At 60.3% G+C, this 57,107-nt stretch carries 56 protein-coding genes and 1 pseudogene (2 of these 57 running past the window's edge); 25 read left to right on the top strand and 32 right to left on the bottom strand.

The window, feature by feature from the left end:
- Positions 1-759, bottom strand: partial view of a LysR family transcriptional regulator gene (locus tag D0B32_RS08375; protein ID WP_117333380.1) — the 5' portion only. The gene continues 144 nt to the left of window position 1, outside the view; the window shows 759 of its 903 coding nt (coding positions 1-759); the start codon lies at positions 757-759; its stop codon lies off the left edge, out of view.
- Positions 760-1,018: 259 nt separating this feature from the next.
- On the opposite strand from D0B32_RS08375, the gene D0B32_RS08370 reads away from it, so the two are divergent.
- Positions 1,019-1,759 (top strand): Type 1 glutamine amidotransferase-like domain-containing protein, encoded by a 741-nt coding sequence (locus D0B32_RS08370; RefSeq protein WP_117333379.1) that lies wholly within the window; start codon positions 1,019-1,021, stop codon positions 1,757-1,759.
- 169 nt (positions 1,760-1,928) lie between these two features.
- On the opposite strand, the gene D0B32_RS08365 is transcribed toward D0B32_RS08370, so the two are convergent.
- Entirely contained in the window at positions 1,929-2,525 is a 597-nt protein-coding gene (locus D0B32_RS08365) for an NADPH-dependent F420 reductase (RefSeq protein WP_117333378.1), read from the bottom strand.
- Between the two features lie 103 nt (positions 2,526-2,628).
- A complete protein-coding gene (locus D0B32_RS08360) occupies positions 2,629-3,363 on the bottom strand; it encodes an SDR family NAD(P)-dependent oxidoreductase (protein ID WP_117333377.1) in 735 nt (244 codons plus the stop codon).
- Positions 3,364-3,493: 130 nt separating this feature from the next.
- Here D0B32_RS08360 and D0B32_RS08355 point away from each other — a divergent pair, with 130 nt between their 5' ends.
- Complete coding sequence (locus D0B32_RS08355; RefSeq protein WP_117333376.1) at positions 3,494-4,069, top strand: TetR/AcrR family transcriptional regulator; 576 nt, start codon at positions 3,494-3,496, stop codon at positions 4,067-4,069.
- 129 nt (positions 4,070-4,198) lie between these two features.
- The gene (locus tag D0B32_RS32245) at positions 4,199-4,672 is read left to right on the top strand and encodes a hypothetical protein (RefSeq protein WP_147329506.1); all 474 of its coding nucleotides are present in this window, start codon (positions 4,199-4,201) and stop codon (positions 4,670-4,672) included.
- Positions 4,673-4,767: 95 nt separating this feature from the next.
- Here the strand turns inward: D0B32_RS32245 and D0B32_RS08350 are convergent, their stop codons facing one another.
- The 8 genes from D0B32_RS08350 to D0B32_RS08315 form a co-directional block, all read right to left on the bottom strand.
- The gene (locus tag D0B32_RS08350; RefSeq protein WP_117333375.1) at positions 4,768-5,781 is read right to left on the bottom strand and encodes a zinc-binding dehydrogenase; all 1,014 of its coding nucleotides are present in this window, start codon (positions 5,779-5,781) and stop codon (positions 4,768-4,770) included.
- 11 nt (positions 5,782-5,792) lie between these two features.
- Positions 5,793-6,749 carry a 2-dehydro-3-deoxygalactonokinase gene (locus D0B32_RS08345; RefSeq protein ID WP_117333374.1) on the bottom strand — a complete coding sequence of 319 codons (957 nt, stop codon included), beginning with the start codon at positions 6,747-6,749 and terminating at the stop codon, positions 5,793-5,795.
- Positions 6,750-6,845: 96 nt separating this feature from the next.
- A complete protein-coding gene (locus D0B32_RS08340; protein ID WP_117333373.1) occupies positions 6,846-7,574 on the bottom strand; it encodes an SDR family NAD(P)-dependent oxidoreductase in 729 nt (242 codons plus the stop codon).
- A gap of 92 nt (positions 7,575-7,666) precedes the next feature.
- On the bottom strand, positions 7,667-8,194 hold the full coding sequence (locus tag D0B32_RS08335; RefSeq protein ID WP_117333372.1) for a 2,4'-dihydroxyacetophenone dioxygenase family protein: 528 nt from the start codon (positions 8,192-8,194) through the stop codon (positions 7,667-7,669).
- A 33-nt stretch (positions 8,195-8,227) separates the two neighbouring features.
- A complete protein-coding gene (locus D0B32_RS08330) occupies positions 8,228-9,457 on the bottom strand; it encodes an alpha-hydroxy acid oxidase (RefSeq protein WP_117333371.1) in 1,230 nt (409 codons plus the stop codon).
- Positions 9,458-9,472: 15 nt separating this feature from the next.
- The gene (locus D0B32_RS08325) at positions 9,473-10,384 is read right to left on the bottom strand and encodes an NAD(P)-dependent oxidoreductase (protein ID WP_117333370.1); all 912 of its coding nucleotides are present in this window, start codon (positions 10,382-10,384) and stop codon (positions 9,473-9,475) included.
- 13 nt (positions 10,385-10,397) lie between these two features.
- Positions 10,398-11,483 carry a lactonase family protein gene (locus D0B32_RS08320; RefSeq protein ID WP_117333369.1) on the bottom strand — a complete coding sequence of 362 codons (1,086 nt, stop codon included), beginning with the start codon at positions 11,481-11,483 and terminating at the stop codon, positions 10,398-10,400.
- A gap of 105 nt (positions 11,484-11,588) precedes the next feature.
- Positions 11,589-12,278 carry a GntR family transcriptional regulator gene (locus D0B32_RS08315; protein ID WP_117333368.1) on the bottom strand — a complete coding sequence of 230 codons (690 nt, stop codon included), beginning with the start codon at positions 12,276-12,278 and terminating at the stop codon, positions 11,589-11,591.
- Positions 12,279-12,421: 143 nt separating this feature from the next.
- Between D0B32_RS08315 and D0B32_RS08310 the strand changes: the two genes are divergently transcribed.
- The 15 genes from D0B32_RS08310 to D0B32_RS08245 all read left to right on the top strand — a co-directional run bounded on the left by D0B32_RS08310 (position 12,422) and on the right by D0B32_RS08245 (position 29,153).
- A complete protein-coding gene (locus D0B32_RS08310) occupies positions 12,422-13,498 on the top strand; it encodes an ABC transporter substrate-binding protein (protein ID WP_117333367.1) in 1,077 nt (358 codons plus the stop codon).
- Positions 13,499-13,517: 19 nt separating this feature from the next.
- Positions 13,518-15,086, top strand: a complete 1,569-nt coding sequence (locus tag D0B32_RS08305) for a sugar ABC transporter ATP-binding protein (RefSeq protein ID WP_117333366.1) — start codon at positions 13,518-13,520, stop codon at positions 15,084-15,086.
- The gene (locus tag D0B32_RS08300) at positions 15,083-16,021 is read left to right on the top strand and encodes an ABC transporter permease (RefSeq protein ID WP_117333365.1); all 939 of its coding nucleotides are present in this window, start codon (positions 15,083-15,085) and stop codon (positions 16,019-16,021) included. The genes D0B32_RS08305 and D0B32_RS08300 overlap by 4 nt, the downstream gene beginning before the upstream one ends.
- 4 nt (positions 16,022-16,025) lie before the next feature.
- The gene (locus D0B32_RS08295) at positions 16,026-17,021 is read left to right on the top strand and encodes an ABC transporter permease (RefSeq protein ID WP_117333364.1); all 996 of its coding nucleotides are present in this window, start codon (positions 16,026-16,028) and stop codon (positions 17,019-17,021) included.
- 78 nt (positions 17,022-17,099) lie between these two features.
- Positions 17,100-18,791, top strand: a complete 1,692-nt coding sequence (locus D0B32_RS08290) for a GMC family oxidoreductase (protein ID WP_117333363.1) — start codon at positions 17,100-17,102, stop codon at positions 18,789-18,791.
- A gap of 112 nt (positions 18,792-18,903) precedes the next feature.
- Entirely contained in the window at positions 18,904-19,665 is a 762-nt protein-coding gene (locus D0B32_RS08285) for an SDR family NAD(P)-dependent oxidoreductase (protein ID WP_117333362.1), read from the top strand.
- 93 nt (positions 19,666-19,758) lie between these two features.
- The gene (locus tag D0B32_RS08280) at positions 19,759-20,739 is read left to right on the top strand and encodes a C-terminal binding protein (RefSeq protein ID WP_181969745.1); all 981 of its coding nucleotides are present in this window, start codon (positions 19,759-19,761) and stop codon (positions 20,737-20,739) included.
- 22 nt (positions 20,740-20,761) lie between these two features.
- Entirely contained in the window at positions 20,762-21,439 is a 678-nt protein-coding gene (locus tag D0B32_RS08275) for an RraA family protein (protein ID WP_117333360.1), read from the top strand.
- A gap of 35 nt (positions 21,440-21,474) precedes the next feature.
- Positions 21,475-22,629: a mandelate racemase/muconate lactonizing enzyme family protein gene (locus D0B32_RS08270; RefSeq protein WP_117333359.1), complete on the top strand. Its 1,155-nt coding sequence runs from the start codon at positions 21,475-21,477 to the stop codon at positions 22,627-22,629.
- Positions 22,630-22,699: 70 nt separating this feature from the next.
- Positions 22,700-23,680: a hypothetical protein gene (locus D0B32_RS08265; RefSeq protein ID WP_117333358.1), complete on the top strand. Its 981-nt coding sequence runs from the start codon at positions 22,700-22,702 to the stop codon at positions 23,678-23,680.
- A 92-nt stretch (positions 23,681-23,772) separates the two neighbouring features.
- Positions 23,773-25,203: an FAD-binding oxidoreductase gene (locus D0B32_RS08260; protein ID WP_117333357.1), complete on the top strand. Its 1,431-nt coding sequence runs from the start codon at positions 23,773-23,775 to the stop codon at positions 25,201-25,203.
- Positions 25,204-25,399: 196 nt separating this feature from the next.
- On the top strand, positions 25,400-25,558 hold the full coding sequence (locus D0B32_RS32485) for a hypothetical protein (protein WP_181969744.1): 159 nt from the start codon (positions 25,400-25,402) through the stop codon (positions 25,556-25,558).
- Positions 25,559-25,640: 82 nt separating this feature from the next.
- Entirely contained in the window at positions 25,641-26,597 is a 957-nt protein-coding gene (locus D0B32_RS08255) for a substrate-binding domain-containing protein (protein ID WP_117333356.1), read from the top strand.
- Positions 26,587-28,149: a sugar ABC transporter ATP-binding protein gene (locus tag D0B32_RS08250; protein WP_117333355.1), complete on the top strand. Its 1,563-nt coding sequence runs from the start codon at positions 26,587-26,589 to the stop codon at positions 28,147-28,149. The genes D0B32_RS08255 and D0B32_RS08250 overlap by 11 nt, the downstream gene beginning before the upstream one ends.
- Entirely contained in the window at positions 28,146-29,153 is a 1,008-nt protein-coding gene (locus D0B32_RS08245) for an ABC transporter permease (RefSeq protein ID WP_117333354.1), read from the top strand. The genes D0B32_RS08250 and D0B32_RS08245 overlap by 4 nt, the downstream gene beginning before the upstream one ends.
- A gap of 65 nt (positions 29,154-29,218) precedes the next feature.
- Here D0B32_RS08245 and D0B32_RS08240 read toward each other — a convergent pair whose 3' ends face one another.
- The 3 genes and pseudogenes from D0B32_RS08240 to D0B32_RS08230 all read right to left on the bottom strand — a co-directional run.
- On the bottom strand, positions 29,219-29,473 hold the full coding sequence (locus D0B32_RS08240) for a hypothetical protein (RefSeq protein ID WP_117333353.1): 255 nt from the start codon (positions 29,471-29,473) through the stop codon (positions 29,219-29,221).
- Between the two features lie 358 nt (positions 29,474-29,831).
- Positions 29,832-30,590 (bottom strand): SDR family NAD(P)-dependent oxidoreductase, encoded by a 759-nt coding sequence (locus D0B32_RS08235; RefSeq protein WP_117333352.1) that lies wholly within the window; start codon positions 30,588-30,590, stop codon positions 29,832-29,834.
- Positions 30,591-30,765: 175 nt separating this feature from the next.
- Positions 30,766-31,035: pseudogene (locus D0B32_RS08230) on the bottom strand (protein kinase domain-containing protein); the annotation flags it as partial.
- A 268-nt stretch (positions 31,036-31,303) separates the two neighbouring features.
- Between D0B32_RS08230 and D0B32_RS08225 the strand changes: the two are divergent.
- The gene (locus D0B32_RS08225; protein ID WP_259294915.1) at positions 31,304-32,110 is read left to right on the top strand and encodes an alpha/beta fold hydrolase; all 807 of its coding nucleotides are present in this window, start codon (positions 31,304-31,306) and stop codon (positions 32,108-32,110) included.
- Between the two features lie 128 nt (positions 32,111-32,238).
- Here D0B32_RS08225 and D0B32_RS08220 read toward each other — a convergent pair whose 3' ends face one another.
- From D0B32_RS08220 to D0B32_RS08175, 10 genes are all read right to left on the bottom strand, one after another.
- A complete protein-coding gene (locus tag D0B32_RS08220; RefSeq protein WP_117333349.1) occupies positions 32,239-32,607 on the bottom strand; it encodes a DUF1330 domain-containing protein in 369 nt (122 codons plus the stop codon).
- A gap of 48 nt (positions 32,608-32,655) precedes the next feature.
- Entirely contained in the window at positions 32,656-33,375 is a 720-nt protein-coding gene (locus D0B32_RS08215; RefSeq protein ID WP_117333348.1) for a YafY family protein, read from the bottom strand.
- A gap of 346 nt (positions 33,376-33,721) precedes the next feature.
- Entirely contained in the window at positions 33,722-34,672 is a 951-nt protein-coding gene (locus tag D0B32_RS08210) for an N-acetylglucosamine kinase (RefSeq protein ID WP_117333347.1), read from the bottom strand.
- Positions 34,669-35,472: a DeoR/GlpR family DNA-binding transcription regulator gene (locus D0B32_RS08205; protein ID WP_117333346.1), complete on the bottom strand. Its 804-nt coding sequence runs from the start codon at positions 35,470-35,472 to the stop codon at positions 34,669-34,671. The genes D0B32_RS08210 and D0B32_RS08205 overlap by 4 nt, the downstream gene beginning before the upstream one ends.
- Before the next feature lie 24 nt (positions 35,473-35,496).
- Positions 35,497-36,828 (bottom strand): D-tagatose-bisphosphate aldolase, class II, non-catalytic subunit, encoded by a 1,332-nt coding sequence (locus tag D0B32_RS08200; protein WP_117333345.1) that lies wholly within the window; start codon positions 36,826-36,828, stop codon positions 35,497-35,499.
- A 3-nt stretch (positions 36,829-36,831) separates the two neighbouring features.
- Positions 36,832-37,920: an ABC transporter ATP-binding protein gene (locus D0B32_RS08195; RefSeq protein ID WP_117333344.1), complete on the bottom strand. Its 1,089-nt coding sequence runs from the start codon at positions 37,918-37,920 to the stop codon at positions 36,832-36,834.
- Between the two features lie 71 nt (positions 37,921-37,991).
- On the bottom strand, positions 37,992-38,942 hold the full coding sequence (locus tag D0B32_RS08190) for an SIS domain-containing protein (RefSeq protein ID WP_117333343.1): 951 nt from the start codon (positions 38,940-38,942) through the stop codon (positions 37,992-37,994).
- Between the two features lie 27 nt (positions 38,943-38,969).
- Entirely contained in the window at positions 38,970-39,836 is an 867-nt protein-coding gene (locus tag D0B32_RS08185) for a carbohydrate ABC transporter permease (RefSeq protein ID WP_117333342.1), read from the bottom strand.
- A complete protein-coding gene (locus D0B32_RS08180) occupies positions 39,836-40,765 on the bottom strand; it encodes a carbohydrate ABC transporter permease (protein ID WP_117333341.1) in 930 nt (309 codons plus the stop codon). Before D0B32_RS08180 ends, D0B32_RS08185 begins: the two co-directional genes overlap by 1 nt.
- 23 nt (positions 40,766-40,788) lie before the next feature.
- Positions 40,789-42,054: an ABC transporter substrate-binding protein gene (locus D0B32_RS08175; protein ID WP_117333340.1), complete on the bottom strand. Its 1,266-nt coding sequence runs from the start codon at positions 42,052-42,054 to the stop codon at positions 40,789-40,791.
- Between the two features lie 575 nt (positions 42,055-42,629).
- Here D0B32_RS08175 and D0B32_RS08170 point away from each other — a divergent pair.
- Positions 42,630-43,706 (top strand): porin, encoded by a 1,077-nt coding sequence (locus D0B32_RS08170; protein WP_117333520.1) that lies wholly within the window; start codon positions 42,630-42,632, stop codon positions 43,704-43,706.
- A gap of 352 nt (positions 43,707-44,058) precedes the next feature.
- Here the strand turns inward: D0B32_RS08170 and D0B32_RS08165 are convergent, their stop codons facing one another.
- The 3 genes from D0B32_RS08165 to D0B32_RS08155 form a co-directional block, all read right to left on the bottom strand.
- The gene (locus tag D0B32_RS08165) at positions 44,059-44,526 is read right to left on the bottom strand and encodes a hypothetical protein (protein ID WP_117333339.1); all 468 of its coding nucleotides are present in this window, start codon (positions 44,524-44,526) and stop codon (positions 44,059-44,061) included.
- Positions 44,527-44,947: 421 nt separating this feature from the next.
- Positions 44,948-45,844: an alpha/beta hydrolase gene (locus tag D0B32_RS08160; protein ID WP_117333519.1), complete on the bottom strand. Its 897-nt coding sequence runs from the start codon at positions 45,842-45,844 to the stop codon at positions 44,948-44,950.
- A gap of 14 nt (positions 45,845-45,858) precedes the next feature.
- On the bottom strand, positions 45,859-46,680 hold the full coding sequence (locus tag D0B32_RS08155; RefSeq protein ID WP_117333338.1) for an enoyl-CoA hydratase/isomerase family protein: 822 nt from the start codon (positions 46,678-46,680) through the stop codon (positions 45,859-45,861).
- Between the two features lie 156 nt (positions 46,681-46,836).
- Between D0B32_RS08155 and D0B32_RS08150 the strand changes: the two genes are divergently transcribed.
- On the top strand, positions 46,837-47,733 hold the full coding sequence (locus tag D0B32_RS08150; RefSeq protein ID WP_117333337.1) for a LysR family transcriptional regulator: 897 nt from the start codon (positions 46,837-46,839) through the stop codon (positions 47,731-47,733).
- A 467-nt stretch (positions 47,734-48,200) separates the two neighbouring features.
- Here the strand turns inward: D0B32_RS08150 and D0B32_RS08145 are convergent, their stop codons facing one another.
- Entirely contained in the window at positions 48,201-48,662 is a 462-nt protein-coding gene (locus D0B32_RS08145; RefSeq protein ID WP_147329505.1) for a hypothetical protein, read from the bottom strand.
- A 311-nt stretch (positions 48,663-48,973) separates the two neighbouring features.
- On the opposite strand from D0B32_RS08145, the gene D0B32_RS08140 reads away from it, so the two are divergent.
- The gene (locus tag D0B32_RS08140; protein WP_404935526.1) at positions 48,974-49,174 is read left to right on the top strand and encodes a hypothetical protein; all 201 of its coding nucleotides are present in this window, start codon (positions 48,974-48,976) and stop codon (positions 49,172-49,174) included.
- Between the two features lie 403 nt (positions 49,175-49,577).
- Here D0B32_RS08140 and D0B32_RS08135 read toward each other — a convergent pair whose 3' ends face one another.
- The 4 genes from D0B32_RS08135 to D0B32_RS08120 form a co-directional block, all read right to left on the bottom strand.
- The gene (locus D0B32_RS08135) at positions 49,578-50,588 is read right to left on the bottom strand and encodes a hypothetical protein (RefSeq protein ID WP_259294914.1); all 1,011 of its coding nucleotides are present in this window, start codon (positions 50,586-50,588) and stop codon (positions 49,578-49,580) included.
- 419 nt (positions 50,589-51,007) lie between these two features.
- Complete coding sequence (locus D0B32_RS08130; protein ID WP_117333335.1) at positions 51,008-52,015, bottom strand: SIR2 family protein; 1,008 nt, start codon at positions 52,013-52,015, stop codon at positions 51,008-51,010.
- 441 nt (positions 52,016-52,456) lie between these two features.
- Positions 52,457-52,816: a carboxypeptidase-like regulatory domain-containing protein gene (locus D0B32_RS08125; protein ID WP_147329504.1), complete on the bottom strand. Its 360-nt coding sequence runs from the start codon at positions 52,814-52,816 to the stop codon at positions 52,457-52,459.
- 272 nt (positions 52,817-53,088) lie between these two features.
- Positions 53,089-54,006 (bottom strand): LysR family transcriptional regulator, encoded by a 918-nt coding sequence (locus tag D0B32_RS08120; RefSeq protein ID WP_147329503.1) that lies wholly within the window; start codon positions 54,004-54,006, stop codon positions 53,089-53,091.
- Positions 54,007-54,869: 863 nt separating this feature from the next.
- Here D0B32_RS08120 and D0B32_RS08115 point away from each other — a divergent pair.
- From D0B32_RS08115 to D0B32_RS08105, 3 genes are all read left to right on the top strand, one after another.
- The gene (locus D0B32_RS08115) at positions 54,870-55,202 is read left to right on the top strand and encodes a DUF2282 domain-containing protein (RefSeq protein ID WP_117333332.1); all 333 of its coding nucleotides are present in this window, start codon (positions 54,870-54,872) and stop codon (positions 55,200-55,202) included.
- A gap of 76 nt (positions 55,203-55,278) precedes the next feature.
- Positions 55,279-56,202: a DUF692 domain-containing protein gene (locus D0B32_RS08110; protein WP_117333331.1), complete on the top strand. Its 924-nt coding sequence runs from the start codon at positions 55,279-55,281 to the stop codon at positions 56,200-56,202.
- A 52-nt stretch (positions 56,203-56,254) separates the two neighbouring features.
- A protein-coding gene (locus tag D0B32_RS08105; protein WP_117333330.1) for a hypothetical protein crosses the window boundary here: on the top strand, positions 56,255-57,107 show its 5' portion. 125 nt of this gene lie beyond the right edge of the window; 853 of the gene's 978 nt are visible here — the first part of the coding sequence; the start codon lies at positions 56,255-56,257; its stop codon lies beyond the right edge, outside the window.

Raw genomic sequence — 57,107 nt, 5'->3', positions numbered from 1 at the left:
CTGCAAGATGATCCTGACCTGACCGGCGTTCACGGCGGCGCCCACATCGTGCTCGAGAAGCAGCGTTGCGCCGATACCATCAATGGCAGCATCGAGCGCGGCATCTGGTGAAGACACGAGCAGTCGCGGCACGTCCGCCACGTTAAAGATCTCTTCCGTGTCCGGGCGGCGAAAACGCCACGGCGAGAGATTGGGACTATCGAATACGACGCAAGGAAAACCACAAAGCTCCTCGGGGGTCTTCGGCTCACCGCACCGGTCAAGCAGATCCTGGCTGGCCACCACTACCACTCGCAAGGTCCCAACCCGTGTCGCGACCAGGCTGCTGTCACGCAGGCGTCCAATCCGGATGGCAACGTCAGCGTGTGAATCGACGAGATCGATGTTGCGGTCCGACTGCAGCAGCCGGATTCGTATCTCAGGGTACATCGCGAGAAACTGATTGATCACCGGCAGCACCCGTAAGCGGGCAACCTGCACGGGCGTCGTAATCACCAGCTCGCCGCGCGGCGTGCTGAACTCGCCCGCGGCGCGGCGCTCCTGCTCATCGACCTGTTCGAGGATCCGCTTCGCGGAGGCGACGTATTCCGCGCCGGCATCCGTCAGTGTGAGCTTACGAGTTGTCCTGACGAGTAGCTTCGTGCCCACCAACGCTTCGAGGTCGTTGACGTTTCGCGTGAGCGTAGCCACGGGAATTCGCAATTGCCGCGCAGCAGCCGACAAACTCCCCTCTTCGATTGAAGAGACCAGCATTGCCATAGCTTCAAGTCGGTCCAAAAAACTCACCCAAAGGAAAGGGGAAATCGTAGCGCGCGTTCGTGGTCGCAACAGTCGCAGATTGAACGTTGCTGACAACGATGCGATCTTATCGCACTGGAGATGCCGGGTGGTCTCCATGAAGGACCGTCGCATGGCCGCTATGGAAGCGGAACGGCCACACGAATCCGGCCGCCTGAAAGATACTTCAGGCTAGACTGTGCGAGTTGCCAGATTTTTTCAGCGAAGCGAGGGCCATCGCATGAAATTTCTTCTGACGTCCAGCGGCATCACCAACGTCAGTATCCACGCTGCCCTGGTTGGGCTGTTAGGCAAACCCATCGCTGAGTGCAGCGCGCTCTTCATTCCCACCGCCATGTACGGCTATCCGCGCCACGCGGCCGCAGCGTGGCAGGCGTTCGCGGGAAATACACGTGGCCCGTTGTGTGAATTGGGCTGGAAATCGCTCGGCGTTCTCGAACTCACCACGCTGCCGAGCCTCTCCAGAGAAGATTGGGTCCCGCTCGTGGAAGAGACCGACGTCCTGCTGGTGTGGGGCGGTGACCCCGTCTATCTGGCCAACTGGATGCGTCAGTCCGGCCTCACCGAACTCTGGTCGTCCCTGCGAGGCGAACGGGTTTATGTGGGCCTGAGCGCGGGCAGCATGGCGGTGTCCGCGACATTCGCGGAAAACTACACGCAGCCGCCGAGTGCCTATCGCGGCGCCCCGACCTCTGAACCCTTCTCCTTCGCAACCACTGAGGGCGAAGAGGCAAGCCTTCTGGTGACGGCGCATGGAGCCGGCTGGGTCGACTTCGCCTTGATCCCGCATTTCGACCACCCGGATCATCCCGATGCCTCGCTGAAGAATGCGCAACGATGGGCAGCCAGGATTCCGGCGCCGGTGTACGCCATCGATGATCAGACCGCCATTGCAGTGAGCGATGCTAACGTCCAGGTCGTATCCGAAGGTCAATGGAAGCTGTTTTTGCCTTCTACGTAGCCGGTCAGATGCGAGCCGTTCAGGAAAGCAGCCGCCGTGGTCTGCGTCGAGCGGCCACGACAATGCGCGAGGTCCGCGTTTCGCCGGCGGGACCCCGAAGCCTTTATTCGCGTCACCATGCCGGCCACACAAGCGGTTCCATTTCCGCGTAGACCGCCGTGCTCTGCCGTCATTTGAACTGGACGAGGTCCTTGAAGATCAGTTTGCCCCAGATATTGCCCCTCGCCTGAACCAGCGAGCCGCCTTCCTTGAGCGCTCCGAGCGCAATCGGCGCGAAACCGAGTTGTTCGGCTAACGCCGCGACCGGTGCCACCGCATTTTCGTCATCGCTCGACAAAAACACGACCCGGCTGCCGCCATTCACGTTCGGATCAGAAGCCAATACCGCAGCGGGTAGATGATTAAAGCCCTTGACGAACCTGGCGCCAGTGAACGCGCTGGCGACCACTGCGGACGACGGCTCACCGTTCAGCTCTTCGACCGGCGCGTTGGTGTTGGTCGCGTCAATGATCGTCTTGCCCTGCCAGTTCACGAGCTGCTTCGCGACTTCGCGATGTTCCCAATACGGAACGGCGAGGAAGATCGTGTCGGACGCGATCGCCTCCTGCAAGGATCCAGCACGGACCGTGGGGCCGATCGCCTGAGCCTGCGGCAGCAAGGTTTCGGGGGCACGCCGGCTGGCGACGGTTACGTCGATGTTCTTGCGTGCAAACGCTCGCGCGAGTGCCTGGCCAATCTTGCCAAAGCCAATAATTGCGTAACTCATATTAACGCTCCATTCACTATTGATTAGTTATCCAGATTGATAGATGTAGCAAGGCGGAGATACTTGACGTCAATTGCCCTTCTACACCTTGTTCAGCGCCCTATCAGATGGCCGAGAAGCCGCCATCGACCGCCAGCTCCACGCCATTCACGAAGCTCGAATCGTCTGACGCAAGAAACACGGCAACCGTCGCGATCTCTTCAGGCCGCCCCATCGTCCCGCGCGGAATCAGCGATTCGAACATTTGTTTCGCCTCTTCGGTGAGAACCTGGTCCTGCATCGGCGTGGCGATGGGCCCCGGGCTCAGCACATTCACCCGGATATTTCTGCCTTTCAGTTCGTTGAGCCAGGTACGCGCGAACGAGCGCAGCGCCGCCTTGCTCGCCGCATACACGCCGTAGCCAGGAAAGCCCTTCACCGAGGCAACGGACCCGGTCATGAAGATCGACCCGCCATCGTTGAACAGCGGCAACGCCTTCTGAACCGTGAACAGCGTTCCGCGCGTATTCAGACCGAAAGTCGCGTCGAACTGCTGCTCGGTAATCTCACCCAGCGGGACGGCCTCGCCCATGCCTGCGCTTGCAAACAGAACGTCGATCTTGCCCTTTTCCCGCTTGACGGTATCGAACAGGCGATCGAGATCGTCGAGGCTGGCCGCATCGCCGCGCACGCCGGTGACGTTCCGGCCAATCTGCCTGATTGCCTCGTCGAGCGCTTCCTGCCTGCGACCCGTGATGAAAACATAGGCGCCCTCTTCAACGAACCTTTTGGCGCTTGCCAGCGCCATACCGCTTGATCCACCCGTAATGACTGCAACCTTCCCGTCCAGCTTGCCCATGACGTTTCCTTTCGTGGTGTCGTACTACGTTTCGGTTCCCAGTTACACAAATGTGCTGTATCTTGTGGATCACTGATCCAGATACGTTTTCATTATATGTGGAACACCGATCCGTTTGTCAAGGCAATTTATGCGAGCTGACGCCCAGAAGAATTACAGCCATCTACTTGAAGTCGCGCGCGAAGTCGTCGCCGAGCATGGTGCCGACGCGTCCATGCGCGATATCGCCCGCCGGGCGGAGGTCGGACTGGCCACGCTGTTTCGCCATTTCCCGACCCGCGAGGCCTTGTTCGAAGCGCTGTTGCGTATCAACGTGGACGAACTGATCCAGCAGGCAGCCGAACTCGAAAAGTCGAACCAACCGGATGAAGCACTGGTGACGTGGTTTCGCGAGGGGATGGGGTTCGTGCGCAGCTATAACGGCATTTGCGCCTTGTTTGCGACTGCGCACGCGGACCCGGACTCCGCGCTGCACGCCTCGAGCAATGCGTTGCGTTCAGCAGGCGCGCGACTTTTGCATCGTGCTCAGGCCGAGGGCACGGCGCGTGCGGATATGGATGGGGTCGACCTGTTCGCCTTGATGTCGGCGCTTGGCTGGCTCGTCGACCAGCCCGGATTCGCGTCGCGGGGGGACCACCTGTTCCACCTGATTACGAACGCCATCCTGACGAATCCGTCGAGCGACGTGGGGAAGAAGGCGAAATAGCTGGGTTTGCTGGAATCAAGGCGCGAATCCTCGCGCCTATTTTTTATCAACAAAGACCCGCCACCAGAACATGGCAAGCGTCTGGCGGTGACCTTCAGAATGCGCGTGTCAAATTCCTTGGTAAGTGACATGAAACGACTGTTTCTGCTTGTTCTGCTTTGCCCGATTGTCTCATTCTCACTTGAGGGAAGTGGTTCCGTCGATTTCGATTCTTCGATCGTACCTTTATTGAACCAAAACCCTACACTCAGGCAATTTGTCTTGTGCAGTTTCGATATTGTTAGCGATCCAGTGGGAACCCGGATAGGTGACGTTCAATCGAAAGCACTAGGCGGGACCAGGATCGGGCCATATTCCATGTGGGCGAACTGGCATGGCGCGACGTCTAATCAGCGCGTGGTCCTTACGGTGAATACTCAAACGACCTTCTTCGATAAGCATGGTAAACCTGTCAACGCGAATCTGTCGAAAGCGACACGTGTCGAAGAGCGTATTGCGAGTGTGACAATAGAGCCGCCTGAAAAAGATCAGCCGGGCATTGTCCCAGGCGGCTTTAAACATGCGGTGGATTTAAGCGTGTGCTCTATGAAACCGATTTCGTAGAACGTAAGTGCCAGACGTGTGCCCCGCCTTAGCGGGGCCTTTTGCATGTGACGCGCAACGCCGTTTAATCACCGAACACCTGGCACGCTTCCCCCTCAAAAATCCAAACACCCAATCACCGATTTCCCGAAAAACCGCCGGTTCTTCAGCGCCTCGAGCCTTGCACCCAGTTCAGAAAACGGATGCACCACATACTGTTCGGGCTGCATACGACCTGTGGCAATCGCTTCGAGCATCCCTTCCCCTGCCTGCGTCAACCGGGCCCACGCCGCGCGATCGCCGTACACGTGTGTCGCCCCGAGAGCGACTTCGTGCAGCGAGAGCGATCGGCCAAACGGCGTCGTGGGCCACTGCGCAACGCGCCCCTGAATGCACACCAGATGGCCATTGGCCAGAAGCGCGGGCGCAAGACGCGCCGCGTGATCCTCGTTGACGCAGTCGATCACCGCGTAGAAGCGCTCCACGTCGCGCTCCAGCCAGGCCTCGCCAGGAGTCAGCGGTCCGTCCAGGCATTCGTCCGCGCCAAGCGCCGACAGGCGGCTCGCATGACGTGGGTTGCACATTACGCTGACCCGAAAGCCACGCTCCTTCGCCAGTTGCACGAGGTAATGGCCAACGCTGCCGCCCGCGCCGCTGATCAGCAGATGCTGGGCCGGACGCGCCGGAATCTTCTCCAGCGCCTGCCAGGCCGTCAACGCGGGACAGGGAAAGCTCGCCGCCACGGCGAAGTCCACGGCATCGGGTACCCGCATGAGCGCGTGCGCCATGATCGGCGTGTACTCGGCAAAACTGCCGTGCGCATGCAGGCTCTGATGGTAGGCCACGCGCTCACCGAGCCACGTTTCCGGCACACCCTCACCCACCGCGACGACCGTCCCCGCCCCATCCACACCCGGCACGTGGCCCGCATGCCAACCCATCTGCGGATCGCCGAGCACTTTCCAGTCAACCGGGTTCAGGCCGATCACCGCGTTACGCACCAGCGCCTGCCCCGCCTGCAAGCGTGGCGCCTCGATCTCCTCGTTGACAAGGTGCAGCGGCGAGTCGCCGCCTTGCCATACCCATGCCCGCCAGTTGGCGGGAGATTCGCCGCGTTGCTGCTCATTCATTGCCGTTTCCATCAAGCGAGAGTTGGACACTCTTGCACTACAAGGCCCGCTTCAACCGCGATGCGCCACAGCCCGATGCGCGCCGCGTCCCTGATTTCCTGCACATCACCCATGCCGAAGTGTCGCATTGCCCGGCGATACCGGCCGCACAACGCCGCATCGCCAATCACGGCGAGGCGCGTGGTTTCACCGCCGAGCGCGGCGCGAATCTCGTCACCAATCAGCAGACCCGAGAGATATTCGAGGCTTTGCGATCGCGGTAGTTGCCCGAGCAGCACCTTGGCCCGCGCCGAAAACAGCAGCGGCGCCACGCCCTCCTTCGCGTCACGCGCAGTCTCCACGGCAGAGTCAAAAGCGCCTGAGGAATCCGCGCTGTACTGATCGTCGGCGCTAAAGAGCCTGCCGAGAATCGAATGCTGGCGCAGCACGGCGAACAGTTCGCCCGTCATGAACGTCTGGCATTGCACGATGCGACCGCCTTCGACCGTGATCCATTTGCTATGTGTACCGGGCAGCACCAGCCGCGAGCGATCGGCAAGCGCGGCATCCAGCACGGTTGCACCGACCACCTGGGTTTCTTCGCCGCGCATGACTTCCGCACGCGGCTCAGTGAGCGCGACGCCTGGTACGACATGCAGCACGCGGTCGTCGGCCACCGGTATTTGCAACAGCGTCGTGGCCAGTTCGGCTGCTCCGGCGAGGCCCCGACAATATGGCGCTTCACGCCAGCCCTGCGCGCTGCCGATCATGCCCGACGCAATCATGGGAAGACCGGGCGAGCGCGCCTGCCAGTCGCCAACCGTCGCGGCGAACACTCCGGCAAAGTCACCGTTCGTTACCTGCATCACGCCACAAGGCGCGTCGCGCTGCGCCAGCAGATTTCCGTCTGGTCCAAGTAACATCGCGCGCAACGACGACGTTCCCCAATCCAGCGCGATCAGACGCGCTGTATCGAACGAATCTTTCAATTTGAATTCCTGAATGCCATATCAACAACCATGCGTCGACACGCCGATCCGCCGCCAGGTGATGCCTTCAGCACGCGCAGCGGATCGACCTCCCGATCAGGCCACCAGATAGCCGCCGTCCACCGGCACGATTGACGCGGTCATGAACGAGGCCGCGGGCGTACAGAGAAACACGGCAACCTGCGCGACTTCGTCCGGTGTGCCCCACCGTCCGAGCGGCGTTCGGCCAAGAATCACCTGCGAGCGACCGTCATCGTCCTGGAGCGCCTGCGTCAACGGCGTGGCAATCCAGCCCGGCGCGATGGCATTGACGCGAATTCCGTCCGCGGCATACGCAATGGCGAGAGACTTGGTCAACTGCGCGACCGCGCCCTTGCTCGCGCTATACGCCGGCACCAGACCGCCGCCAAAAAAGCTCAGCATCGAAGCTGTGTTGACGATGCAGCCAGAAGATTTCTTGAGCAGCTCCCGTGCGCCTGCACAAACCCGCATGGTGCCGTTCAGATTGATGTCGAGCACCTTTTCGAATACCTCGACCTTGTGCTCGTCACCGCGCCGGATCACGCCCGCGCAGTTCACTACGATATCGAGGCGTTCGAATTTGCTCAGTACCGTGTTGACGTCTTCGGTAGAACACACGTCGAGCGTGACCTGTTCGACCTGTTCGATCAACGTGTCAGGCACCTCGGCGGGCAGCGGCAAGCCTGCTGCGACGACTTTCGCACCAAGCAGCGCGAGTCGGTTGGCAATGGCCGCACCAATTCCGGAACGTCCGCCGGTGACGAGTGCAACCTTGCCTTCGAGGAGATTGTCTTTGAAGGTCATGTGACTTCCAGAAAGTAATGAAAGATGATGCATCCATCCGGTAAGTACTACTACCTGATCGGCCAGCATAAAAAACTGGCCAACGCGCCCGCCTAGCGAATGAACTGATCCACGTAATCTTCGCCGAGCCCGACCGACGCATAGTGCTTGCGGCACATGTCGATCTTCGTGAAGACATCTTCGTAACCCGTGTAGTTGCCGTACGGATCGCAGTAGAACATCACGCCGTTCACCTGAAAATACGTGATCATTTCCTCGACGTCTTCGGGCACATACAGCGTATGCGTTTCGCCCGGCGGCTCGTAGACGTAGCTGCCTTCGGTGGCGGTCCACTCATGCTCCAGATACTTCCAGCGGCCCTTCAGCACCATGCCATGCACGCCCTGCGGATGGCGGTGACGGCTCAGCACGCCGGACTTGCGCACGCGCAGCAGGTTCATCCAGTAACCCTGCGAGGCATTCAGGCAAAGCGGGCGAAACGACACATTCTCCGCCTGCGGCACCCACACGCGCTCGTCGTCGGGAATGGCGAGCGGCACGACCACTTCCTTTTGCGCTTCCTTCGGAAACGGCAATTGATACGGCGTCATCGGGGAATACTTTTCGACGATTTCGGGCATGTCTCTTCTCCTTGTAGTCCTTCGCGGACGAGATTAGTCACTGATGCTTGAAATGGGGGTATGGCCGATGCCGTCGAGCAGCCGTTCGACATCGAGCCGGTTGCTGCCCGAGCTCTCGCTGTAGCAGCGGCGGACCGCATCACGATTGGCGCGCAGTTCGTCGATGGAGCACATGCCCATCAACGCCAGCGTCAATTCGGTTTCCTTGCGCAATAGTTCGATGGCCTGACTGACGCCCGCGCGTCCCGAGGCGCCCAGCCCGTAGGCGTAAGCGCGTCCGAGCAGCACCGCATCGGCGCCCAGACCAATTGCCTTGATGATGTGACTGCCGCGCCGGATGCCGCTGTCGAGCAGCACTTCCGCACGTCCGGCGATGAACTGTGCGATCTCCGGCAAGACCGAAATCGACGAACGCGCGCCGTCGAGCTGACGGCCGCCGTGATTGGACACGCACACGCCGTCCGCGCCGCCATCGAGCGCGCGGCTCGCATCCTCAACCGACAGCACGCCTTTGACGACCAGCTTGCCAGGCCATTCGCCGCGCAGCCATTCGAGATCCGCCCAACTCATGCTCGGATCGACATTGCCGGACAGATAAGCGGCCTGCGCCATCAGGCTGCGCGGCACGCCGGCTTTGCCCTTGACGTTGCCGAGCATGAGCCGTCCATGCAGTCCCATGCGGATACACCACGCCGGGTGCGAAAGCAGATCGACCAGCGTGCCGAACTTCAGTGAGCTGGAGGTGCGAAAGCCATTGCGTGTGTCGCGCTCGCGTACCGACGACACATTGGTGTCCGCGGTCAGGAACAGCGTGGTCACGCCCACCTTCCACGCGCGCTGGATCAGTTCGGACGCGAGCTCGCGGTCCTTGAAAACGTACAGTTGCATCGCGAGTCCGTGCGGCATCGCGGCGCCGACCTCTTCGATCGAATTGATCGAAAACGTCGACAGACACATCGGAATGCCAGCCTCGGTCGCGGCGCGCGCTGCTTCGACCTCGCCGTCCGGCCAGAACGAGCCGGCGAATCCGACCGGCGCGAGCATGACCGGCATCGAATAGCGGCAACCCAGAATTTCTGACGACAGATTCCGCTTCGACAGATCCACCAGCACACGCTGTTCGAGCGTCCACTGATCGAAGTCTTCCGTATTGCGTGCCAGCGTGCGTTCGGAGAACGCGCCGCCGTCGAGGTAATCGAAGAACATGCGTGGCATTTTGCGCCGCGCCTGCTGACGCAGGTCCTCTATGTTGGAGACGGTCATGGGCGCATTACCGCGTCACGTGCGCTCGATATGCGCGTAGGCGTCGTCCTCGGGCTGATAGCCGAGATACTTGATGGCGCCGCTCAGATCCCAGTCCATGTCCTTGTTGTTGGACACGCCATTCACGACAATGGCCTGCGAGGGCCATTCGTCGCTCGGCGCCAGCACCGAGCGGATGAACAGTTGATCGAGATCGCGGTTCGACAGCCACATGTTGCGGAACCAGCGCAGCGTGCGGCGCGCGGCTTCATCGAGCACTGCCGTATCCGAGGTGGAAGCGGGCGAACCCGAGTGCGTGATGTCCTGCGCGCGGTTGTCGCCGGTCAACGCCCAGCCCACCCGCACCGACACCGTGCTCAGCTTGCCGCCCGCCAGTTCCGCCACCGCCGCACAGAGTTTTTCGCCCATCACTTTGGCCGTGCCGTAAGCGAGCGAATTCAGTTCGCGCTTGCCGTCGTGCCAGCGGGTGCCCGGCGCGGGTTCAATATCCGTTGTCAGAAGACCCGGTCCGATCTTTGCCGCCAGCGGCATGTCCTTGTAGGCGCCTACCGTGTGATTCGACGAGGCGAACACAAAACGGCCCACGCCCGCGCGCGCGCACTCCAGCAACAGGTTCAACGTCATGTCGTAGGACGCCATCGACTCGAGCCACGTCGAATCGGGTACCGGATTCAGCGCGGCAAAGTGGATGACGGCGTCCACTTCTTCCATTGCACGCGTCCATTCGCCCGAGCGCTGCGTCAGGTCGCCTTGCACGAGGCGCAGCCGTTTGCGTGCGTCGGCGGAGAACTTCGAATAGTCGCCGCTGCGGTCAATGCCGATCACCTGCTCGCACCATTCGGCGCGCGTGAGCGCTTCCACGACTTTTTGCCCGAGGTTGCCGCCGGCGCCCGTGACCATGACCTTGCGCGGGGTTGTGTAATGCATGGCTCCGTTCTCCTTAGATAAATTCGAGGCACACTGCCGTGGGGATCGGGAAGTTGTAGCCGGTATCGGTCAAGCCACCCGTTTGCTGGTCGATTGAGAACACACGGATAAAACCGTCGTCCTGCGAGGCGGCGAGCAGATAGCGGCCGTCCGGCGAGATCGCCAGATCGCGCGGCGTGCGGCCGCCAATGGTCCAGGTGCCGATTGGCGTCAGCGTGCCGGCAGCTTCGTCGACGCGCGCGCCGAAGATCGAGTCGTGTCCGCGATTGCCCACGTAGACGAACTTGCCCGACGGATGCAGACGCATGCCGCCCACCGCGCTCTCGCCATCGAACCCAGGCGGCAGCGTGGAGACTTCGCTGACGAGTTGTGCGTCTTTCTCGCCCAGACGATACATACGCACGCTCGACGCCAGTTCATAGTCGGCCAGCACGTACGCGCCATTGCGGGAGAACACCAGATGACGCGGGCCCGCGCCCGGCGCAGCTTCGAGGAACAGGTCGGGCGTCGTGTCAGGCCGCCCTTGCGCGCCGTTCAGCGCATGCCGGAGCACACCGTCGACGCCGAGATCGGCGAGATAAACATGGCGGCGATCGGGGCTCACGAGCGCGCAGTGCGCATGAGGGCCGTCCTGCCGCTCGGCATTCGGGCCGCTGCCCTCGCGGCTCAACACCACGGGCTCGCCCGACGGCACGCCGTTCGCATCAAGAGAAAAAGCGAGCACTTCGCCGCTGGCGTAATTCGACAGCAGCAGCAACGACAGTTCGTTGTCCACCGACACGTGACACGGCCAGCCGCCCGGCGTGGCCAGGTCGTTCAGCAGCTTGAGTGTGCCGTTCGGTGCGTCGAGTTCATAGGTGCTGACGCCCGGGCCATCCTTCGCGTCCACTTCACGCACGGCATAGAGGCGGCGACGGTCTGCGGACAGCGCGAGATACGATGGGTTGACGGCTTCCTGCACCGCGATTTCGCGCAACTGACCGCGCGTGGTGTCGAAGCCCAGCAGATAGATGCCTTTGCCTTTACCGTGGACGTGCGGCATCGGCAACGTATATGTGCCGACTGCGAGCATGGCTGTTTCGCCGTGGTTTTGAGTCATACCTGTCTCCTTGATTGGTGTCCGTCCGTCAAGCTGGCCGCGCGGCCAGTCAGCGTCCGCGAGCAGTTCGATACGGGTTCATTCATTCACTGCAACGCGCCGCGACTACAGCACGCCGCCGCTGTTGCGAATGTTGTTGATCATCTTTTCGCGCGTCGCAGCCAGATGCTCGCTGATGCCACGCTCGGCGGCGGCGGCATCTTTCGACACGACTGCCTCGAGAATCGCGGTGTGTTCCGCATGCACGCGCTTGGGCGGCACGAGCGGCCGGTAGAAATGGCTGCGCATGATATGCATGTGGATGTTGAGATTCTCGTAGTTGGTCTTGAGCCGCTGGTTGTCGCAGGCGTCGATCAACGTGTTGTGAAACGCGCTGTCGGCTACTGAAAACGCGGTGTAGTCCTTGAACTCGCTATCCGACATGAAACCCGTCATGGTTTCGAGCAGCGTGCGCATCTTCGCCGTGACGGCGGAGTTCTCCGGGCTTTCGATCACGAAGCGCGCAGCGAAGCGTTCGAGCGCCTCGCGAATCTGAAAGATCTCGATGGCATCACGTTCCGTAATGCCCTTCACGAAGGTGCCGCGCCGCGCTCTCACCTCCACGAGACCATCCGCCGCCAGCCGCTTGATGGCATCCACCACCGGCGTGCGGCTCACGTTCAGTTCGTTGGCGACTTCCTCCACGTTGATCTGCTCGTCGATCTTGATCGCGCGGCTCAAGATGCGCGCCCTCACCTCGTCATAGACCTGATCGGTCAGATGCGTGTGCTGAATCGGCGTCCAAACACGGTTCATTTGATGAAGCTCCTTTCAATTCGATTGCGACTTTCCGTCGCAGATGTCGTTGACATCAACATCTAACATGTGACATATTACACTACACAAGCGACGCTGCCAAGCGAAGCACATAACCTAAGACCTCGTGGAGACAGTCACTTATGAAGCACCGAAAAGGCCTTTTTCTGAGCGCGATCGTCGCGGCCGTTCTTGCCACCACCGGCACCGTCAGTCAGGCCGACGAGCCGGTTTTGATGCCCGGCGCTATCGTGCGCGAAGGCCCGAATCCTGTCACGACGCCCAACCAGTTCAAGAAGGCGCCGCCGTGGCGAATCGGTTTCAGCATCTGGGGTTTTGGCAACACGTGGATGACCCAGATGGTCCACGAGACCGACGCTGAAGCGGCGAAGCACAAGGAAATCTCCAAGGTGATTTTCGCCGACGCGAACTCCAAGCCGGCCAAGCAGATTGCCGACATCGAAGACATGATCGCGCAGAAAGTCGACGCCATCATCATCGCGCCAGTTTCATACACCGCGCTGACACCCGTCATCAAAAAAGCGGTCGCGGCTGGCATCCCGGTGATCGTGCACTCCACTGAAGTGGATACCGACGCGTACACCACCGAAATCCAGGGCGAATCGCTGTACTTCGGCGAAGTGGGCGGCAAATTCCTCGTCGACACGCTGCATGGCAAGGGCAACATCTGGGTGCTGCGCGGCCAGGCCGGCATTGCTGCCGACACCATGCGCTACGACGGTCTGCGCAAGGCGCTGGCCGGCTCGAACATCAAGATCGCCTCCGAAGAATACGGCGACTGGTCGTACAACAAGGGCAAGCAGGTCTGCGAATCCCTGATGCTGAGCAACCCGAATCCGGACGGCATCTGGTCGTCGGGTGGCGACATGAGCCGCGCCTGTATCGAAGTGTTCAAGGAATTCGGCAAGCCGGTGCCGCCCATCACGGGTGAAGGCAACAACGGTTTCATGCGCGCCTGGAAAGACAGCGGCGCGACCTCGATGGCCGCTGTGTTCCCGTCTGAAATGGGCGCGGCGGGCATCCGCGCCGCCGTCGATCTGCTGAACGGCGAATCGCTCCACAAGCGCTATGTGCTGCGCCCCGCCCCGATCACCAAGGCCAACTTCGCACAGTTCTTCCGGCCCGACCTCAACGACAACTATTGGGCGCCGAGCGCATTGCCCGAGTCGGATCTGAAGAAATACTACGGCTCGAAGTAGTCAAGCAGGAGACATTCGCATGGATACGTTAGTCGCTGCGACCCACATCACCAAACTCTACGACGGTGTGCCGTCACTCGTGAACGTGGGGATCACCGGCAAGGCCGGCTCGATTCACGCAGTCACGGGTGAGAACGGCGCGGGCAAGTCGACCTTGATGAAAATCATCGCCGGCGTGGTCACGCCCAATGAGGGGCAGGTTTTCCTGCGCGGCAAGCCGGTGAAATTTTCGTCACCGCTCGATGCGTTGAACGCAGGAATATCGACCGTATTCCAGGAGTTCTCGCTGGTAGGCAATCTCACGGTCGCGGAGACGATGTTCCTCGGCCGTGAGCCAAAACGCGGGCTGCGCGGGTTGTATGGCGTGGACCGCCGCCGCATGGAAGAAGAGGCACGCGTGGCGCTCGGCTACATCGGTTTGCAGATCGATCCGCGCCGCCTCGTCAGTTCGCTGACGGTCGCGGAGCAACAGTCGGTGGAGATCGCCAAAGGCCTCGCGGTCAATGCCGACATCTTCATCTTCGACGAACCCACCGCTGCGCTGAATACGAAGGACGTCGAACGAATCGAAACGCTGCTGCTGAAGTTGCGTGATGGCGGCAAGTGCATCTTCTACATTTCGCACCGCATGCGCGAGATTTTCGATCTGTGCGACACGGCGACCGTGCTCAAGGACGGCAAGCTGGTCGGTTCCTATCCGACCGCCGATCTGAACCCGGACCGCCTGCTTTCGCTGATGGTGGGACGCGACGTCGAGCAGCTCTATCCGCCGCGTGCAGAAAAACGTGACGAGGTCGCGCTGCGCATCTCGGGTCTCTGTACCGCGCCGGAGCGTCCAGAAGTCGATTTCACCGTGAAGCGCGGCGAGATCGTGGCGCTGGGCGGCCTCGAAGGTCAGGGCCAACGCGATATCGTGCGCGCCCTCGCCGGGGTCGTGAAAGGCTGTAACGGCAAGCTCGAACTGCACCGTCGCTCGGGGGCGCAGATCACCTTCCGCCCACGCGCCGGCGCGCGTCGCGCACTGTCGAACGGGCTCGCGTTCATGCCGGAAGACCGCAAGGGCGAAGGCCTTTATCTCGACCTGCCGATTCGCGACAACCTCACACTCGGCGTACATCAACGCAATCTGCCGTGGGCGTTTGCGCGCCCGCTCACCGCGCTCATCAAACGGCTGACTGACGAGTTGCGGATTCGCGCCGCGAGCAGTGCGCAAGCGGTCGTGTACCTGTCGGGCGGCAATCAGCAGAAGGTGATGCTCGGGCGCTGGATCGCCATCGACGCCGACGTGCTGCTGATCGAAGAGCCGACACGCGGCGTCGACGTGGGCGCAAAGGTAGAGATCTACACGGCGCTGCGCACCTTCTGCGAACGTGGCGGATCAGTGCTTTTCACGTCACGTGAACTGCCGGAGGTGATTGGTCTGGCAGACCGCATCCTGGTGGTCTCCGAGCATCGCATCGTCAAGGAAATGGACGCGAAAGACGCCAGCGAAGAAGACATTCTTCAGGCCGCCGTCTCGCGTGCCGGGCAATCAGCGGACGAAACGGTCAGAACCACCGTGGGAGCAACATCGGGAGCCTCAGCATGATCAACCGCCTCACTTCATTGCGCGCGGACCGCACGGGTGGCCAGTACGTCTCGGGTATTCTGCTGGTCATCGCCGTCGCGGCGCTGGCGATCTCGTTCAACAGTTTCCGCACGCCGCAGAATCTCGGCAACCTGATCGTGCAGGCCACTCCGCTGATGGTCGTGGCGCTCGGCCAGACGCTGCCCATTCTGACCGGCGGCCTCGACCTCTCAGTTGGCGTGGTCATGAGCCTGTCGACTTCGATTCTCGCCACCACCAGCTCACCTGCCCTCGCGCTTGCCCTCACCATTCTGTGCGCGGCACTGGTCGGCGTGGTGAACGGCGTCGGCGTCACGCGCTTCCGTGTGCATCCCATCATCATGACGCTGTCCACCGGCACCGTGTTGCAGGGCATCGTGCTGCTCGTGCAACCGTCGCCCGGCGGCACCGTCTGGCCGCCCATCGTCGCCGCCGTCAGCAGTTCGGTGATGGGCGTGCCAATCGCCCTGCTGTGGGTGGCGCTGGCGGTCTGGGTCGCCTGGTCGCTGCTGCATCGGAGCCGCCTCGGCCTGCATCTTTACTCAGTGGGCGGCGGTGCCGACAACGCGGCGCTGGCGGGTGTTTCCGTGGCACGGACGACCATTGCCGGCTATGTGATCTGCGCCCTGTTCGCCGCAGTAGCGGGCATCTTTCTCGCCGGCCGCATTTCGTCGGGCGACCCGTGGGTCGGCGCATCGTACGGACTCGATTCGGTCGCGGCGGTCGCGCTCGGCGGCACGCAGTTGAGCGGCGGCATTGGCGGCCCGCTCGGCACGGCATTCGGCGCGCTGCTGCTGAGCATTGTCGGCAACGGCATGAATCTCGTGCAGATCAATCCTTTCCTGCTGTCCGTAGTCAACGGGGCACTGCTGCTGTTCGCCGTGTGCCTGCGTCGTCGTAAAGAAATCGGAATCTGAAATCATGCCAGTTCAACCCCTCTCCGAAGCCGGAAAGTTGACGCTGCGCGCAGCGCCTCGCTTCAACGTCCGCCAGATCATCAACGCGGTGCCCCCGTCGATCTTCGTGCTGGCCGCGCTGTTGCTGTTCTGTCTGTTCTTCCGTCCGGTGCTGTTGCAGTTGCCGTTCCAGATGGTGATTGCGCGTCAGGCCGCACCGCTCGGTCTGGCCGTCGCCGCACAGATGATCGTGATGCGCTGCCGCTCGATCGACCTGTCCATTGGCGGCATCTTCGTGCTGACCAACTATCTGATCACCACTGCGCCGCTCAACGACATGTCCGCGCCGGTGCTGATTCTCGGCGCGCTGGCGATGGGTGCCGTAATCGGACTCGTGAACGGCATCCTCGTTACGCAGTTCCGCGCTTCGGCGGTGATCGCCACCCTCGCGATGGCCTCGATCCTGACCGGCACGGTGCTGTTTCTCAGCTCGGGCAGCAGTCCCGGCTCCGTACCCGACGCGGTGCAGACGCTCGGCGCCGCGAAGATCGGCATCGTGCCGATCGCCACGGTCATCTGGCTGGCCGTGCTGTTGCTGCTGGCCATCCCGCTGCGTCTGATGGTGTTCGGACGCCTGCTGAAAGCGGTTGGCAGCAATCCAGTGGCGGCCTCCCTGTCCGGCCTGCCCGTGGAAGGCGTGTTCATCGCCGCACACGTCGCGGCCGGTCTGCTGGCTGCGGGCGGTGGCCTGCTGCTGTCGGGCTATGTGGGCGTCAGCACCACGAGCGTCGGCACCGACGTCGTGATGAATTCGATTGCCGGCGTGATCCTCGGCGGCATCACGTTCGGCGGCGGACGCGGCGGACTGATCGGCCCGTGCGCCGCGGCCTTCACGCTGACGCTGCTGTTCAACGTGCTCAATGCGTATGGCGCGGGTGAGTCGGGCAAGCTGATCGTGCAGGGTCTCGCCATTGCGGGCGCCGCCATTCTTGCTGGCATGGCACGGCAGGCGCGTCGCTGAAACTGTCCGCGCTACAGCGAGATTGCGATGTAACGGGTCCGGCCGCGCCGGATCATCCAGGATGCAAAGGTTTCACTCATGGCTAACGCAACAAAACATTTCGATTTCATCGTGGTTGGCGCTGGAGCAGCGGGCTGTCTGACGGCCGGCCGGCTGGTGCGCGATCACGGCGCGCGAGTGCTGCTCGTCGAGGCCGGTGAGCGCGACCGCAACCCGCTCATCCATATGCCGGCGGGCTTCGTCAAACTGCTGACGAACCGCGATTACATGACGTTCCATCGCAGCGCCGAACACGCGCATCTGAACGGACGTCAGCCGTCCATTCCGCAAGGCAAAGTGCTCGGCGGCGGCAGTTCGGTCAACGCCATGGTCTACATTCGCGGTCAGGCGCGTGACTACGACGACTGGGTCTCGATGACGGGCGACGAATCGTGGCGTTATCAACGGTTGCTGCCGCACTTCAAACGGCTCGAAGGCAACTCGACCTTCAACAACGCCGCGCACGGTGTTCACGGCCCGCTGAAAGTCTCGGACGGCGCGAATCTGAGCGACGTATCACGCGCTTTCGTCCTCGCCGCACAGGGCACCGGCCTGCCCTACAACCCCGACTTCAACAGCGGTACGCAGATGGGCACCGGTTTCTACCAGACCACGACCTGGCAGGGACGCCGTTGCAGCGGCGTGGACGCGTTTCTCGCTCCGCTGATGGACAACCCGCTTCTGACGATTCGCACCGGCGCGCAGGTGTCGCGCATCCTGATTGAAAACAATGTTGCCAAGGGCATCGAGATCCAGAACGGGTCGCTGCGCGAGCAGGTATTCGGCGATCAGATCATCCTCACCGCGGGCGCACTCGTCACGCCCAAACTGTTGATGCTCTCGGGGATCGGTAACGCGAGCGCGCTGTCCGCCCTGAATATTCCGGTCACGCTGGATTTGCCGGGCGTCGGCGAGAATCTGCAGGACCATCACGAAGTACCGGTGGTGGCGTTTTGTACGGGACGTCAAGGTTATTTCGGCCAGGATCGCGGCTGGAACCAGATTCGCAACGGGCTGCAGTATCTGGCGTTTCACAACGGGCCGGTTGCATCGAACGCCGTCGAAGCGGGTGCGTTCTTCAATCCCGACGACGCGTCGGGCGCACCGTCCATCCAGATGTTCTGCCTGCCGACGGTCTACCTCGACCCCGATGTGACGTCGACCAAGGCGACCTACGGCTTTACGCTGAACAGCTGCGTGATGCGCCCGAAAAGCCGTGGCCGCGTCACGCTGCAGACGGCCGATCCAAACGCGACGCCCATCGTGTTTCCCAACTACCTCGATCATCCGGACGACATGCGGCTCTCCATCGCGGGGCTGCGCCGTGCCGCGCAGATCATGCGCGCGGATCCGATCGCGGCGATGGTCGAGCGAATCGTCTTGCCGGACGAAGCGGCCGTGACGAGCCACTCGTCCGCCTCCGATGCGGCGCTGGCCGAACATTGCCGACGCACCGTGAAGACCGTCTATCATCCGGCCGGCACCGCGCGCATGGGTGCCGACAACGATCCGATGGCCGTGTTGCGCACGGATATGACCGTCCGCGGCATTTCTGGTTTGCGGGTGTTCGACACGTCCGCGTGGCCGACCATCATCAGCGGCAATACGGTGGCCACGACCTATGCGGTCGCGGATCGCGGCGTGGCGCTGATGATGGGCGAGAAGCTGCCCGGCGATTTCGCCGACCAGCGGGATACGACAGCCGGAGCGACGCTCACGCCCGCACTGTAATCACTGTGAGGCTGGATGCGTCCTGACGGACGCATCCCCTGCTTCAACGAAACGATGTATTGCGGGATGTCGTCTCGTCCCACTAATTAAGAGTACTAATCATGGATATCGTATGAATGACATCCTTTCGTGCTTCGCACCGGACATCCTTACCGGCAAGACCGCGCTGGTCTCCGGCGGCAGCAGCGGTATTGGACTGGAAATCGCGAAGGGTCTGGCGGGGCTCGGCGCGACGGTGCTGGCAACTGGCAGTTCGAGCGCGAAGATCGATCAGCTCACACGTGAAGCCAGCACGGACCAGCTCACGTTCGAGTGCCTCGACGTGACCTCGCCTGAGGCAATTGCATCGTTTGCCGTGCGGTTCGACGAGCCCAACCGCCTCGACATCCTCGTCAATTCGCAAGGCATCTCGCGGCCTGGTCAGGAATACGACGACGCGACATTCCTGAACGTGATGGACATCAACCTGACCAGCGCGATGCGCCTTTCGACCGCGATGATGCCGCACCTGAAGCGCTCGCAAGGCACGGTCATCAATATCGCCTCGATGCTCAGCTATCTCGCGGACGAGGAAGTGCCTGCCTATTGCGCGAGCAAGAGCGGCATTCTCGGTTTGACGCGGGCGTTGGCCCATCGTCATGGCCGGGATGGCGTGCGCGTCAATGCCATTGCACCCGGCTATCACCGCACGGCCATGACGCACGGCTTGTGGAGCGAGGCACAGGCCGCGGCGAAGATTGCCAGTCGCACGGCGCTCAAGCGTTGGGGCGAAGCGGATGACCTCGTCGGCGCCGCGATCTTTCTGTCGACACCGGCTGCGCGCTATGTCACGGGCGCCACGCTGGCGGTGGATGGCGGCTATGCAGTTGGCTGACCTGCACGCGGCACAACAACGCGCGCGGCGTGCAGATGAAAACTCGCATGAGACGCAGTGCAATCAATGAACCATTCAGAAAGAGGACTGGCCGTGTTTAAAGTGTATGTCACCGATTACGACTACCCCGATCTCGCCATCGAGCGCGAGATTCTCGAACCTATCGGCGCCGAGGTCATTGGCTTGCAGTCGCGCACCGGCGAAGGGCTGGCCGAACTCGCGCGCGACGCTGACGCGCTCATGCAGCAATACGCAAAGATTCCCGCCACGACGATTGAAGCGCTCAAGCAGTGCAAGGTGATTGCCCGTTACGGGATCGGCGTCGACATTCTCGATGTCGATGCCGCGCGCAAAGCGGGCATCGTGGTAACGAACGTTCCCGACTACTGCATCGAAGAGGTGGCCGATCACTCCATCAGCATGGCCTTGACCATTTTTCGTTCCATTCCCACTTACGCAGCGTCAACACGGCGCGGCGAATGGCACTGGAACAAGTGGAACCGTCCTATCCCGCGCATGCGCGGCAGCGTGTTCGGCATGATCGGCTTTGGCCGCATTGCGCAGAACATGGCGCGCAAGCTGCAGGTCTTCGGCTTCGACGTGATTGCCTACGATCCGTTTGTCTCCGCGAGTCTGATGGCCTCGCACGGCGTGAAAAAAGTAACGCTCGACGAGATGTTCCCGCAAGCCGATCTGATCGACGTGATGTGCCCGTACACGCCCGAAACGCATCATCTGATCGACGCGAAAGCACTCGCCGCCATGAAGCCCGGCGCGTTGCTGGTCAACTGCGCGCGCGGCAAGGTGGTGGACAACCAGGCGCTGTACGAAGCGCTCACCAGCGGTCATATCGCTGCCGCCGCACTCGACGACACCGAGGAAGAGCCCGCCAAGCATCTCACCTGGTCACCGGATGACAACCTGTTGTTCGGCCTCGAGAACTGCATCATCACGCCGCACGTCGCCTACATCTCGCAGGACGCACTGGACGAAGCGCGCCGCGTTGCCGCCCAGAACGTGCGCGCCGTGCTGCTCGGCGAAAAGCCGTTGAACCCTGTCGCCGGCAGTTACTGAAATTTTGCAAGGAGCCTGATTCATGAGCACGACAATCAATAAAAGCCCGGAAGTCGACCGCGAACTGGTCGCCCGATTCGTTGCGATGGCCGACGTCATGTCGATTTCCTGCGTGGTGTCCGACGCCCTGCAACGCAACGGCACGATGCGCCACGACATCAAGCCGAAGGGCGCGGATCGCAAGATCATCGGCCCGGCACTGACCGTGCAACTGACCGCTGGCGATATCGTCGACTGCCTCGACGTGTTCACCGTGGCCAAACCCGGCGACGTGATCGTCATCGACGCCTTCGGCGAAACCGAGACCTCCATCTGGGGCGGCCTGATGACGGGTCTGGCGCGCAATGCAGGCGTGGTCGGTGCGGTGATCGACGGCAGTTGCCGCGACACGGACGAAGCACGTTTCCTCGATTTCCCCGTGTCCGCCAAGGTAGCCGGTCCGCGTCAGGCGCATACCGCGCTGAGCGGACGCCGTGAGCCGATTGCGATCAACGTGCCCATTTCCTGCGGCGGTGTGATCGTGAATCCGGGTGACCTCGTGGTGGCCGACGAAATCGGCGTCGCCGTCGTGCCGCGCGCCGACATGGCAGCCATCTACGAACGCGCCCGCACCATCGCCGATAACGAAAAGCGCATGCGCGAGATGATCCTCGAAGGCAAGACCTTCCAGGATCTGCTCGACAAATTCGGCCGCATCTGAGACGCGAACGCCGCACCTTGCCAGGAGAAACACCGTTGAAAATCGAAAGCGTAGAGACATTCGTGCTCAAGACCTCGCTGGATAAGCCATTCGCTTATTCGCAAGGCTGGGTGACGGGCCGTTCCACCACGGTGGTGAGAATCCGCACCACCGACGGCGTCGAAGGATGGGGCGAAACATTCAGCGTCGGTCTGCAGCCGCCCGAGATCGCCGCGACGGTGATCGACAGCGCGCTCAAGCCGCTGTTACTCGGACAGAATCCGCTCGACACCGAAGTGCTCTGGAACACCATGTATCTGCGCACCCGCGATTACGGTCGCAAGGGCGTGGTGCTCGGTGCGATCAGCGCCGTGGACATCGCGCTGTGGGACATCTGCGGCAAGGTGGCGAACCAGCCTGTGTGGCAATTGCTGGGCGGCGCGTTCCGTCAGCGTGTGCAGTGTTACGCGACCGGCTTTTTCCGCCCCGAGGGACAAGGCCAGGCCGTGGACATGGCCGCCGAAGCGAAGCGCCATGAGGCCGCGGGCTTTTCGATCATGAAGGTCAAGCTCGGCTTTGGCATCGACGACGATATCGCCGTGATGCACGCCATCCGCGAGGCACTCGATCCGGCCACGCAGTTGATGGTGGACGTCAATCATGCGTATGGCGCGAACGAAGCGATCCGTCTGGGCCGCGCGCTCGACAGTTTCCGCCTGCGCTGGCTCGAAGAGCCGGTGGTGCCGGAAGACCTCGCAGGCTACCGGCGCGTGCGCGACGCGATCGACACACCGATCGCAGGCGGTGAAGCCGAATTCTCGATGTACGGCTTCCATGATCTGTTCGCGGCGGGCGCGGTGGATATCGCCCAGCCGGATATCTGCCTGGCCGGCGGCTTTACGGCGCTTCGGCACATCAACACGCTCGCGCAGGTGAACGGTGTGAAGGTCAATCCGCACGTGTGGGGAACGGCAATCGGCCAGTACGCGTCCATGCATATGATCGGGGCCACGCCCACCACGCACTTCGCGCTCTACGCTGACCAACCGCTTTTCGAATACGATACCTCATCGCATCCGTTCAGAACGGCGCTCGTCGCACAACCGCTCGAACACCAGGGTGGCTGGCTCGACGTGCCGGGTGCGCCGGGCCTGGGCTTCGAAATCGATCATTCGTTCTTCGACAAGACAGCGATTCCAGTTGGGCGGTAAGTCAGGTGGACAGCGGCGGTCATCTGTCCTGCCGCTGTTATCCAGACGCAGAATCAAGGAAGGTGCAACGATGCAAACCAACGAACGGTGGACACTGAAGTGGGCGCACGGCGAGGCGACCGTCCAGGCAATCGGTGCGATGCTCGCGCCGGTGCGTTTCGAACTGGGCGCGGGCCGCAGCGTGTCGCCGCTTCACGTAGCGCCTTGGGGCGACGATCCACGCTATCCGGGACTCATGCGCGCGCTGCGTGGCGAGTGGCCCTGTCTGCCGTTCGGCACGATCGACGCACCGCCGGGTTTGCCGGAAGGCTTCACCACCAAAACGGCCGGCGACGAGTGGCGTCACGGTTTCAGTTCGAACCACATGTGGCAACTCGTCGAGCAAACGGCGCACACGCTCAGGCTGCGGATTGACTACCCGGCGGAGAGCGAAGTGGAAAGTCTCGAACGTCTGATTGAAGCCGATCCACATGGGCCATCGCTCAGTGTCTCGCTGATGGTGCGAGTGCGACGCGATGTGACGCTGCCGTTCGCGCTGCATCCCACCTTCGCGATGCCACAGGAAGGGCTGGAAGTGGTGGCGTGTCCGTATCGCGCGGTGCATACCTATCCTGTCGCCATCGAGCCGGATTACTCGCAGATTCTCACCAATCGCGCGTGTGCCTCGCTCGCGGAATTGCCCACGCGGGATGGCTCGTTCGACGTGACGCATCTGCCGCTGCCGCAGCGCACCGAAGAACTGGTGCAACTCGAAGCATGCCGGCCGCCCTTCGTGCTGCGCTATCCCGCGGATCGCGCGGAAGTCAGCCTCGACTGGAATACGGACGATTTTCCGGACGCCGTCATGTGGATCAGCAACGGTGGCCGGGACTACGAACCGTGGTCGCAACGGAATTTCGCGCTGGGTGTCGAGCCGGTTCGGGGTTTCTTCGATCTCGGCCGCGTCGTGACGCCGCCGCCGGATCATCCACTCGCAGACCGCGTGGGACAAAGCTTCGAAGCGGGCAAGCCACACACCATCCGTTACCGGTTGTCGGCAACGGCGCTCTGAAGCAGATAGACAGAACGACGAAAAGCGAAGCGTCGTCGCATAGGCCCACGGTCCGACTTCGGTCCTCAGCCTGCTTGCAGGAGACATGAATCATGAATCAACCGCACGAAGCCGTATTGTCATCCGCGCAGCCAGCCACCGCGCCGTTGCCCGTCGCGCTCGTTGACGCCCTGCGCGCGCTGCTGGGTGAGCGCTTCTCCACCGCGGCATCCACGCGCGATCATCACGGGCACGGCGAGTCCTATCATGCGTCGCGGCCACCCGCCGCCGTGTGCTTCGCGCAATCCACGGACGAAGTTTCCGCCATCGTGAAGCTGTGTGCGCAACAACGCACCCCGATCATTCCATTCGGTGCGGGCACCTCACTAGAGGGCCATGTCACCGCGCCGCATGGCGGCGTGTGCATCGATCTCGGCCAGATGAACGCCATTCTGAACGTACGTCCCGCCGATCTCGACGTCACCGTGCAGGCCGGCGTCACGCGTCAGCAGTTGAACACGTATCTGCGTGACACCGGCCTCTTCTTCCCGGTCGACCCCGGCGCCGAGTGCACGCTGGGCGGCATGGCCGCGACCCGCGCTTCCGGCACCAATGCCGTGCGCTACGGCACGATGCGCGAAAACGTCGTGTCGCTGACGGTGGTGGTAGCGAGCGGCGAGATCATCCGCACCAGCGGACGCGCGCGCAAATCGGCGGCCGGTTACGACCTGACCCGGCTTTTCGTCGGCTCGGAGGGCACGCTCGGCATCATCACGGAAGTGACGCTGCGCCTGTATGGCGTACCCGAAGCGACCTCGGTGGCGATCTGCCCGTTCGACGATCTGAAAAGCGCCGCGTCAGCCGTGGCGACCATCATCCAGATGGGCATTCCCGTGGCGCGCGTAGAGTTTCTCGACAAGTACACGATCCGCGCCACCAATCAGTATTCGGGCACGACGTATCGCGAAGTGCCCACCCTCTTCTTCGAATTTCATGGCTCGGAACGCGAAGTCCACGATCAGGCTGCGCTCGCGCAACAGATCGCGGAAGACCACGGTGCATCAGGCTTCGAATGGACAGCCGATCCGCAGGACCGCGCACGCATCTGGAAAGCGCGCCACACCGTTCACTACGCGTTGCAATCCATGCGCCCAAACGGGCGGATCTGGAGCACCGACGTGTGCGTGCCGATCTCGGCGCTGGCCGGCTGCATCGAGGAAACGCATCGGGATATCGAGGCCGCCTCGTTCTATGTCGGGATCGTCGGACACGTGGGCGACGGCAATTTTCACCTCGGCATGGTGCTCGACCCTGATAACCCCGCTGAAATGGCCGAGGCGGAGCGTATCAACGAACGTCTGGTTCACCGCGCCATTGCTGCGGAAGGCACCAGCACGGGCGAACACGGCGTGGGCACCGGCAAGATCAAGTACATGGAACTCGAACACGGCGGCGGCGTAAAGCTGATGCATGCCATCAAGCGCGCGCTCGATCCGGACAATCTGTTTAACCCTGGGAAGATTTTGCCGTCGCTTGACCTGTGAGCCGTGCCTGTGATGGCTGCGGGAAGTTTTACGATGCTTTAAACGCCTGTTAGGAATACTGATATTTTGTCTGTTGATGCACGATTTACGGTCGGTACAAGTACTGATGCTCGCACCCCATGCCGCCCCTAGAATGGCTTTACACCCGATTCCATACACCGAGACTTCGCTAACGTGAGCGAAACAGGAGACAACCATGAAAGATTTTCATCGGGAACGGCACACGACGCTTGCCGCCCTTTTTGATTGGCTCGATCAGGCCATTACCGCCGCTTTTCTGCTGGATGGCGCCCGCGCCGCGCCCTATCTGATGACGCGGCGCGAAGTCGTCCATGCGTTCGATGAACTTTCATAACCTGGCATAGACCGGCGTCACTTTCCTTGCCGTATTCCTGTTCTCAAACACGAGATTCGTTTATCTGTCACTAAGGATTCCTATGAAAACCTCATTCTCTGCACTGTTGGCGGCCATGCTCGTGGTCATCGGCACCGCCCCCGCCCACGCGGACGACACCACCATCGCCGGCATCGTCTTTCAGCAGGACATGTTCATGCGCAGCGTCGCGCGCGGCATGGATGAAGAAGCCAAAGCCGAGAACGTGACCCTGCTCGACGGCAACTCGGACAACAAGGCGGAAAAGGAAGCGAGTCTCATCGACACCTATATTGCCCGTGGCGTCAAAGCCATCGTAATCGCGCCGCTGAGCGATCAGGCGTCCATTCCGGCGCTCAAACGGGCGCACGACAAGGGCATCCAGATCGTGACGTGGACCACGGATATCAAGGCTGATTTCCCGGCGTCGCGAGTCGGGTCGTCGGGTGCTGCGATGGGCGGTGGAACCGGCAAAGCCGCGGCCCGCTTTATCAAGGAGAAGCTGGGCGGCACGGCCACGGTCGGACTGATCGGTTTCAAGGCGCAACTGGCCGAACTGAGCAACGCCCGCACGCAAGGCTTCCTCACCGAAGCTCGCAAGGGCGGCACGGTCAACGTGGTCGCGGAACAGGATGCCTGGCTCGCCGAGAAGGCTGTCACCGTGGTGAGCGACATGCTGACCGCGCATCCCAACATCAATGTCATCTACGCCGCCAACGAAGGCGGCACGGTGGGAGCGGTGCAGGCGGTCCGCCGCATGAACAAACAGGGCAAGGTATTCGTGTTCGGCACGGACGGCTCCGAGCAACTCACAGCGTTCCTGCAGGACAACGACGATGTGCTGGTCGCAACCACGGCTGCGCAGCCGAAGCTCATTGGGCGTGAAGCTGTGAAGGCAGCGCTCAAGGCGTCGAAAGGACAGCCGGTCGACAAGGTCATCGAAGTACCTGTCGTGCCGCTCAGCCGCGACGACCCCAAGACCCTCGCCAGCTACGCATCGAGCCTGAAGAATGTCAACTGAACTGTCTTCGCTAAACGGCCGGGATCGCGCGCAGTCGCCGTCATTGCCGACGAGTGCGCGCATCGAAGCACGTGGACTGTCGCGCAGTTTCGGCGCCAGTGTCGCGCTCCGGCCTTTCACGCATACGTTCGAGCCTGGCCAGATTCATGCGCTGATGGGCAAGAACGGCTCCGGCAAATCGACACTGCTGAAGATTCTCGCGGGCTCGATCCGCGCCGATGGCGGCGAGCTTCTGGTGAACGGCAAGGCATGCGACTTCCACCACCCTGCGGACGCCTTCGCGGTCGGCATCCGCATGGTGCACCAGGAGTTGTCGCTGGTGCCCACGCTTTCAGTGGCGGAGAACATCTTTCTCGGGCGCTTGCCTGTGGCGCGCAAAGCTCTTGCGCGTGCGGTGGACTGGCGCCAGTTGCGTGAGGATGCCGCGCGGATTCTCGAAGCGACCGGCCTCGATATCTCGCCGGACGACCCGGTATCCAGACTGCCGGTCGGTCAGCAGCAAATGGTGGAAATCGCCAAGGCTTATGCGACCTCACCGGCTGTGCTGCTGCTCGACGAGCCGACCTCGGCGCTCAGTCACCGGGAAGTCGAACGCCTGTTCACGCTCGTGCGGCGACTGCGCTCGCATGGCGTGACGATGCTGTACATCACGCATCGCATGAATGAAATCTTTGATATCGCGGATACGTGCACGGTATTGCGTGACGGTGACCACGTGAGTTCATTGCCGATCGCGCAGACGAGTCCACGAGAGGTGGTGCGGGCGATGTTCGGCGAGCATCACGTGCCGGCCCGCGTGCAGCCGCGTGCACTCGACGCCGCGAACCCCGCGTTGTCGGTGCAGAAACTGCACCGCAGTGGCGTGTTCGAGGACGTTGATTTCGAACTGAGGCGCGGCGAAGTGCTGGGCATTGCGGGCATGTTAGGCGCCGGGCGCACCGAACTCCTGCGCTCGATCTTCGGCGCCGATCCGCTCGACGGCGGCACGATCAGGCTGAACGGCACCACCATCCACAAGCCCACTCCGGCGCGCATGAAGCGCCTCGGCCTCGGCTACACGCCGGAGAACCGCAAGGAACACGGGCTCGTGCAGGCGCAGTCGATTCACAACAATCTGTGCGTGGCGGGCCTCTCGCGCATGGCGCGCCTGAGCTTCATCAACTACCAGATGGAAACCGGCCCCGTGCGCCGGCAGATTGCCGATCTCGCCATCAAGGCGCCGGATCCCCACCTGCCCGTTTCTTCGATGTCAGGCGGCAACCAGCAAAAGGTGGTGTTGGGCAACTGGTTCAACACGGATCCGCAGGTCATGTTCTTCGACGAACCGAGCCGCGGCATCGACATTCAGGCGAAGGAACAGATTTTCCGCATCATCCGCGAAAAGGCGCTGCATGGGTTAAGCGCCATCGTGGTGTCGAGCGAGCCCGAAGAACTGCTGGAGGTCTGCGACCGCATTCTGATCATGCATCGCGGCCGGCTGGTGGCGCAGGTCGATCCCCAGACCATCGCACTCGACGAACTTTACCAAATCATGATGGAGGGCGCGCAATGACCGCCAAGGAAAGCACGCTGACGAATACGTCGTCGGCCAGCAAGAGAAAACCGTCGACCGAGTCGCTCCTGTTCCGCTACATGCTCGAGTGTGTGCTGGTCGTCGTGGCGGTCATGCTGGCATTCTATGCACCGGGTTTTTCAACCGTCTCCAACCTGCTGAACGTGATGCGGGCCATTTCCATGCTCGGCATCGTCGCGTGCGGGATGACCGCCGTGATTGTATGCGCCGAGATCGACCTCTCCGTAGGCTCCGGCATGGCACTGGCCGGCTGCATCCTCGCGTGGGTGGTGGGCGCCTGCACGCCGCTCATGGGCAGCGTCGCCGCCGTCATTCTCGGGTCGTGCGCGGCGATCGTGGTCGGCATGGCCTGCGGTGCGTTTAGTGGCGCGATGAAAGCTGCGCTCAACGTGCCGACCTTCATCACCACGCTTGGCCTCTTTACTGCCTTGCGTGGCGCCGCCAACCTGATTACGGGCGGCTATCCGCTCGCCACCTTTCCCGGCTGGTTCGATTTTGTCGGCAATGGCGCTTTGCTCGGACTGCCCTTCCCGGCCTTCGTGTTCGTCGCCGTCGTGCTGATCATGCACTTCGTGATGAGCTATACGACCTTCGGGCGCGCCGTCTATGCAGTGGGCGGCAACCCGGAAGCCGCGCGCCTTTCGGGCATCAAGGTCTCATGGATCAAGACCGCCACGCTGATGCTGACGGGCGGGCTCGCCGCGCTCAGCGGCATCCTGATCGCCTCGCAGATCGGCTCCGGGACCGGCACGACGGCGACCGGCATGGAACTGGACGTGATTGCCGCCACCATCATTGGCGGCACCAGTCTGTTTGGCGGCAAGGGGCGCATCTGGGGCACTTTCATCGGCGTGCTGTTTCTCGGCATCATTGGCAACGGGATGACGCTGCTCAACGTTTCGGAGTACTGGCAATACGTGGTGCGAGGCGCGCTGATCGTCGCGGCTGTCATGCTGAGCCAGGTGACGGAACGGCGTCGATGAAGGGGGTAGCATCCTCGAGTTGAGCGGAATTGAGAGAGCGGCCCAGGTTGCGATCAGCCGTGCGATCAGCCGTGAGCCGCCGCAGCATAACGAGGCCGTTCTGCGCGGACCTCTTCGAGCTGCTTCTCAATTCCAGCCAGCTCGGCCATCAGGTCGTGCAAGGAATAAAGCTGGAATTCCGTGAGATCGTCCGTTCCCAGCAGGGACAACAATCGTCCGCGCCAGTAATCGACGAGCATCAGTTCAGGGGCACACGACAGTGTGGACGCGCGCATCACGCGGCCGACGTGCGCGATATCGCGCTCGACTATTAAATTCATTTTTGTCCTCGGACTTTCTCTCAGGTTCCACTTGTTTCCTGGACGTCTTCAGACGCCTCTGCGCGCAAGTTAATACAGAGGCATTATCAAAGCAACGTTTAACTCCCTCGGGATTTCCCCCGACTCAAGTCTTTTTAAGCGACTCAAATGAAGTCGTAAAAATACCGTTGCAAGATTGTAAAGCTCGAATGTTGATTAAAGCGCCTAAGGCGTCTTTCAGTTAACAAGTCCTTGTGAAATTTCTCACAGGAGAGTCCGATTAATTCCAAATCGAGGCACCTGGCGTTTAAATGCGCTGCGCGCTGGCACGAGCCATTTCAGGTGGACCACAGGCGCAGCGCTTCAATACCGTGAAACGTCAATGAGCGACGAAGCCGCCATCAACCGGCAATGCGACGCCGACGATCAGGCTCGCGCCAGGACTACATAGCCACTGCACGGCCGCTGCAACCTCTTCAGGCTCGCCCATCCGGCCAATCGGTTGATCTTTGAGAAACACCTGCATGGCCTCGGGATCAATGGCATCGCCCATCGGAGTATCGATGCAGCCCGGACAGATGGCGTTCACGCGAATGCCGTGCGCCGCGACATCGAGAGCGGCGCTTTTGGTTAGCCCAATTACTCCGTGCTTACTTGCGTGATAGGCGGCGCGACCCGGCAGCCCGACGAGGCCGCCGAGCGACGAACAATTCACGATCGTGCCGCAGCCCTGTTTTTTCATCTGCAACAGTTCATGTTTCATAAAGGCCCAGATTCCGCCCAGATTGACTGCAATTACTTCTTCGTAGCCTTCAACCGTTTCGGAGGACATTTCGCACATGGGACCCAGGATACCTGCGTTGTTATAAGCCATATCCAGGCGACCGAATTGGTCAACCGTGCGTTCCACTGCTGCTTTTGCCTGCTCTTCATCGGATACGTCGCAAGCAATGGCGATGGCCCGGTGCCCCGCGGCGGTCAGGCTCTCGACGGCGGCGTTCAGTTTGTCGACATTGCGATCCACCAATGCGACCGATGCGCCACTTTCGGCGAAGGCCTTTGCTGTCGCGAAGCCCAAGCCAGAACTGGCGCCCGTGACCAATGCTGCTCGACCCTTGAAATCGTACGTGGGATTCATTGGTATGTTCCTGGTAAGCTGGATGCAACGACGGCTAGCCATTGATCCGATTGTGGATGAGTGGACTTTAACGGTCGTATCTCCACACGACTAGTCAGCACAAAGCGCAAACGCCCATGAATGGATTTCATGAATGAAACTGGCGACGAGCGTACAGCGTGACACCTAGCGTCTAGAGATCGCTGCGGGAATCGACCGAGCGGTTCATGCGCCCGGTCTGTTCGGGAGACATGTAGGCCAGCGTGCCGGCAATGATCTCGGGCGGTACGGGCGGCAGCCGCTCTCGCGGCAGCCGGGAGGCGATGCCGAAGCCGGTGAGCCACACGTGACCTGTCTCGTCGACGAGTGCGTTCGCGGGCTTGACGTCTCTATGGATCAGGCCCTGCCGGTGGGCCTGCCCGAGCGCTGCGGCCAGACCGATGGCGATGTTCAGGAAGCGCGCCACACACCGGTTCGCGGCATCGCTTAGGAAGAGCAATCAAGGATCGGCGAGGAAGGATGGGCGTTTTGTTCAATGGTGGTGTGGATTTTTTCCTGGCGGTCACAACAGACACGAGCGTCGATGCAGTGCACTGCTTGTTTGTTTGAGCGGACAGAGGAGGCGTTCCGGTGCATTCGCGACAAACCGTCATCAATGAAACGGCCACGAGGCGATCAAACGACCACGCGACTCGGGATACATTGCGGCATTCAGATGAGAAGGTGGGCGAAAGATGGGCGTCGTCCACGCGCCAAACAGGAGTTTCATGCCGTACGAGCAATTGAATCAAGACCCACACTGCAGCGCGCCCGCAACCTTCGTGCTTGTGCACGGTGCGTGGCATGGCGGCTGGTGCTATCGCGACACCGCCCGAGTGCTGCGTGAGTCGGGCCACACGGTCTTCACTCCCACCCTCACGGGCCTCGGTGAGCGGGCGCATCTGAACAGCCACGCGATTACGCTGGAAACGCACATTCGCGACGTGTGCGGTGTGCTCGAGGCCGAAGAGCTCTCCGATGTGATCCTCGTGGGCCACTCCTACGGCGGCATGGTGATCACGGGGGTCGCGGATCGCATGAGCGATCGCATCAAGTCGCTCGTGTACCTGGACGCGTTTGTACCGCAGCACGCGCAATCCATGAACGACTGTATCCGGCAGGCGCTTTCCGAAGAGAACGCCACAGCCTACCTGGCCGCCTTCCAGGCAAGCGCGATGACCGGCAATTGCGGCCTGACTTCACCGGTCCCGGCGGTGGCGTTCAACGTCAAGCCGGACAGCCGCGCATGGATAGACCGCCGGTGCTCGCCGCAGTCATTTGCTTCGTTCGCAACACCGGCGCTTCTCACGGGACGCGAATCAGCAATCAAGGACAAGCTGTTCATTCTTGCCGAAGACTGGGAACCGAGCCCCTTTCCCTACTACGCGAAGCAGGTTTCCGGAAAGGAGGGGTGGCGCATTGTGAGGCTGTCGTGCGGCCACGATGTGATGATCGATATGCCGGTGGAACTCGCTAATGTGCTGACTGGCACGAGGGGGTGAAGGAGGGGTGGGTGGTGATCGACGTTGGTTGCCCGGCGGCTCTTGTTGCGGGTGCGGGTCCGGTTGGCGGCGCAGGCGTGCTTTCGACCCGCAGCGGCCACCCCGCCCCTCACTTTCAACTCCACGCATCACACCAGACTGTCGATCGCTCTCAGAGGTTGGAGCACGATATCGGCAATGGCTGCTGCTCCAACCTTAAACGCAACCTGGTATTCGGGATCCTCGATCATGCTTTTGAATGCGGATCGGCGTGGATACTGGACCAGAACAACGGCATCCCATTCCTGGGCTCGCTCTGCGGTAAGCGCAGGCAGACCATCGCCTCCGAACAGGATTCTCGCACCGAATCGGGCCAGGATTGGCTTGGCCATTCCCAGGTAATCCAGATATTTTTCCCGGCCGCCATTGGGCTCAAACCGCAAGAGATTCAGCATTACAACCGAATCGTCGTCTTCGCTCAGAAACGCTTCGATTGCGGCAGGCGACAACGAAACCATTGACCTCTCCTTTGACTTCGCACCCGACCTGAGTGCGTTAATCAAATACTAGCGCGGTGCCGTGTCAGAAACTGTCAGCATCGAACGCCAGTCACGATCCTGACGCCGCCACTGCGTCAAGATCGCTTGACGTCGCCCGGGGTAGCGTTCCTCCAAAATCGTTACCACGTGCAAACGATCGACGCGGAAATGGCGGAACGCCACTTTCTGTTCGCACCAGGCCGCCAGTAATCGAACATCGTCGAAATAGACGATAGCAATCGGCCAGATGGTCTGGTCCGATAACGCGCCGTGAGCGTCCTCATAGCTGATCGAAACTTTGCGTTGCCGGCGAATGGCCTGTCGCAATAGCGCGACGTGCGAAGGGTCTATCCGCTCGGACGCCGAGGCGGCCGTTAAGACAGCAGTAAGTTCATCGCTTGTCGAGGAACCGCTGTCTCGTGCGGAAAGTATTTTCGCCAGAGCGCTTTCACTGCATTGTGCCAGGGCAGGATCGGCCCGTTGCCGCACCCAGTCCAGGCCAAGGATCAACGCGTCCAGTTCGTCCGATGAGAAAGCGAATTCCGGAAGAAAGAACCCCTTTCTCAAACAGAAGCCAACACCCGCTTGTCCATCGAGAGGCGCTCCGAGCGAACGCAGCGTTTCGATGTCACGGTATATGCTCCGTTGCGAGACACCCAGTTCACGCGCGAGGTAGAGGGCCGTAGCGGGGGTCTTGCGTGCGCGCAGCACGTTGATCAGTTCAAACAGGCGGTTTGTTCTCGACATGTTGCATCTCTTCCCTGGCTAACCCTGCAGGTTAATCGACTGGATACATGCGTCAATCTACAGCGATGTAGAGGGTGCAGTCGATTGGCCCTTTGTGGCCAATTGTTGCCGGACGAGATTGCGCGATGGAAAATTCCTCGCTATGTGTGAGCGCGATTTCACCTCGGTATCGCATGTTTGTAGACACGCTTGTTGGCTGGCGTTTCCCAGGCTTGCCTTGATGCGCCCATCCGAGTGATGTTCGTCCGAATTTCAGCGCGCGGGCGCTGACGGGCGCGCAAACTTAGCCTTTGCTGAAGTTACCGCCCCCGTGGACTCGACGGTTTCCTTTACGTGGCGAAGCCGCTCAGACCAATCCATCGCATGAAAGCGATCTCGCCAGATTGCCGACCCATGCATCGTCCGTGACCCACCCGGAAAGTCGCGCGGCCCTCAGCAGTGCGCCCCCAACGGGCGGCAAAACCGGTGGTGAAGGCCTGCGGCCAATTCGGAAAGTCACGCGGTCCAACACGATTTCGCTGGAGAACACGCCTCCGGCGTAACTCCATTCAGCAGATTCCGGCAGGCCGCTTCGCTCGAAGCCCATTTTTGCGTGGTCATAGAGCATGTCACCTGCCCGCTCCAGGATTGAACGTGCAGTCTCGTTGACAGTGGCAATCTCACTGACTACCTTCGCCACGCTAGCAATCCTGGATCGCCGCGTCGTCTCAGCGTGCGACCAGCCAATCAGATCCGCTTCGTCCAGACGCAGTCCATGAAGCAGCGCGCGCGCAAAGTCGATGTCAGGGCCGCGCCCGTCCAATGCGCGCGATCCTGCTGACAGTGCTTCGCGACCGATCCAATATGCGCTGCCCTCGTCGCCAAATGCGTCACCCCAACCGCCAACGCGGATGTTTGCGCCGCTGCTGTCGCCTGCCCACGCCATCGATCCAGTGCCAGCCAGCAGCAAGACCCCGCGCCGACCCGCGAAGGCCCCGTCAAAGGCTACCTGAACGTCGTTCACGACCTCATGGCGCATCGGAAATCGCGCGGCACAGACGTCGCGTTGCACTTGCGAGATTGCCTCAATCTCGCCAAAGAACGGCAGCCCTAGCGCCGCACCGCTTACGTTGGGCATATATTCGGCGGCGAACCCGGCAAGATGCTCGATCTCCTTTGCCCAATCCGGGCTGCCGGTCGGATCAAGTGTGGGTGCCCGCGTGGAGAATTGAACAGCGCCAGAGCGGTCGGCAATGGCCAGTAAAGTCTTCGTGCCGCCAGCATCGACCCCTAACACGAACTCCGTACCCTGCGTCATGAGGCGCTTGCCTTTACATTGACCTCTGTTCCCTTGCTCTCGACGGTCGTCAGATTGATGCCCGCCTTCCGCAGCCCTGATTGCTCTTTGTCAGCCAAAGACGAATCGGAGATCACGTGCATTCGGCTGGTTAGTTCTGCAACCAGAAAAGTCGAGCGTCGACCAAATTTGCTGGCATCAGCGAGGACAATGGTACTTGCCGCTCTTCCGATCATGTGCTCGTTGATGCTGGCTTCGGCCGAGTCAAGGCTGTAGATCTTGTGGTCGTCACCTATCGCGCCCGCTCCCAGGAACAACTGGTCCAGCCACAGTCGATCAAGCGCCAGCTCGGCGGCTGGGCCCACGAGAGAGGCATTCTCGTTACGCAGTTGTCCGCCTATGAGCGAGACGCGGAGCTTCGGCACGTTCATCAATCGTTGTGCCACGACCAGACCGTTTGTCACAACCGTGAGCGGGATTGGATTGACCCGCAACAGATGAGCCAGTTGCAGCACAGTCGTTCCAGCATCCAGAAAAACCGCACTGTTCGGTGTCAGAAGGTCGTAGGCCGCCGCTGCGATGGCTCTCTTCTCGCGCAGGTGTTGATTTTCCCGGACTTCGAATGCGACCTCGGTATCGACCCCGCTAGAGATACGGGCGCCTCCATGGCTACGTTCGACAACGCCCTGTTGCTCGAGGATCTGGAGATCCCGGCGAACGGTCGCGAGAGATGCGCCGATTCCGTCCGCGAGCGCCTGGATGGAGGTCTCGCCATTCGAATACAAATGGTGCCTAATGGCTTCTAGTCGGTTAGTTTTCATAACGCCTTAGCATACTCAGTCGCATCAATCGCAAGCTGCAAACCGCGAATTCTCCCCACTTTTCGACTGCGGTGCGCTCTGTGAGCTAATTACTGCCTCGTGGTACACATCGAATACCCGGCTGACGGCATGCTCCAGCAGATCTTCAGGGGTCGGCAGGACCGCGCCCGACCGGACACCTGGATAGAGCGGCGCCAGGTACTGACTAATCAATGTCTCGGGGATCGTCAAGCCATTGAGACGTTCCAGCAACCGGTTCACCGCCGCTTGCGCTTCCGGAAATGCCCAATAGTACCGGATGCGATCGCTGTAACTGAAGTGTCGCTGGACGCGAATTTCATCTTCTGTGCCGTGGTAGTACTTCTCCCAATACTCCGGGCGCGCCATCATCAGGCGCTCCATCGCGGCACTCAACGTTTCCTGCTCCGGGACGGGAGCCAAAACCTGGGCAATGGCGTCTAGCCCGTAAAGCGCTTCGCGGTAGGCAAACGTAAGACCGGGGCCCACTTTCAGGAATGCGAATCCGTCTCGAACCAGCGCGGCCAATGCGCTGGCTGGCTGGTAGTCCGTTGAGTGCGCCTCGAAGACAAAGGCGTTCCCCTTTGAAAGCAGATTGCTGAGTTCGCGTGCGCGTTCCGGGCGATAAACAATCACATTCTGGTGGCCAAACTCAACGCCAGGCTGGACGACCAGACCGATCACCCTGTCGAAAGCCGTAGAGAGTCCTGCTTGCTCAAACGCTGCACGGTGAACCTCGATGGTCCGTTGCGCAGCCGATGGCCGCGTCACCTCGAGATGATCGATGACTTCGAGCGCCCCGCCCGGCACCGGAACTTCCGTGCCGATCACGTACAGGGGAGGATGCTCGCGAGGAGCGGCCGCTTCTGCGGATCGAACCAGCCGCACTGCGCGCTCCGCAACCAGCTCGTCTGAGAGCATCTCAGGTTCACCGGCACAACCCATGCTGGCGTCGATGTGCAATTTTCTGAAGCCCGCGCTGGCATAGCCGGCGATCATGAGTTCGGCGCGTCTCATCGCTTCATCTGCTGCGAGGTTCTTCCACGGCGCGGGTCCCAGATGATCGCCGCCCAGGATCAGGTGTCCGGTGTTGAAACCAACTTTTGCCGCGATGCGCTCGACAAATTGCCGGAAGTCAGCCGGTGTCATTCCCGTATAGCCGCCTTCCTGATTCACCTGATTACAGGTTGCCTCGATCAGTACGTCAACGCCATGCCTGAGTCCGTGGCGAAGCGCCGCCTCGATAACGACGGGATGAGCCGTGCAGATGGAGAAAAAACCCAGGCGCGCAATGTCGTTGGATCGTCTCGTCAAGGACTGAACCACAGTGCTCGTCATATCCTACATCCTCATGGTTGAATCGAAGCGTCGACCGGTTTCCAGATCGAACAGGTGAATGTCGTTGGCCGCGACGGTCAATGGAATTGACCCGCCATGCGTGATTCGTCGTCGTCCGCCAAGAACCAGCGTGGCGCGGTGTCGACCGATCGTCCCGTGCAGATGCGACTCTGCTCCGGTGGCTTCAATGGCAGACACGTTGATGTTCAAGGCGCTGTTCTCCTGCGCGACATCAAAGTGTTCGGGTCTCACGCCGCAAACAACTTTTGTATCGGACTGGATCGGTACATTTCGTCCGAGCTGGATGGAGACGCCGCCACCAATGTCGACGGAGGTCTGTCCGTGCCGTTGCACGATCGACCCTTCCAGAAGGTTCATTGCCGGCGAACCGATGAATCTTGCAACGTACAGATTCGCCGGACGATCGTACAGATCGAGCGGAGCGCCCACCTGTTCAATATGACCGTGATTCAAAAGCACGATTCGATCAGCCATCGTCATCGCCTCGATCTGGTCGTGCGTGACATAGATCGACGTTGTTCCGAGGCGCTGCTGCAGGGACTTGACCTCCTGTCGCATTTGCACCCGTAGCTGGGCGTCCAGATTCGACAAAGGTTCATCGAACAAAAATACTTGCGGATTGCGCACGATCGCGCGCCCCATCGCCACCCGCTGACGCTGGCCGCCCGACAGTTGCTTGGGCAAGCGGTTCAGATAGGGCGTTAGCCCCAGAATCTCCGCGGCGTCGCCAATGGCCTTTTTGATTTCGTCCTTTGCTATTCCGCGAATCTGCAGGCTGAATCCCATGTTGTCCGCTACGCTCAAATGAGGATAGAGCGCGTAGTTCTGGAATACCATGGCGATGTCTCGATCTTTTGCCGGAAGATCGTTGATCAGTCGTCCGCCGATAAAAATCTTGCCATCCGTTATGCTTTCCAGGCCCGCGATCATGCGTAGCAGTGTCGATTTACCGCTGCCGGACGCGCCAACAAGTGCCACGAATTCGCCATCCCGAATCGAAACGTTGGCGTTTTCGATAACCAGTTGGCTTCCATAACTCTTTTTAACATGGGTGATCTCGACATTTGTCACGAGACACCTCCTCCTAAGATTGAACGATAACGGTCAGGATGCCTACCCAAAATACCTAAAAAGGCAGCCTGTTATAGCGTGACGACCTTGTTCAGATGACGCGGTGCGGTGGTGTCGAGACCGCGCAACTCTGCGACGCGCTCACCCAGAATTTGCAGGGACGGCAGAACCACGATGGAGCGGCTCTCGACCGAACCCGGAACCTCGATTTCTATGTCGCCGGGTCCACCGAATCCCACCACCAGGGCGCCCTTCTCGGACAACTCTGCCGCCAGCTTTGCCTCCTCCGCGCGAGTGTCGGGACTGTAGAGAAGAATGGCCGCTGTCTTGTGATCCACAAGGCTTACCGGCCCATGCCGGTACTCCATGGTGTGATAGGTGTGCGCGTAGCTCAGACTCATCTCTTGCAGCTTGATGCTTCCTTCACCCGCAATGCCGTACATCGGGCCCGCGCCCAGATAGACGAAGTGGGACCGGCCCGCGAGCATTCCACCAAGCGCCTTGTCGAATTTCTTCATGGTCGCTGTGGCGTCTTCCACGACGCCGGCATCGAGGGGCACACCCGCCAGACGCAAGCCCATGAGCAACATCAGGCTGGCGGAGGACGTCATCACGATCCCTTCGCTGGAATGTGTCCTGGCAAAGACCACCGTATCCGCATGACGGGTCACGCTGCTATTTGCTTCGCACGTGATCGCAGTCGTCCTGAGGCCAGCGGCCTGGCTGACTTCGAGGGCCTGCACAGTCTCAGTGGACTCACCGCTTCGTGACAGCGCAATTACGTGAACATTCGCATCACTCGCCATATAGGCACGACGCCGCCGCGCCCACTCTCCGCCGGGCACGGCAATCGCGTTCAACCCGCGCAGACAGAATGAGGCCGCAATACTTTGAGCGAGGTGATAGGAGGTACCGCAGCCCACAATAACGAATCTGCTATCGGTTTTTTCGAGGGACGGCGTAGCGATCGCTGCAGGCCAGAACTGAAACTGCTCCTGGATAACACGTTCGGTCGTATTCATTTGATGGTTCCTTTTTGCAAACAGTAGCTACTTGCCTGATCCGGCCATGAGGCCTTGAACAAGGTAGCGATTCAGAAAAAGTACAACGATGATGGGCGGAATAATCGCGAGAATGCCAGCGGCGTTCATGAGTCCGTAGTCGACGTAGTTGCGACTGACAAATTCCGGAATGAGAACCGTGAGTGGTTTGGTCGCCAGGGTCGGCGAAAAAACCAGCGGAATCATGAACTGGCCCCAGGCGCTCAGGAACGTAAGAATGGCGCTGGCGATCAAGCCGGGCGCTGCCAGCGGGAGAACGATCTTGACGAGGGTATAGGTGCGACCCGCCCCATCCATCCAGGCCGCTTCCTCCAGTGACAGCGGCAGCGATTGATACACGCTTCGCATAAGCCAGAGGGAAAGTGGCAAGAACGCAGAGACATAAATCATCGTCACGCCGAAGTAGGTGTCGATAAGCTTCAACGACACCATGAGCCTGTAAAGCGGGATCATCACCGTGTAGGCCGGAATAGCCAGAGACGCGACAACGAGTATGAAAATGACGTTTCGCCCTGGAAACTTGAGGCGAACAAATGCGTAAGCACCCACCGCAGCCAGCGCAACGGTGACAAGCGTCGCAAGAAAAGACGTCAGCAGACTGTTGACAAGTGCCCGGCTGAACTGCGGCCACACCGATTGCACTGCGCTTCCCTGAAACGAACTGGTTGCGCCGAGCAGTTGCCGATAGTGCTCGAACGTGACGTGCGGAGGAAAGAAATGCGGCGACGCCGATACCAGGTCTGTCGGGGCGCTAAGGCTGGTGACAAGCGCCCAGTACACCGGGCCGAGCGACCATATCAGCAGGATGGCCGCGCAAATCAGCAAGCCGAGACGGGAGAGAAGCGAGCGGCGCATCAGTCGTACCTCGTTTCGCGATAGACGCGCAAGACATAGACAAGCGAAATCACCAGAGACGCAATCATGACGAGAACCGAGAGCGCCATTCCGTATGAAAACCGGAGATCCTGGAAGGCAGACATGTACACCTGAACCAGCACCGGACGAGTGTCGAGACTTGATCCATTGAGAATCCACGCTTCGTCGAACAGATTGAATGCAAAGACTGTCGATTGACTCAGCGCAATAGCCAGTCCGCCTGAAATCAGCGGCAACGTCACTTTCGTGAACGAGCGAAATGGTCCGGCGCCGTCGAGGCGAGCGGCTTGATAGAGTTCCGCGGGAATGCTCTGCAACGCCGCCAGCAGGATGACGGCGGTCAGCGGCAACATCCGCCAGACGTGAACCAGCGCGACAAGAAACAATGCCGTCGTGCGGTCGTTAAACCACACGTGGTACGAGCCGATAAGTCCAGTGGACTGCAAGATGCCGTTTAGAAGGCCGTAGCTTGGGTTGTAAATCCACATCCACACGATCGCGTTGACGACCGGTGGCAACGCCCACGGCAGAACGACCGCGGCCAGCAGCCAACGACGACCCCACGTGATCTTGTTGAGAAGCAGTGCCGCCGCCAGACCTCCGGCTGTTTCCAGGACCACGGCAAAGACAACGTATGCCATGGTGTTGAGCCACGCATGCAGCACGTTTGCGTCGCTCATCAGATTCCGGTAATTACCCAGTCCAATGAACGGCGTTCCGGGCCGCATGGGATCGACCCGGTGCAAGCTGTCCCACAGCGTGACCAGAACGGGGCCAAAAACGAGCAGTCCCATGACGACGACGATGGGCGCCACGAAGGCAAGACCCAACCATCGGTCACTGTTGAAGGCCCGGCGGGTCTCGGCCTCGACGGGCCTGGTTTCGGTGGTTGCTACTTCGGCAGTCATGACTCTGTTCCTCAGCGATCGACTCACTGCGCTTGAGCTTCGGCCGCCTGAGCAGCAATTTGCTTGATGGCGGCATCCACGCTTAACTGCCCCTTCGCGGCCTGATTGATCGCGGTGGAAACGGCGCTGCTGAACTGCGGATACCAGGCCGGCGTACCCTGTTTGAAGAGCGGTTCGACGACGGCCGCCTCGGCAAGCAGCGCCTTTCCGCTGGCAAGCTTGCCACTGTCATCGAGCGACTTCAGCACGCTGGTGCGGGTCGGCAAATTCCCAAGGGCCGTGTAGCTCTCCATCTGGTTTTCGGGCGCCACGAACCAGCGGACAAATGCTTCGGCCGCTTCCTTATGCGTAGATGCTGCGGGAATGCCGACGGCCTCAGGCAAGCCAAACGTCCGGGTCTTTCCGGACAAGGTAGGCATAAGGGCGCCTTCGGCTGCGCTCGCCACCTTCGACTTCGACGGATCGGTGTACACGGAGAGATTTCCAGCCCAGCCCGCAACGTCAAAGCTCGCCTGGCCGTTCTTGAAGAGTTCCTGAACTTCGACATCCTTCAAGCCGGTCGAAGCGGGGTCGATGAGCCCCGCTTTGAGTGCGTTGATTTCCCATGCGAGGGCTTTGTAGCCAGCAGAGTCAGGGGACGTGAAGAGTGGCTTCAGGTTGTTGTCGAACAGGTCTCCGCCGAACGCCTTGGTCAGCAGATACCACGCTGTAGCCGTCCCTTCCGTAGCGGACAGCGGCAGCGCAATGGGGAACTTGACGACACCCTTTTCTTTGATGGCCCTGGCGTCAGCGAGCAATTCGTCCAGCGTCTTCGGCGGCTGGGCAATGCCGGCCGCGCTCAGATGCTGGCGATTGAAGATGAGAAGACGAAAGTCATTGTTATACGGAACGCCGATGAGTTTTTTGTTGTACGTGAAGATTGCAGTTGCCGGCAAGTCCTTCGCTGTTGCGGCATCAACGGTGGCATTCAACGGCGCGTACCAATCCGACGAACCAAACTGACCCACCCACGACCAGTCGACTTCCGTGACGTCGGCAGGCGGACTGCCCGCAATCGACGCGGTAATGATTTTGGTGCGGATCTCGTCCCAACCCAGCGTCTGCAAGCTCAACTTGATGCCGGTCTGTTTCGTAAAGCGATCCGTCATGTCTTTCGGCAAAGTCGCCCACGGCGGGAGCAAAACGGTAATCGTCTGACCCGCCAGCGGCGCCGCCGCCTGAGCGCCGACAGGCAAAGCGGCGCAAAGCACGGTAGCCGCGACGGCCGCCACAAGCATCTTTCGTTTCATCTTGCTGTCTCCCGAACCGGTTGGTGATTGGATGGGAGGAAACGATACCGTCTAAAAAAATCAAAATCAATCATTATTTTGATGATATCTGAAACGTACCGTTTGCGACGCGGTCGTCAGGTGTGAACGGGCTGCCAACACGCTTCGATACCGCCGCCCCATCGTCAGGGCCGAATGGCTGGAGCGCCCGACCTGGCAGTCAGGAGCGAGATAGATTCGTGTAATCAATGGCACGCGCGCACGTCAGTCTGCGGGTTCGCGATGGCAAGAATTTTTCTCGCCCATCGCACGCCAGCGAACCGGAAAGGTGCCGTTCCGATGCCAGTCAGACATCTCTCGCGCAGAAAGCCGAGTGAAATAATCTAAACACATCACATTTTTGATTGATTTAGATTTTTTTGGCTGATACTGTGATGCCCGCTGATCCTGCTCCACGTGAGAGCGGGATCGAAGCGCTACCCAGCGAACCTGGCAACCACTCCGGCGACGGCGCCCGCCCGCGTCCCTCGCGTTCCGCTGGCGAGATCGACTCAATGCATTGCCGTCACCGACGCGCATAATTTAGGAGAACTATGATGAAGAAGGTCTTGTTGGGACTGTCATTGCTAGCATTGAGTGCGGGAGCGCATGCTCAAAGCAGTGTCACGTTATATGGAACGCTGGATGCGGGCGTCGAGTACGTTTCGGGGATCCCAAAGGTGAATGGCAATGGGAGCACATCGCGCGTGCGGGTAGAGAGTGGCAACTGGGGAACCAGCGTGTTCGGCTTGAAGGGAACGGAGGATCTCGGCGGCGGAACTTCCGCGGTGTTCCAGCTTGAAGCGCAACTCGACCCGACCTCGGGAGCCGTGGGCGACGGAACCAGCTTTTTTAACCGTTGGGCAACGGTAGGTCTATCGAACGATTCGTTTGGGACGTTTTTGCTAGGACGTGAGCTGGCAATTTCCAACGGCCTTTGGGACTTCGATCCACTTGGACAGGGGAACTGGTCTTCCGCATCTCTGGTGCGTGGTCGCAATTGGCTGCAATCGAGCAACAACGTTTCATATCAATCGGCGAAGTACCTCGGCTTCGACGCTTATGGTCAGTACTCTCTTTCCAACGCGACGAACTGGAATGGCAACGGGTCTACGGCGCAAGGACGCCTTGCCGGTTTGCAGCTAACCTATAGCTCGACGCTCTTCCAGGTTCGGGGGATTTACGACGAACGTCGAGATCCCGCGAACGGCAAGCTCGACGATGTGTTTCAATACTCTCGTGAATACTTTGCTGGACTAAACGTATTTCTCGGGCAGTTCAAGCTTCAGGCCGCATATCAGACCTCGCACGCAACGGATGTGACGGCCGGTGCTCCGTCAGTCACACAGCAAGAATGGGCCGGCGTAACGTGGCAGGCAACCGCAAACGCCTCCCTGATCGCCGCGGCGTATCACGTCAACGCCGACAACGGGGCAGGTAACGCCACGCTCTATGCAATCGGCGGCTCATACAATCTGTCAAAGCGGACACTGATCGATTTCCAGGTGGCAACGGTCCAGAACAGCAAGACGGGGACATACAGCCTCGAGGCTAACCTGCCAGGGAACGCCGATAACCCACTGGCCGGCCATAGTCAGTCAGGTGTGTATGCGGGGATACTCCACAACTTTTGAACGTCTGGACAAAAGTATCGAGGAGCGAAACGCGATATTCACAGGCCGCAGCGCTCACGTGGCGACGGCCTCGAGACGTTGGGGCCGATTCGCACTGAGCTTGCTTTAAAACGGTCATTGGCAATGACCGACACGCTGACGGCCAAAGGCACGCTCAACGCAACAGCAAGCCATGACGCGGGCGCAGCATCAATGGCGTTGCTTCTCGAAGCGCACGCGCGAGGACTCGCCGCGCACGCCCAGAGCCCGGTTGCCCGTGAGCGAGTTCGCGCATTTTAGTGCGTGGCGTGAGTAGCACTGTGACGCGGCATAACGCTCGGTGGATGGTTCCATGGATCCTCAGTTGCGCTCTTTATTTCGCCGCGCCAACGAGAGCGAAGGCGTCGTATTTTGGGTCAATCGGTGTGTGAGGCATATGCGTGAGCGCCTCTTCGACGAGCGGCTCGCACGCGCCATAGTCAGAGCCAATGCTGTCGCTGTGGGCCTGCGGGAAATTTACAGCCAGCACCTTGCCTCCCCATCGGTCTACCGTCGCCGTCATGGTGCATTTGCCCGCCCCGCCCACCTTCACGTCGAGGAGGATCAGCGTCATATCGAGCGCCGCATCCGAATTCGAGAAATTCCATTGCGCGGTCATCCGATCGGTCGGCCCTCCCGTACTGACAACTTTCATGGTTTTATCCGGAATGCCGACCGACTGCACCAGATCTTCAATGTTCGCGCCGACGAGCTTATTTCCCTGCGTGTCTCGCGCTTCATGGGTCTTATAGGCCGCACAACCCGTAAGAAGTGTGAAAAGAAAAGCAAAGGCGATTGTCATTGTCCGCACGCTGATTCCTCCGGTTTGGCATATTGAGTGCAACACGCAGTGAGTGGAGAGGATTGCCGGCGGGCTCCGCGAGTAATTACGTCTGCCTCCGCATTTAAGCCATGTAACGGTTTCTCAAAAGAGACCGACTTTGATGCATGCAAACTTACGCTTTCTTTCTCGCACATCGAATCCCGTCGCCTGCCCTCTCACTGACTGACGACTCGATGCCGTGGAAGTTCACGAGAATAGTCATCGCAACGCGTGGGTTCGCTGACACGTTGGGGTACTCGCGCGCGTCGCGCTTCGATGGTAAGTGCTCGTACTCGCAGAACCCGCCCCCGATGACGCCATGCGCGTCGGGGAGCGTTGCCGCACGCTGATCGCGGATGACGTTGCTCTGGGGAACACTCGAAACGTCAACCCCTCGGTGTCAAAGATGTGCTTTGAACCAGTCGAGCGCCGCGCGCGATGCAGTTTCAAACTCGCCAAGGTACGGGTCGAAATGGCCGCCCTTGATCATCACCAGCCGCTTCGGTTCCAATGCGCGTTCATAGGCTTTAAGCGCGAGATCCGTAGCCGCGGTGTGATCGTGCTCGGCCACCACCATCAGCAGTGGAGTCGGCGACACCCGCTCGATGTACTCCCCCGGCGAGTACATGCGGGCCCATCGGGTGGAGCGTAGCGTCACGCGGTTTTCCCAGACGCCGTCGGGCACCGGTTGCAGATAAAAGCTCACGACATCTGCCGCGCTGTAGGTGGAAGGACGGCTCGCGTCCTCGCTCACAATCTGCTGCATGGCCGGTGCTTCACCGTGCAATTGAGCGCGATCGTCGGCAGCGAAACGCGCTTCCAGCGCTGCGACTGCTTCAGGCGTGACGCGACGAAGACCCGCTGCGTGACCGTCGATCGTCGGCACCTGCGACACAATTGCCTTGAGTCGTCTTTCGGTTGCACCCAGCACGATCGCATGGCCCCCTGCGAAGCTTGTTCCCCAGAGTCCAATGCGTGATTCATCTACTTCGGGCCGATCCTGAAGCCACGAGATCGCGCGCCGCCAGTCGGTGATCTGTTGCCACGGGTTAATGTCCTGACGCGGCTCGCCGCCGCTATCGCCGAATCCGCGATGGTCGTGCAGCAGCACGACAAACCCCGCCTTGGCGAAAATCTCGGCTATCGGCTCGATGCCGTGATAACGGGTGCCGCCGTAGCCGTGAGCCATCGTGATGGCAGGAAGCCGCGTGCCCCGCTGTTCCGGAACGAACAGCCATGCAGCCAGCTCGACGCCACCCTCGACCGGGAAGCGAATTTCTTCTTTGGTAAATGTCATGATGTCCTCTTGGTTCATTCGTCAGTGAGTTCGCCCAACAGCCGGGCAAGATCGATTTCCGCGTCGCGGGTCTGAAAGCCGGCGTTTATCGCGGCCTGGATGCGTTTCTGTACAGCGGGTTCGCGGACGCCTTCGCCAAACAGATCCGAGTCGCGGCGAAAGTCCTCGACCGGTGCGAGCGCAATCGAATTGACGCGGCGTTTGACCGCTACGTGGCCCGCGCCGGGGAACCGGCCAATCCGATGCGCAAGTGAACTGACGAACGCGTCCAGTAGTTCTGCGGGTAAAGCGCGATTGATCCAGCCATAGCGTTCAGCCAGCTCTGCGGGATAGTCGTCGGCGCTCAACATCACTTCGAGTGCGCGCGACCGACCCATGAGACGCACGAGGTGCTGGGCGCCCCCTCCGCCGGGGACCACGCCGAATGCCGGCTCCATCTGCGCGAAGATCGCGGTCTCCCGCGCGGCGAAACACATGTCGCAGGCGAGGATGAATTCGCTGCCCGCGCCGCGCACCCGCCCCTCGACCTGCGCAATGCTGATCAGCCGGCTCTCGCTCAGGTAGCGGAACAGAACTGCAATGGAGGATTCGCCCGTCAATTTCGCCGCCTCGTCGCGATACGCCTTGATGCGGCCCACATCCACGTGGGGAATGAAGAAGTCCGGGTCAGCGCTCTTGAACACGATCACGCGAACCGCGTCGTCGGCCTCAGCCTCGGAAATGAATGAAACGAGATCCCGGACCAGTTCGGGACCGAGAAGATTCATCGGTGGTGCCTCGATGCTTGCGAACAGTACGGCGCCATCGCGGTGAACGGTGAGCGTTTCGAAATCCATGGAATGCCTCGCTGAGAAGGTATGAACCGAGCCGTAGACAGGGCGTTACGTTCAGGTTCGCTGGCAGTCGCGCCAGCCATGCACCAGAATTTATTCCCTTCCGTATTTGTCGAATAGACGGTAAATTTGAGAGGCATCCTTCCATGGGAGAAAGGCTTGGACCGGTTCGAGGCGATGACCATCCTGCTGGCTGCGGTTGATCACGGCAGTCTTTCTGCGGCGAGCCGCCAGCTCGGCATTCCGCTGGCCACCGTCAGTCGTCGTGTATCGGAACTCGAAGGACATCTGAAGATCCGGCTGCTTCTGCGCGGCAACCGTCGGCTCGTGCTGACGGATGCTGGCCAGTCGTATGTCGCTTCATGCCGTCGAATCATGGAAGACGTCGCGGAGGTCGAGCGCAAAGCTGCAGGCGAATATCTCGCCCCACAAGGCGAGTTGATGATTGGCATGCCGCAGGTCATGGGTCGCATTCACGGCCTGCCGGTCGTCGCGGAATTTTTGCGCGCCTATCCCGACATTCGGGTACGGGTCCAATTGACTGACCGAAACGTGAGTCTGCTCGACGAGCACGTCGACGTGGCGCTGCGAACGGGAGAACTACCCGATAGCAGCATGATTGCCGTGAAAGTCGGAGAAATCCGCCAGGTGCTCTGCGCGAGTCCTGACTACCTGGCAGACCGCAGCAGGCCAACCACACCAGCCGATCTGGCGTTGCATGACTGCGTAGGATATGAAGGTCTGACGGCAGGTACGACCTGGGAATTCAGCCATCGCGGTGTCCTGCAAACCGTCGCCGTGACATGGCGGCTCATGGTGAACTCGATTGATGGCGCTGTCGCCGCCGCAGAGCAAGGCGCTGGCATTGCCCGCGTGCTGTCGTATCAGATCGACCAGCAGGTGAAATCCGGGTCGCTCGTGACTCTGCTCGATGAGTTTGAATTGCCAAGAGCGCCCGTCAGTCTGATCTATCCGGGCCAGCGACAGGTACCGCTCAAGTTGAGGGCGTTCCTCGATTTTGCCGGCTCGCGGCTAAGAAAGCGGCTCGATGGTTGAGCAGATAAGGAAGGCACAGTGATCGAGGCTTGGGACTGGAGCCGACTGCGTTTGACACGAACGATGCTTGACTCCTCTCGGACTCAAGGTTGTCAGTCGCGACGCACCTGGGCCGGCGGCGACTGGCTGTGGAGGACCCGTTGCGGCCCCTCGACTCGGCGCGACATATTGAGAAATAGTTCACCGGGCGTCGTATCGATATGTATGAGCCGGGGTTCGCATTCACTTACGCTTTCGCTCTGTGCCCGAATAAAGCAATAGAGTCTTTGCCCCTTTGACAAATGTTCCTAACGCTTGCGCTTCCGCGGCAATCTCGCCGAGGATGCCATTTTCATAGGACGATTCCCTCAAAGATAGCTAACCTGGGATCCAATCCGAAGCTAAAAATAGTTTGTGCTACGTAGACGGAAATTGACGCCATACATTCTCCCCCGCGAGACGCAAGCGTTTGTGATTTGACCACTCTTTTATTTCAGATCTGCCAGGTCTTGAATAAACACAACCTCGTAGTCCGGCACGAAAGACAATAAGTCGCCGCCCCATGTTGCTAGCGCAAACATCGCCTCTACAACATCGTTTTTGAGCGTGGTGTACGCTTGTGAATTTAAAGGTTGGCCTTTGAGGGCTTTAGTGAAGCCTTTTTTCAAGGATGGTTCAAGAATTAAACTTTGTACGGCTAGTGCCTTTTCCTCTAGCGCGCTTTTAATCATAACGATGCGCTTTTCTTCTCGCTGCATTGCACTGAATTCGAATTCAAGCGTTGCGTCACGATAGATAAAAAAATATCTATCGTTTATGTCATAAAATTTAGTGGATTGAACCACCGTTATGCCTCTCACCGGATCAACGGCGGAAATTGTCTTCCGATCAAATTGGAATGTCATTTGTTTTCTTCGTCCCTCAGAAACAGGCAGATCTTGACGATCCACGTTTGATATTAATAAAGCTTGCGGAGATCATGGACTTGGCACCGGCATCTCTACCGGCTCGTCAGCCAAACCCACTGCTGATACATTGTCGACACGCCAGACCGTTATCGAATTTCTGCTGCGACGAAGCGGCAGCAAGTTAAATCCCCGCCGTAGCAGACACAGCATGGAGACATCATTGCCGATCATGACTACGCTGCAACACATTCGAGTACGCGAACCGCATTGTATTCGCACTATATGAACTATAAATCTTTGTAAGAACTTCGGCTCCCCAAACATCGTGACTCGCACGAAACGTGAGATATGTGATGTTTGCATACGCGAAGGCCGCGAATGTGGATGAGGACGGTCGCTTGCGGGTGAATGACAAGGAGATTGATCCTGCCGTACAAGCACGCGTTGCCCGGCTTTGGGATAAAGTAAGCAGCGAAAATATCTATGAACTCACCGCGTTTGCCAGCTACAAGACGGAATTCCTCGTCTGTTCGGATTCGAAGTCGCGGAAGTGAACTACGAGGCTGATGTGAATCTCAAAGTGCCAATTCCGCACCTAGTTCAGGTTTAAAGTCGGCTAAAACTGCACGCGCAAGGGACGTGCCTTGCGTCCGCGTTCCGATAGCGAATTTCATGGGCGCCTAATGCAAATGACGCTGATCGACCCATTTGAGCCACTTGATCACAGTTTTCGATTGCCCGCTCTCAGTCCGATTTGCGACCTTGCGACTATCGCTTCGATGTGCCGCACTTCGGTCATTTCGGATGATCGCGCTTTTCCAACGCTGTGACGAGCGACCGTCGGCTTCTGAGTGGCGCATCAGCCTCCAGTTCTTCCAGCCGTGCTCAGAGAAGATGCATATTTGACGGCCCTCTCTTCGTTGATAGGCCTACGCCATCACGCGCGCCGATGGCTTATCAGGGCACGTCGATAATTGTTGCCTTCTCCTCGTCCAGACTAAACCGTAGTAGCTCAATACCTAGGCGTTGCAGTGCCCCACTGAGATCGTCGGCGACGGCCTCATCGTGAGGAAGCACGATCACTCTCCGGCAATCATCGACCATTCCGTGGACCATTAGTTGTCCGATGGCGGAGTAGACATCTGGGCGGGTCGCTGTCGTCTTGACTTCGAAGACCTCGACTAGCCCACGCCCGACGGCGACGCCCATGTCGATCAGAACGTTCTTTACGAGCCGGGCCCGCTTAGGCATTGGGCTTGAAATTCGCCACTCGTGCAGTGCATCAACTACTTCACCGTGACGCGAAACATAGTCGATCTTGCTCGACCGCCGTCCCTTACGCCTACCCCGCGCCTCAGCGTAAAAGTCCTCCAGTTCTCGCTGTTTGCGCTGGAATTCGGGGGAATCAATCTCGCCATCCCGCACAGCCTGCTTGAAACGTGCAATCGTATTGATGTAGCGTTTGGCAGACCCGCTTGCTCCCGAGCCTTCGACCGGCATCACAAGCACGCCTTCTCGGATGCCGCCCGAAGTATCCACGACCTCAATCAGAGGTCGATTGCTCCACGCCAAGAGTGCTGACTTGCTAACGCCTTTTGTGCCGCCGCCAACGCGCCCCGAGTGCAGCAGGTAGATCTTCCCCGTGTCATTGTCACGGGCAAAGTAACCGGCGACCAGATCGTTGCGACCTTCATACGCCGTATTGATCTCGACAGAGATTTGGAGTCCCCGATCCTCGTCGAAGAGACCAAACCAGTTCAGGCGCCGAGGGTTCGGGACGGTCGAGTCATCGTGGTCCGTAGACCAAAACCAGTAACGTCCGTCGTTGAACACATTGGCGTCAAAGGTCGTCCCACCTGGATAGCCGATGTTTTTGACATCCCTTCGCGGAAAGTCACGCCGGAACGTGGCTTCCAGCTTGCGCTGTGCCTTGGCGACCTCCGTCTTCGTCTCCAACAGTGAAAACACTACTTCTCCTTCTTTCAAAAGTGCCGCCCAAGTTGCGGACACTAAACAGGTAAGAAACCGACCATTCAAGTCAGAATTAACGGCTCGAAATCGGAGAAACTTGATATAGCCGAGCGAGAAGTATCCGGAAACATATCTCTGTGATCGCGTGGGCGGCAGTTCCAACCTCATTAGCGGTCGTTTCCAGACGGATCTTGGAAGACGTTTCCTGGCCGACTACCGCCTGGGGCGGTTGGCCGCCCCATAACCACTGCAACCGGTCACCGGGTCGGGCATTCTTGGGCAGCTAAGGGTCGTCCGGATCATCCACGCCCGCTTTTTTGGGGACAGCAGTAGGGCCACAGCCGAAGTCAGATCCTCTTCGATCGTGAGACCGCTTTCAGCGACGCAGCGGCGTTCGAGGTTCGTGAAACCACAAGCTATTCCTCAACGAAGCGTTGGAGTTTCGATAGTTCGATGGGGTCTCTCCCGCCAAAAATTTCGTTGAGTGAACGACGCGATGCACCGATCAGACCGCGTTGGAACACGTCTTCAAGTGCTGTTCTCTGTTGAATTGCCGCTCCGGCGGTAGGTGCAATTCTCCGCGCCTGATCTGCGCCGTCCGGCGATACGACGAACAACTTGAGGTTGTGATTCGTGACTGCGTCGGCGATGATCGCGTTAATGTGATCGTCCCTGAAGCCGTACCCGATAACCATCAATCTTGTGTCGCCGCGGGTAAGGTATTCCGTAAGAAGGGTTTGATACCACTGCAAGACGGGCACGAGTCCAATTTCATTTGCCTTGTTACCCCCCATGATGAGCATAGGGCCGCCTTGGTCGTCTTGGGTCCAATTGGACGATCCATGCAGTTTGATATACGGTTGACAGCCGGCTTCGACCTGAAACCCGACTGCAGGCGCAGGCGTCCAGTTTCCGAACCAATGCTGCATTGGATGACGGTTCGGGTCTGGTGTTGACTGCATACCCGGAATTGTCGAGCCGTGCCAGCGACGCCGCCCCAATCGATTAGCAAGCAACGCTACGTCGTGCGTCAGGTAGTGATACTCAAGAAGCAGGTCTTGATTCAGCGTGAATATGGCGTCGAAGGCTGTGAGGAATAGGCGAATGCCTAGATTCCCATCGTTGTTCTGGTCGAAGTTCCGAAGTCCGAAAAAGCATTCGTTCATCACGTTAAACATTCCGAGCACGGCGCCGCGGAGACTCTGAAGGTCATCAGCACGTCCGGGCTCACGGCGCACCACATCCTGCAACTCAGCAAGCGCATTCTCGAATCCTCCTGCCTGCTGGCTCCGCCAAAGCAGGTCAGACAAGAAGTCGTTTGAATTCACTTCGGGGCATCCAAGCAGGTACTCGAACGCTTCGGCCGCCAACCACCCGCCCCAATTGCGGCTGAAGCCGGCGCCGAGCAGAAGCATGCATGACATAAGGCACTCCGTGCTCGTTGTTATCGCAATACATGAATGTTCAACGTATCGTATCAGGCAACGTTAAATCACCTGGCTAAACGGCATATTTCAGCTCTCGTCTACCGGTCTTCGTGCTACCCATGAGGGAGCGCGCGAGGGCCGCTCCTCATCCAGGTGCGGTCATTTGAATGTCCCCGCGACAAGGTTGAGGAATGGCTCGTACTGGCCGAAAGCCGCCACCCCGGCCAACACCGCATCTACACCGCCGCGGCGAACACCGCCCGGATGCACCGTATCGGACAACGAAAAACTGAGCGTAGTGCTGGCATCGCGCAGAAACGAACCCGCGAAAACGCGGGCGTTCGTCGACTGGCTGAGCGGGTTGTTTCAACAGCCGCCCTGGGCGAATAGCTGACTGTTTCGAACACCGAACGATCCCGGCAAAGCCCGCGTCGTCAGTCAGTGAGACGCGCGATTCGCTTCGAACACGCCGTTCGACAGGATCACACGCCGGGGCGTGCCCCCGCTTACCGAGCCGGGCAGCCACATGGGGCCGCCCTGGGGCCTGTCATCAACCGTCCAGCGGACGCTTGCTAACAGGATGTAGTTGCCATCCGGCAGATGCCCGAATCCGAAGTTACCTTGCGCGTCGCAAGTCGTGTGGCGGACTACGTCCTCTGGACCACCTGGACCGTGCGGGAAGTCGGGCTTGCTGCCGCTCACGGCAATCGTCGCGATCTCGCGGAAATACGGGCTGTCTGGCGAAAGGAAAACCGGCCGGCCGGCACACGTCACCACACCGCCGCCTCGCTTTGTCAAGAACGCTTGACCCCGGATCGTATTGGCGCCCTCTGACCGGTAACTGACGTACTGAGACGCATCGTAAGGAGTTTGAACGGCCACATGTGCAGGCGCACAGGCGCCGAGCAGACCGATTAATACGCTTTCCAGTACTAAAGCGAATGCAAGCCTCTTCATTGTTGTCCCGTCCCGGTCTTTGAGTTCGTTCTCGTTGCGTGCGCAACATAGACGCAATCATTGCCGGATTTTTTGGAACGGGTCAATGCAGTACCGCACTAGCGCCTGGTAAATCACCCAACCGTAGCCGCCCTCTCGATGGCATTGATCGACTGGAGTTCGCGTTCGTATCGACGCACGGCGAAGTGGCGGCGGATCGTCTCCGACACCTGGCGCGCCACCGGCGATATTTCAGAGCCACTCGAATACAGCTCGATGTCAGCGGCGGGCAGCTCAGGAAAACCTTCTTCCGGCCGCAGCACCCGGTGCCGTTCGTTCACCGCGCTCTCGATCACGATCGAAACGGCGCTGCCTGAGTCGACTGCTGCCAGCAGCCCTTCGTGGTTCAGGCTCGTGAAGCCGATGCGCCAGTTACGCTGGTTGGCGTTCAGGGCGGCAATCGCGGCGCGCCGGTACAGGCATCCGTCCGGAAACACGGCGAGCGGCAGCGGATCGGCACGGAAGATATCGCTGTCGCGCCTGCACACCCACATCAGGCGCTCGCGGCCCAGCGGCTGACCGTCTTGCCGGCCGGGGTATTTGGTCGCAATGACAAGGTCGGTGCCGTCGGCGTCCATCGACTCCAGCATTTTCCAGCTATGCCCACACCGAATCTCCATTTCGATGTTCGGGAACGACTGACTGACCTGGGCAAGGATAGGTGGGAGCAGACACGACGCGTACGTCTCCGAAGTGCCGAGCGTCAGTTTGCCAGCAGGGAGGGTGTCATTGAATGCGAAGAAAGCGTCCTCATGCGCGTCGATGAGCCGGCGAGCGAGCACCGCGAAGCGTTCCCCGACCGAAGTGGGGGTCACCGTCATCGTATTGCGCTCGAACAGGCGCTCGCCCAGCTGATCTTCCAGCCGTTTGATCTTCATGCTGATCGCGGACTGCGTGCGGTGCTGACGAGCGGCGGCCTGCGTGAAGCTCCGCGTCTCCCAGACCGCCATAAAAGCCCTCAACTGATCGAGGTCGAAGTCTTGCTGCCGCAAAGGGCTCTCCCGTAAGCAACGCGAATGCGCTACTCAAAAATGCCGCCGCCGCCGTCGTGGCTGTCGTGGCTGTCGTGGCTGTATAGCGCCGCAAAGCGGCGACCTGCCGAACCCGCCATCAGCCACATTAGCCCGAGTAGCCAGCGCCCCCGCGGCGCCTGGCTCAAGGTGTTGTATCCAGCCTGTCTGGCTATTCTAGCTGATTCGCATGGGCCGCCGGCCGTGGGGGCTCCTGGCGCCCGCGAAGCGTCAGATAGCGGTCAAGCCGAAATCTGCGCGCGCATGACGTCTGAACGCGCGAACGCTCCTGTGCGGCGAACACGAGAAATGGAATGCGTGACCAAACTCGCCACTGACGGCGGCGTGTCTGATGATTGTGCGAGGGCTGTGCGAGGGGCGATCCGAAAGGCGAGTTTTCCCCGTCAGACAGGAGATTCCCTCCGGCTGACGAGGAAAACTTGCCAAACATATATTTTTAATTGACGGCTCTCAGGTTCCAGCTTGCCTCGCCAGCTCGAAGCGGCGCGCCGCAGTGATGCCACGGGCATATTGGAGTTTGGAAGGTTGTTAATTCAAGCGCCAATTCAAAGTGTTGATATCACCCATCTCCACTTCGAATGAGCCGCTGCGGCTCCACTAGTCTGCGTGAAAAGGCATGTCGATCGCAATCCGGTGCCAAATGGCACAAGACCGTGCAATCCCCGGCTGACGCCATTCCGTATGCTGGCTGTGCGGCGATTCACTCTCGCCGGCTTTCCAGGGCGAGGCGGGGCTTTAACGTTTGTCCATACCCTGCGCACGAGCATGATCCCCGCCGTCTCGTCCTTATGACCGCTGCTCTCTTCCACCGTTGGAGAAATCGTATGGCCGATTACAAAATCAACACTCTCGTTGCCGGTGCTTTTGCCACCGCCCTTGCCGCCCTGTCGGCTACGCCCGCGACTGCGCAGGAGTTCACCGACGCACAAAAGAAGATCCAGGCGGAACATACGGCGCTCGTCAAATCGGGCAAGGTCGAGCCCTGCTTCGGTACCGCGCTGAAAGGACAGAACGATTGCTATGCGGGCGCGGGCACCACCTGTGCCGGCACGAGCACGGCGGACTATCAGGGCAACGCGTTCAAGCTGGTGGCCAAGGGCACCTGCACCACCATTTCCACGCCGAGCGGCCCAGGAAGCCTGTCTCCCAAGGTCTGATTCCAGTCTCTGACCGAGCGGTGGCCGGGCCGCAGCGAGCCCGGCCACCTGGCGCCATCCCCCCCAACGGCTGACCATGACACGCCCATTCGACGCACATGCTCAACACCGCTCGCCTGCGCGGGCGGGTGTCGGGCTGAAAGCCGAGCATTACCGCGCGATTCTCGAGGCGCGGCCGGAGGTCGGCTTCTTCGAAGTTCATGCCGAGAATTACATGGGCGCGGGTGGCCCACCACACCGCTATCTGTCGGCGATCCGTGCGTCGTATCCTCTGACTATTCACGGAGTGGGGCTTTCCATTGGTGCAGATCGCCCTCTCGACCAGGATCATCTCCACCGTCTGAGAGAACTGCTCGCACGCTATGAGCCGCTGCTGTTTTCCGAGCATCTTGCCTGGTCTAGTCACGACTGCGGTTTCCTCAACGACCTGCTGCCGCTCCCCTACACCGCACAGAGCCTCACGCGTGTCGTGGACCATATCGATCAGGTGCAGGAAGCCCTGGGCCGGCCCATGCTGCTGGAAAACCCGTCGACGTATCTGGCATTCGAGAACAGTACCTACGCGGAGCCCGACTTCATCGCCGCCGTCGCGCAGCGCACGGGCTGCGGGCTCCTGCTCGACATCAACAACGTCTACGTGGCGTCGATCAATCAACAGTGGGACCCCTTTGCGTATATCGACGCGTTTCCGCTCGCGGCCGTGCAACAGATCCACCTTGCCGGACACGCACAGGAGGCGGACGAAGCGGGCCGCCCTCTACTCATTGATACGCACGACCGTCCCGTTGCGGAGATCGTGTGGGACCTCTTCGCACGGACCATTGATCGCACCGGCCCCGTTCCCACGTTGATCGAATGGGACGCGCATCTACCCGACTGGGAAACGCTCGACGCGCAAGCAAAACGCGCTGACGCGATCACGCGGGCGGCCATGCAAGCGGCCATGCGGGCGGCCAAGCGAGCGGCCGGGAAACAGGCACGCGTCGAACCGCTGACCTGACCCGACGCCCTGACGTCACCCTTGCCCAACCGTTGACCGAGGTACAGACACCATGATCAAGCGGCAAGTCCTTGTGTATTACGCGTGGAGCCGGCCAGGCGAGAACGGCGCGCCACTCGATGTGATCGAAGACCGGTTTCCGGCGCTCTTCGAAAGTCGCCGGATGGGCTTCCCGAGATTCCACGAATTCTCGGACCCGCATGCGTTCGACCAGAGTGTCGGCGGATTTCTCGACCACATCATGAAGCGCAACTTCACCGCGTTCATCGAACTGGCGGCGGCGCTCACGGGTCAGCGCGTCATCGAAGTCGAGCGCGTCGCGGACGATGGCACGCTCACGCCCCTCGATGCGCATCTGCTTGGCGGCGTCGACACGCTGATCGTCATCAGTTTCGATTCGCTCAGGACGGCGCAAACGGCGGCAAGCAGCGAGATCGACGCGCTCCGTACGTTTCTGGCGCAGCGCGATAACCTGGCGTTCATTTGCCCGCACCATGACATCGGCGAAGTTGCGGAGCTGTCGGAAAGCGAGCAGTTAGCGCGGCAAATCGCCGAATTCGAGCATCACGGCGACAGGACGATTCCGCCCCGGCAACGGTTCGGCGGCTTCGCGCGCTCGCTTCTCGCGGGACTCGGCGTGCCGGTGATAAACCGCTTTGGTCTCAGACCCGCTGCCGCAGCCGACGGTTCGCCTTCGCCCATTGAGGCGGACAGATCGCTCGATCGCTCAGGACTACTGGAGAGAGTCAGCACGTTCAATCTGCATCCCCATCTGCCACAACTGGAGCGGCTCGGCGAGGCCGTCGAGAAACTGGACGTACTCGCGCGTCAGCGGATCGATCCCGGCGCGCCGCCCCACCCGTTTGCGCAAGACCACCAGACCTTCGACGCCCTCCTGCAGTCCC

The organism is Paraburkholderia sp. DHOC27 (assembly GCF_003429005.1).
GTDB lineage: Bacteria > Pseudomonadota > Gammaproteobacteria > Burkholderiales > Burkholderiaceae > Paraburkholderia.
The sequence above is the reverse complement of the archived record's forward strand: the minus strand, read 5'-3'. Positions and strand labels throughout refer to the sequence as shown.

Coding starts and splice junctions, on each gene's coding strand:
- D0B32_RS08310 (WP_117333367.1), top strand. CDS start 12,422: ATGAAGCACCGAAAAGGCCTTTTTCTGAGCGCGATCGTCGCGGCCGTT.
- D0B32_RS08340 (WP_117333373.1), bottom strand. CDS start 7,574: ATGACCTTCAAAGACAATCTCCTCGAAGGCAAGGTTGCACTCGTCACC.
- D0B32_RS08260 (WP_117333357.1), top strand. CDS start 23,773: ATGAATCAACCGCACGAAGCCGTATTGTCATCCGCGCAGCCAGCCACC.
- D0B32_RS08305 (WP_117333366.1), top strand. CDS start 13,518: ATGGATACGTTAGTCGCTGCGACCCACATCACCAAACTCTACGACGGT.
- D0B32_RS08370 (WP_117333379.1), top strand. CDS start 1,019: ATGAAATTTCTTCTGACGTCCAGCGGCATCACCAACGTCAGTATCCAC.
- D0B32_RS08290 (WP_117333363.1), top strand. CDS start 17,100: ATGGCTAACGCAACAAAACATTTCGATTTCATCGTGGTTGGCGCTGGA.
- D0B32_RS08180 (WP_117333341.1), bottom strand. CDS start 40,765: ATGACTGCCGAAGTAGCAACCACCGAAACCAGGCCCGTCGAGGCCGAG.
- D0B32_RS08165 (WP_117333339.1), bottom strand. CDS start 44,526: ATGACAATCGCCTTTGCTTTTCTTTTCACACTTCTTACGGGTTGTGCG.
- D0B32_RS08350 (WP_117333375.1), bottom strand. CDS start 5,781: ATGAATGAGCAGCAACGCGGCGAATCTCCCGCCAACTGGCGGGCATGG.
- D0B32_RS08355 (WP_117333376.1), top strand. CDS start 3,494: ATGCGAGCTGACGCCCAGAAGAATTACAGCCATCTACTTGAAGTCGCG.
- D0B32_RS08265 (WP_117333358.1), top strand. CDS start 22,700: ATGCAAACCAACGAACGGTGGACACTGAAGTGGGCGCACGGCGAGGCG.
- D0B32_RS08175 (WP_117333340.1), bottom strand. CDS start 42,054: ATGAAACGAAAGATGCTTGTGGCGGCCGTCGCGGCTACCGTGCTTTGC.
- D0B32_RS08315 (WP_117333368.1), bottom strand. CDS start 12,278: ATGAACCGTGTTTGGACGCCGATTCAGCACACGCATCTGACCGATCAG.
- D0B32_RS08285 (WP_117333362.1), top strand. CDS start 18,904: ATGAATGACATCCTTTCGTGCTTCGCACCGGACATCCTTACCGGCAAG.
- D0B32_RS08300 (WP_117333365.1), top strand. CDS start 15,083: ATGATCAACCGCCTCACTTCATTGCGCGCGGACCGCACGGGTGGCCAG.
- D0B32_RS08255 (WP_117333356.1), top strand. CDS start 25,641: ATGAAAACCTCATTCTCTGCACTGTTGGCGGCCATGCTCGTGGTCATC.
- D0B32_RS08155 (WP_117333338.1), bottom strand. CDS start 46,680: ATGGATTTCGAAACGCTCACCGTTCACCGCGATGGCGCCGTACTGTTC.
- D0B32_RS08245 (WP_117333354.1), top strand. CDS start 28,146: ATGACCGCCAAGGAAAGCACGCTGACGAATACGTCGTCGGCCAGCAAG.
- D0B32_RS08140 (WP_404935526.1), top strand. CDS start 48,974: ATGTTTGCATACGCGAAGGCCGCGAATGTGGATGAGGACGGTCGCTTG.
- D0B32_RS08170 (WP_117333520.1), top strand. CDS start 42,630: ATGAAGAAGGTCTTGTTGGGACTGTCATTGCTAGCATTGAGTGCGGGA.
- D0B32_RS08110 (WP_117333331.1), top strand. CDS start 55,279: ATGACACGCCCATTCGACGCACATGCTCAACACCGCTCGCCTGCGCGG.
- D0B32_RS08235 (WP_117333352.1), bottom strand. CDS start 30,590: ATGAATCCCACGTACGATTTCAAGGGTCGAGCAGCATTGGTCACGGGC.
- D0B32_RS08275 (WP_117333360.1), top strand. CDS start 20,762: ATGAGCACGACAATCAATAAAAGCCCGGAAGTCGACCGCGAACTGGTC.
- D0B32_RS08330 (WP_117333371.1), bottom strand. CDS start 9,457: ATGACCGTCTCCAACATAGAGGACCTGCGTCAGCAGGCGCGGCGCAAA.
- D0B32_RS08190 (WP_117333343.1), bottom strand. CDS start 38,942: ATGAATACGACCGAACGTGTTATCCAGGAGCAGTTTCAGTTCTGGCCT.
- D0B32_RS08160 (WP_117333519.1), bottom strand. CDS start 45,844: ATGACATTTACCAAAGAAGAAATTCGCTTCCCGGTCGAGGGTGGCGTC.
- D0B32_RS08115 (WP_117333332.1), top strand. CDS start 54,870: ATGGCCGATTACAAAATCAACACTCTCGTTGCCGGTGCTTTTGCCACC.
- D0B32_RS08335 (WP_117333372.1), bottom strand. CDS start 8,194: ATGCCCGAAATCGTCGAAAAGTATTCCCCGATGACGCCGTATCAATTG.
- D0B32_RS08250 (WP_117333355.1), top strand. CDS start 26,587: ATGTCAACTGAACTGTCTTCGCTAAACGGCCGGGATCGCGCGCAGTCG.
- D0B32_RS08295 (WP_117333364.1), top strand. CDS start 16,026: ATGCCAGTTCAACCCCTCTCCGAAGCCGGAAAGTTGACGCTGCGCGCA.
- D0B32_RS08225 (WP_259294915.1), top strand. CDS start 31,304: ATGGGCGTCGTCCACGCGCCAAACAGGAGTTTCATGCCGTACGAGCAA.
- D0B32_RS32245 (WP_147329506.1), top strand. CDS start 4,199: ATGAAACGACTGTTTCTGCTTGTTCTGCTTTGCCCGATTGTCTCATTC.
- D0B32_RS08360 (WP_117333377.1), bottom strand. CDS start 3,363: ATGGGCAAGCTGGACGGGAAGGTTGCAGTCATTACGGGTGGATCAAGC.
- D0B32_RS08325 (WP_117333370.1), bottom strand. CDS start 10,384: ATGCATTACACAACCCCGCGCAAGGTCATGGTCACGGGCGCCGGCGGC.
- D0B32_RS08205 (WP_117333346.1), bottom strand. CDS start 35,472: ATGAAAACTAACCGACTAGAAGCCATTAGGCACCATTTGTATTCGAAT.
- D0B32_RS08320 (WP_117333369.1), bottom strand. CDS start 11,483: ATGACTCAAAACCACGGCGAAACAGCCATGCTCGCAGTCGGCACATAT.
- D0B32_RS08215 (WP_117333348.1), bottom strand. CDS start 33,375: ATGTCGAGAACAAACCGCCTGTTTGAACTGATCAACGTGCTGCGCGCA.
- D0B32_RS08210 (WP_117333347.1), bottom strand. CDS start 34,672: ATGACGCAGGGTACGGAGTTCGTGTTAGGGGTCGATGCTGGCGGCACG.
- D0B32_RS08240 (WP_117333353.1), bottom strand. CDS start 29,473: ATGAATTTAATAGTCGAGCGCGATATCGCGCACGTCGGCCGCGTGATG.
- D0B32_RS08220 (WP_117333349.1), bottom strand. CDS start 32,607: ATGGTTTCGTTGTCGCCTGCCGCAATCGAAGCGTTTCTGAGCGAAGAC.
- D0B32_RS08185 (WP_117333342.1), bottom strand. CDS start 39,836: ATGCGCCGCTCGCTTCTCTCCCGTCTCGGCTTGCTGATTTGCGCGGCC.
- D0B32_RS32485 (WP_181969744.1), top strand. CDS start 25,400: ATGAAAGATTTTCATCGGGAACGGCACACGACGCTTGCCGCCCTTTTT.
- D0B32_RS08200 (WP_117333345.1), bottom strand. CDS start 36,828: ATGACGAGCACTGTGGTTCAGTCCTTGACGAGACGATCCAACGACATT.
- D0B32_RS08130 (WP_117333335.1), bottom strand. CDS start 52,015: ATGTCATGCATGCTTCTGCTCGGCGCCGGCTTCAGCCGCAATTGGGGC.
- D0B32_RS08365 (WP_117333378.1), bottom strand. CDS start 2,525: ATGAGTTACGCAATTATTGGCTTTGGCAAGATTGGCCAGGCACTCGCG.